This is a genomic window from Bacteroides difficilis (assembly GCF_048319815.1).
Lineage (GTDB): Bacteria > Bacteroidota > Bacteroidia > Bacteroidales > Bacteroidaceae > Bacteroides > Bacteroides zhangwenhongii.
Genome location: NZ_CP182814.1, coordinates 807,401 through 865,071, shown reverse-complemented (window position 1 = coordinate 865,071; position 57,671 = coordinate 807,401). Strand labels below are relative to the sequence as shown.

Annotated in this window: 41 protein-coding genes (2 of these 41 running past the window's edge); 22 read left to right on the top strand and 19 right to left on the bottom strand. The window is 41.8% G+C overall.

What is annotated here, in order from left to right; genetic code table 11:
• From ACNOGP_RS03355 to ACNOGP_RS03345, 3 genes are all read right to left on the bottom strand, one after another.
• A protein-coding gene (locus ACNOGP_RS03355; RefSeq protein WP_418214063.1) for a SusC/RagA family TonB-linked outer membrane protein crosses the window boundary here: on the bottom strand, window positions 1-2,350 show its 5' portion. Its footprint begins 851 nt before the window's first position; only the first 2,350 of its 3,201 coding nucleotides appear in the window; the start codon lies at window positions 2,348-2,350; its stop codon lies off the left edge, out of view.
• Window positions 2,351-2,474: 124 nt separating this feature from the next.
• Complete coding sequence (locus ACNOGP_RS03350) at window positions 2,475-4,010, bottom strand: sulfatase-like hydrolase/transferase (protein ID WP_418214062.1); 1,536 nt, start codon at window positions 4,008-4,010, stop codon at window positions 2,475-2,477.
• 117 nt (window positions 4,011-4,127) lie between these two features.
• Complete coding sequence (locus ACNOGP_RS03345) at window positions 4,128-8,189, bottom strand: hybrid sensor histidine kinase/response regulator transcription factor (protein ID WP_418214061.1); 4,062 nt, start codon at window positions 8,187-8,189, stop codon at window positions 4,128-4,130.
• A 111-nt stretch (window positions 8,190-8,300) separates the two neighbouring features.
• On the opposite strand from ACNOGP_RS03345, the gene ACNOGP_RS03340 reads away from it, so the two are divergent.
• Window positions 8,301-8,942, top strand: coding sequence for a carbohydrate-binding family 9-like protein (locus ACNOGP_RS03340; RefSeq protein WP_418214060.1), 642 nt, complete (start codon window positions 8,301-8,303; stop codon window positions 8,940-8,942).
• A 189-nt stretch (window positions 8,943-9,131) separates the two neighbouring features.
• Here ACNOGP_RS03340 and lpxA read toward each other — a convergent pair whose 3' ends face one another.
• The 6 genes from lpxA to ACNOGP_RS03310 form a co-directional block, all read right to left on the bottom strand.
• Window positions 9,132-9,902 (bottom strand): acyl-ACP--UDP-N-acetylglucosamine O-acyltransferase, encoded by a 771-nt coding sequence (gene lpxA / locus ACNOGP_RS03335; RefSeq protein WP_418214059.1) that lies wholly within the window; start codon window positions 9,900-9,902, stop codon window positions 9,132-9,134.
• A 27-nt stretch (window positions 9,903-9,929) separates the two neighbouring features.
• On the bottom strand, window positions 9,930-11,315 hold the full coding sequence (locus ACNOGP_RS03330; RefSeq protein WP_007762988.1) for a TolC family protein: 1,386 nt from the start codon (window positions 11,313-11,315) through the stop codon (window positions 9,930-9,932).
• An 11-nt stretch (window positions 11,316-11,326) separates the two neighbouring features.
• A complete protein-coding gene (locus ACNOGP_RS03325) occupies window positions 11,327-14,755 on the bottom strand; it encodes an efflux RND transporter permease subunit (protein WP_007762991.1) in 3,429 nt (1,142 codons plus the stop codon).
• Window positions 14,756-14,771: 16 nt separating this feature from the next.
• Window positions 14,772-15,947 (bottom strand): efflux RND transporter periplasmic adaptor subunit, encoded by a 1,176-nt coding sequence (locus ACNOGP_RS03320; protein ID WP_007763015.1) that lies wholly within the window; start codon window positions 15,945-15,947, stop codon window positions 14,772-14,774.
• A 182-nt stretch (window positions 15,948-16,129) separates the two neighbouring features.
• On the bottom strand, window positions 16,130-19,237 hold the full coding sequence (locus tag ACNOGP_RS03315) for a glycoside hydrolase family 2 TIM barrel-domain containing protein (RefSeq protein ID WP_418214058.1): 3,108 nt from the start codon (window positions 19,235-19,237) through the stop codon (window positions 16,130-16,132).
• Window positions 19,238-19,389: 152 nt separating this feature from the next.
• Window positions 19,390-20,007: a DNA-binding protein gene (locus ACNOGP_RS03310; RefSeq protein WP_418214057.1), complete on the bottom strand. Its 618-nt coding sequence runs from the start codon at window positions 20,005-20,007 to the stop codon at window positions 19,390-19,392.
• Window positions 20,008-20,322: 315 nt separating this feature from the next.
• Here ACNOGP_RS03310 and ACNOGP_RS03305 point away from each other — a divergent pair, with 315 nt between their 5' ends.
• On the top strand, window positions 20,323-22,233 hold the full coding sequence (locus ACNOGP_RS03305; protein WP_418214056.1) for an Ig-like domain-containing protein: 1,911 nt from the start codon (window positions 20,323-20,325) through the stop codon (window positions 22,231-22,233).
• On the top strand, window positions 22,184-23,053 hold the full coding sequence (locus tag ACNOGP_RS03300; RefSeq protein ID WP_143867051.1) for a DUF3108 domain-containing protein: 870 nt from the start codon (window positions 22,184-22,186) through the stop codon (window positions 23,051-23,053). The genes ACNOGP_RS03305 and ACNOGP_RS03300 overlap by 50 nt, the downstream gene beginning before the upstream one ends.
• Before the next feature lie 35 nt (window positions 23,054-23,088).
• Here the strand turns inward: ACNOGP_RS03300 and ACNOGP_RS03295 are convergent, their stop codons facing one another.
• Window positions 23,089-23,505: a PaaI family thioesterase gene (locus ACNOGP_RS03295; RefSeq protein ID WP_007756322.1), complete on the bottom strand. Its 417-nt coding sequence runs from the start codon at window positions 23,503-23,505 to the stop codon at window positions 23,089-23,091.
• A 151-nt stretch (window positions 23,506-23,656) separates the two neighbouring features.
• Between ACNOGP_RS03295 and ACNOGP_RS03290 the strand changes: the two genes are divergently transcribed.
• The 3 genes from ACNOGP_RS03290 to ACNOGP_RS03280 all read left to right on the top strand — a co-directional run bounded on the left by ACNOGP_RS03290 (window position 23,657) and on the right by ACNOGP_RS03280 (window position 29,375).
• Window positions 23,657-24,856 carry a glycoside hydrolase family 88 protein gene (locus tag ACNOGP_RS03290; RefSeq protein WP_418214055.1) on the top strand — a complete coding sequence of 400 codons (1,200 nt, stop codon included), beginning with the start codon at window positions 23,657-23,659 and terminating at the stop codon, window positions 24,854-24,856.
• Between the two features lie 2 nt (window positions 24,857-24,858).
• Window positions 24,859-26,409 carry a sulfatase gene (locus ACNOGP_RS03285; RefSeq protein ID WP_418214730.1) on the top strand — a complete coding sequence of 517 codons (1,551 nt, stop codon included), beginning with the start codon at window positions 24,859-24,861 and terminating at the stop codon, window positions 26,407-26,409.
• A gap of 104 nt (window positions 26,410-26,513) precedes the next feature.
• On the top strand, window positions 26,514-29,375 hold the full coding sequence (locus ACNOGP_RS03280; RefSeq protein ID WP_418214054.1) for a chondroitinase family polysaccharide lyase: 2,862 nt from the start codon (window positions 26,514-26,516) through the stop codon (window positions 29,373-29,375).
• Between the two features lie 89 nt (window positions 29,376-29,464).
• On the opposite strand, the gene cysS is transcribed toward ACNOGP_RS03280, so the two are convergent.
• The 3 genes from cysS to ACNOGP_RS03265 are packed head-to-tail and all read right to left on the bottom strand — an operon-like array spanning window position 29,465 to window position 34,884.
• Window positions 29,465-30,946, bottom strand: a complete 1,482-nt coding sequence (gene cysS / locus ACNOGP_RS03275; RefSeq protein ID WP_195474661.1) for a cysteine--tRNA ligase — start codon at window positions 30,944-30,946, stop codon at window positions 29,465-29,467.
• A gap of 59 nt (window positions 30,947-31,005) precedes the next feature.
• Entirely contained in the window at window positions 31,006-31,818 is an 813-nt protein-coding gene (locus tag ACNOGP_RS03270; protein WP_418214053.1) for a Cof-type HAD-IIB family hydrolase, read from the bottom strand.
• Between the two features lie 36 nt (window positions 31,819-31,854).
• Window positions 31,855-34,884 carry a DEAD/DEAH box helicase gene (locus ACNOGP_RS03265; protein ID WP_418214052.1) on the bottom strand — a complete coding sequence of 1,010 codons (3,030 nt, stop codon included), beginning with the start codon at window positions 34,882-34,884 and terminating at the stop codon, window positions 31,855-31,857.
• A gap of 52 nt (window positions 34,885-34,936) precedes the next feature.
• Between ACNOGP_RS03265 and mnmA the strand changes: the two genes are divergently transcribed.
• On the top strand, window positions 34,937-36,055 hold the full coding sequence (gene mnmA / locus ACNOGP_RS03260) for a tRNA 2-thiouridine(34) synthase MnmA (RefSeq protein WP_418214051.1): 1,119 nt from the start codon (window positions 34,937-34,939) through the stop codon (window positions 36,053-36,055).
• Between the two features lie 52 nt (window positions 36,056-36,107).
• Here the strand turns inward: mnmA and ACNOGP_RS03255 are convergent, their stop codons facing one another.
• The gene (locus tag ACNOGP_RS03255; protein ID WP_418214050.1) at window positions 36,108-37,616 is read right to left on the bottom strand and encodes a GH3 auxin-responsive promoter family protein; all 1,509 of its coding nucleotides are present in this window, start codon (window positions 37,614-37,616) and stop codon (window positions 36,108-36,110) included.
• A 137-nt stretch (window positions 37,617-37,753) separates the two neighbouring features.
• Between ACNOGP_RS03255 and ACNOGP_RS03250 the strand changes: the two genes are divergently transcribed.
• On the top strand, window positions 37,754-38,764 hold the full coding sequence (locus ACNOGP_RS03250; protein ID WP_270539536.1) for an ATP-dependent 6-phosphofructokinase: 1,011 nt from the start codon (window positions 37,754-37,756) through the stop codon (window positions 38,762-38,764).
• Here ACNOGP_RS03250 and rnc read toward each other — a convergent pair.
• The 3 genes from rnc to ACNOGP_RS03235 are packed head-to-tail and all read right to left on the bottom strand — an operon-like array spanning window position 38,706 to window position 41,037.
• Entirely contained in the window at window positions 38,706-39,557 is an 852-nt protein-coding gene (rnc, locus tag ACNOGP_RS03245; RefSeq protein WP_007763067.1) for a ribonuclease III, read from the bottom strand. The two genes, ACNOGP_RS03250 and rnc, sit on opposite strands and share 59 nt — an antisense overlap.
• Window positions 39,523-40,785, bottom strand: a complete 1,263-nt coding sequence (gene fabF / locus ACNOGP_RS03240; protein WP_186966337.1) for a beta-ketoacyl-ACP synthase II — start codon at window positions 40,783-40,785, stop codon at window positions 39,523-39,525. The genes rnc and fabF overlap by 35 nt, the downstream gene beginning before the upstream one ends.
• Before the next feature lie 15 nt (window positions 40,786-40,800).
• A complete protein-coding gene (locus ACNOGP_RS03235) occupies window positions 40,801-41,037 on the bottom strand; it encodes an acyl carrier protein (RefSeq protein ID WP_002558672.1) in 237 nt (78 codons plus the stop codon).
• 98 nt (window positions 41,038-41,135) lie between these two features.
• Here ACNOGP_RS03235 and purN point away from each other — a divergent pair, with 98 nt between their 5' ends.
• On the top strand, window positions 41,136-41,759 hold the full coding sequence (gene purN, locus ACNOGP_RS03230) for a phosphoribosylglycinamide formyltransferase (protein ID WP_418214049.1): 624 nt from the start codon (window positions 41,136-41,138) through the stop codon (window positions 41,757-41,759).
• Window positions 41,760-41,779: 20 nt separating this feature from the next.
• Here purN and pdxB read toward each other — a convergent pair whose 3' ends face one another.
• Window positions 41,780-42,826: a 4-phosphoerythronate dehydrogenase PdxB gene (pdxB, locus tag ACNOGP_RS03225; RefSeq protein ID WP_418214048.1), complete on the bottom strand. Its 1,047-nt coding sequence runs from the start codon at window positions 42,824-42,826 to the stop codon at window positions 41,780-41,782.
• A 117-nt stretch (window positions 42,827-42,943) separates the two neighbouring features.
• On the opposite strand from pdxB, the gene ACNOGP_RS03220 reads away from it, so the two are divergent.
• A complete protein-coding gene (locus ACNOGP_RS03220) occupies window positions 42,944-43,549 on the top strand; it encodes a DUF4254 domain-containing protein (RefSeq protein WP_195474674.1) in 606 nt (201 codons plus the stop codon).
• A gap of 3 nt (window positions 43,550-43,552) precedes the next feature.
• A complete protein-coding gene (locus tag ACNOGP_RS03215) occupies window positions 43,553-44,581 on the top strand; it encodes a glycosyltransferase family 9 protein (RefSeq protein WP_418214047.1) in 1,029 nt (342 codons plus the stop codon).
• A gap of 17 nt (window positions 44,582-44,598) precedes the next feature.
• On the opposite strand, the gene ACNOGP_RS03210 is transcribed toward ACNOGP_RS03215, so the two are convergent.
• On the bottom strand, window positions 44,599-45,447 hold the full coding sequence (locus tag ACNOGP_RS03210; protein ID WP_186966341.1) for a glycosyltransferase family 2 protein: 849 nt from the start codon (window positions 45,445-45,447) through the stop codon (window positions 44,599-44,601).
• A gap of 109 nt (window positions 45,448-45,556) precedes the next feature.
• Here ACNOGP_RS03210 and rffA point away from each other — a divergent pair, with 109 nt between their 5' ends.
• The 11 genes from rffA to ACNOGP_RS03155 all read left to right on the top strand — a co-directional run.
• Complete coding sequence (gene rffA, locus ACNOGP_RS03205; protein ID WP_195474681.1) at window positions 45,557-46,690, top strand: dTDP-4-amino-4,6-dideoxygalactose transaminase; 1,134 nt, start codon at window positions 45,557-45,559, stop codon at window positions 46,688-46,690.
• Entirely contained in the window at window positions 46,687-47,796 is a 1,110-nt protein-coding gene (locus ACNOGP_RS03200) for a TDP-N-acetylfucosamine:lipid II N-acetylfucosaminyltransferase (protein ID WP_418214046.1), read from the top strand. Before rffA ends, ACNOGP_RS03200 begins: the two co-directional genes overlap by 4 nt.
• Window positions 47,797-47,976: 180 nt before the next feature.
• Window positions 47,977-48,765, top strand: coding sequence for a lipopolysaccharide kinase InaA family protein (locus ACNOGP_RS03195; protein WP_195533225.1), 789 nt, complete (start codon window positions 47,977-47,979; stop codon window positions 48,763-48,765).
• Window positions 48,758-49,786, top strand: coding sequence for a glycosyltransferase family 10 domain-containing protein (locus ACNOGP_RS03190; RefSeq protein ID WP_418214045.1), 1,029 nt, complete (start codon window positions 48,758-48,760; stop codon window positions 49,784-49,786). The genes ACNOGP_RS03195 and ACNOGP_RS03190 overlap by 8 nt, the downstream gene beginning before the upstream one ends.
• 11 nt (window positions 49,787-49,797) lie before the next feature.
• Window positions 49,798-50,814 carry a galactofuranosyltransferase gene (locus tag ACNOGP_RS03185; RefSeq protein ID WP_186966346.1) on the top strand — a complete coding sequence of 339 codons (1,017 nt, stop codon included), beginning with the start codon at window positions 49,798-49,800 and terminating at the stop codon, window positions 50,812-50,814.
• Window positions 50,804-51,919: a UDP-galactopyranose mutase gene (gene glf / locus ACNOGP_RS03180; protein WP_186966347.1), complete on the top strand. Its 1,116-nt coding sequence runs from the start codon at window positions 50,804-50,806 to the stop codon at window positions 51,917-51,919. The genes ACNOGP_RS03185 and glf overlap by 11 nt, the downstream gene beginning before the upstream one ends.
• Window positions 51,920-52,044: 125 nt before the next feature.
• Window positions 52,045-53,388, top strand: coding sequence for a lipopolysaccharide biosynthesis protein RfbH (gene rfbH / locus ACNOGP_RS03175; RefSeq protein WP_186966348.1), 1,344 nt, complete (start codon window positions 52,045-52,047; stop codon window positions 53,386-53,388).
• Window positions 53,389-53,412: 24 nt separating this feature from the next.
• Entirely contained in the window at window positions 53,413-54,192 is a 780-nt protein-coding gene (gene rfbF, locus ACNOGP_RS03170) for a glucose-1-phosphate cytidylyltransferase (protein WP_186966349.1), read from the top strand.
• 9 nt (window positions 54,193-54,201) lie between these two features.
• A complete protein-coding gene (gene rfbG, locus ACNOGP_RS03165) occupies window positions 54,202-55,275 on the top strand; it encodes a CDP-glucose 4,6-dehydratase (RefSeq protein WP_186966611.1) in 1,074 nt (357 codons plus the stop codon).
• Window positions 55,275-56,162 (top strand): NAD-dependent epimerase/dehydratase family protein, encoded by an 888-nt coding sequence (locus ACNOGP_RS03160; protein ID WP_222619140.1) that lies wholly within the window; start codon window positions 55,275-55,277, stop codon window positions 56,160-56,162. Before rfbG ends, ACNOGP_RS03160 begins: the two co-directional genes overlap by 1 nt.
• 9 nt (window positions 56,163-56,171) lie before the next feature.
• Window positions 56,172-57,671, top strand: the 5' portion of a protein-coding gene (locus ACNOGP_RS03155; RefSeq protein ID WP_186966350.1) for an NAD(P)/FAD-dependent oxidoreductase. Its footprint extends 69 nt past the window's final position; only the first 1,500 of its 1,569 coding nucleotides appear in the window; its start codon is at window positions 56,172-56,174; its stop codon lies off the right edge, out of view.

The window sequence follows — 57,671 nt, the reverse complement described above, 5'->3', positions numbered from 1 at the left end:
TAAAATCACGGTTTTTGATGTTGGTAGTATTTAAACTCAGTTCCAATCCATCGTTACGTACTTTACCTACATTTTTGATTGCACTATAATAGCCGGAGGAATAGGGCAGTGTGGCGTCTAGTAATAGATCACGCGTCGTTTTGCGATAGATATCCATTGTAATTCCGATCCGTTCGTCAAAGAATCCTAAGTCAAGTCCAAGATTCCATTGTTCTGTGGTTTCCCATTTCAAATCTTTATTAGGTAAAGATGTTGGAACAACACCAGCATTAGTTGCATCATTATCAAAAGGATATACGCCGCTTGGTATAGAGTTGTTGGATGTGTAAGCACCAACTCTTGATTTAAGTACTGCCAATAGTGCGTAATAATCGTATTCACCGATGCGGTTGTTTCCCGTAAGACCCCAGCTTGCACGGAGTTTACCACTGGAGATTATCTTCTTTAGGGGGGCCATGAAGTTTTCTTCTGTGAAAGTCCATGCTAAAGAAGCTGACGGGAAATAGCCGTAACGGTTATCTTTGTTAAATTTGGAAGATCCATCTACACGGAAAGAAGCCGTTGCATAGTATTTGGATTGATAATTATAGTTCAAACGTCCTAGATAAGAAAGCATTGACCAAGAAGATTTAGCAGAACTTGTGGCTCCTACTTGTCCTTCGCTCATCCCTGCCATACCGAGTGATTCGTTAGGGATATGAGTTGTCCGGAACGAATAATATTCATAATCCGAGTTTTGGAATGTAATACCGGCCAATGCATTAAAGAAATGTTTCTTTTTGATATTGGTCTGATAGGTCAATGTGTTTTCATTCAGCCAAGTTAAACGTTGTTGACGGACAACTTGTGCATTGACTTTATCTGTGGAAGTTGGACCTCCGTAACGTGTTTTTGAGTTGTTGAATTGATCCTGATTGCGGGAGTCATAAGTATAACCACCTGATACTTTCAGTTTTAGGCCTTTGATGATTTCATATTCCGCAAATCCGTTTATTTGCAGGTTATTGATATAGTATTTTCGGTATTCATTTTTTAAAGACATGATTGGGTTGAAGCGGTAGTCACTACTACTATCGATTGTCTCGTCAATAACAGTTTCCATTAGTGAGCTTAATGGTTTGTCTGGAGCTGTAACCGGACGATATCCCCATACACTGTAAAAGAGGTTATTCATGCCACTATAAGATGTTGCGGAAGGAGTACTACCAGTTTGGATTGAACGTGAATAGTTGGTAGTGAGACTCATATTCAGTTTATTGCGACGTACAACTGTATTCATACGTCCCTGCATACGTTCATACCCGGTCTTTAACACGGTTCCATTTTGATCGAAGTAAGAGAGAGAAGCATTGTATCGAATCCCTTCTGTACCTCCCATCAATCTGACAGTATGGTTATGTTGCCAAGCTGTTTGGAATATTTCGTCTTGCCAGTTGTATTGAGGAATATTGCGATAATCTTCCTGTGACCATTGCTTTCCTTGATAATTCATGAAATAGGTCCTAGATGTAATTTCAGGATAAGTTTCATTTTGCAGTTTTACGAATTCGTAAGCATCCATCATCGGAATAGTACGAGTGATGTGTTGTATGCCGAAACTGCCATCATAAGATAATTGAGGCTTACCTACTTTACCTTTCTTTGTTGTAATGATAACTACACCATTGGCACCGCGTGCACCATAAATAGCTGTGGCTGACGCATCTTTTAAGAATTCCATTGATTCTATATCCGATGGGTTCAAAGTGCTTGCTGCAGATGAATCTTCAATTGGAAAACCATCGATAACAAACAGGGGAGAGTTTTCTTGAGTCAATGAGTTATTACCACGAATAACGATGTTCATAGAACTACCGGGTGTACCTTCACTTGAAGTTACATTAACTCCCGCAATACGTCCTCCTAAAGCTTGATCAATAGAAGCAACCGGAGCACTCAGTACGTCATTCAGATTCGCTTTAGCAACAGAACCTGTCAAGTCTCGTTTACGTACTTCTTGATAACCGACAACGACAACCTCGTCCAACGTTTTGGTGTCTTCTTTCAGTGTGATGAGCATTGGCTTTTGTGTGTCAACTTTCTGCTCGATAGTAGTGTAACCAATAAAGGAAATAACTAGTATTGCATTCTTATTAGGTACATTAAGAGCAAATTTACCATCAAGGTCAGTGATTGTTCCTTGTGAAGTTCCTTTTACCTGAACGCTGGCACCCGGCACTCCTTCACCTAAGTTATCTTTCACTGTACCCTTTACAAGTACCTGTGCAAGTACAAAAGAAACAGAAAATAAGATCAGTCCAAGTGAGGAGAGAATCCTTTTCCTAGTTTGAGTGGATAAATGTTTTTCCATATATTAAAAATTAAGTGATTTTATTGAATCTACGTCTGCAAAGATATACAGATTGACTTTTCTTGTATGGGTAGAATTATTCAAGATAGGTGCAAAATCATACAAATCTATTATTCTCATATTTCTATTCTTCTTTTACACTTTCCAATAATGCGGATAACTCTTTTACAATCTCGGGATGTGACTTCGCTACATTCGTTTTCTCCGATGGGTCGGATGAGAGATCATATAGCTGAGGCTGTTTGTCATTACCCAGTTCCATCTTTGTCCAAAACTCGATAGCAGGACCATCACTTGGTTCAATATATTTCCATTGTCCCTTAACAATGGCAAGTGTGTTATTCAGATTTTGTTGGACTACATACTCACGACCTGTATTGTTTTTGCCTAAAAGTACATCCAGATGTTCCTGGCTGTCGGGGGCTGCACCTTTGCGCAAGGGCTGATTCAGAAGCGAAGCAAGTGACGCGTAAGTGTCGATCTGCGAGAAAAGTGCCTGTTGTTTGGAAGGCTGTATTTTAGCAGGCCAGCGAATGATAAAAGGAATGCGGGTACCGGCTTCGTAAGCACTGTATTTGCCACCACGATAGATTCCCATTGGAGTATGACCGTTAAGATTCTCGTAGGCATAGTCCTGATAGCCGTCGTCAATCACGGGGCCGTTGTCACTGGTGAAGATCAGAATGGTGTTGTCGGCTATGTTGAGGCTATCCAATGTGTGCATGATTTCACCGATAGTCCAGTCTAACTGAAGAATGACATCGCCACGTGTTCCAAGTCCGCTTTTTCCTGCAAAACGAGGGTGGGGGATACGGGGCACATGCACGTCTTGCGTACCCATATATAAGAAGAAGGGCTCTTCCTGATGTGAGGCAATGAAGTTCCTAGCCTTGTCAGTGATAATGTCGGCTATGTCTTCATCTTGCCAAAGAGCGGATTTTCCTCCGGTCATCCAGCCGATACGGGGAATACCGTTAATAATGGTATTGTTGTGTCCTTGACTGGGCTTTAATTTCACAAGTTCCGGATTTTCTTCTCCCGTAGGCCAGTCACCTACTTTGTGGTCGTAGCTGACGGTGATAGGATCGTTCGGATCAAGATTCACTACACGTCCGTTTTCAACGAATACACAAGGAACACGATCTACGGTTGCCGGAATGATGAATTCATAATCGAAACCGATACTTTGTGCACTCGGACTGATTTGGCTGTTGAAGTCTGTTCCGCCTTTCGGCCCCAGTCCCAAATGCCATTTGCCGACAGCACCGGTAGCGTATCCGGCGTCTTTCAGCATATCGGCCATTGTAACGCAGGCAGTGTCGATGATAAGTTCCGAGTTTCCGGGAGCAATACCCGTGTTTTCCTGCCGCCAGGGATACATACCCGTCAAGAGCCCGAAACGGGAAGGGGTACTGGTAGCTGAAGTGGCGTAAGCATTGGTAAATTGTACTCCTTGTCCTGCCAGGCGGTCAATATTGGGAGTACTAACTTTACTCGCTCCGTAACAGCTCAAGTCACCGATACCAAGATCATCCGCAAATATATAAATGATGTTCGGCTTCTGAACGTTTTGTCCGTTGTTCTTTTGAGATGCGTGATTGCAGCCGGTTAGCATGGCAATGCCGGGCAATAACGGGAATAGGCGTGAAACGTTTCTCATAATGTTTATCTTTTAGGGGTAATGTTACTGATACAAAGATAAACAATTGAGAAAACAAGGATGACTAGTAATGTACAACTGAAGTACAAAATAGTACACTCCTGATAATACCGGATATTACGCTGTTTCTTCTTCCTCTTCTTCTTTCTCTTCCCCTTTACGGTAGGCCAACGGACTGACGTGATAAATCTCTTTGAAGCACTTACTGAAATAGCGCGAAGAAGAGAAGCCGATTCGGTCGGAGATTTCCGTGATATTCAGTTCCGGATTGTTCCGGAGCATGACGGCTCCTTTCTTGAGACGTATACTTAGGATGAAGTCGTTCGGAGTCTGTCCGGTAACGGCTTTCAACTTGGTAAACAGATTAGTACGTGCCATACCCATTTCGCGGGCGAAAATGTTGACGTTGAAATCCGGGTTGTCCAAATGGCGTTCAATAATAGCCATAGCGCGGTCCAGCATTTCCTTATCCATCGGGTTGGTAGCAAGCATTTGTGCGAAAGCCTGCGGTTGCTTGCTGAATTTCTCCTGTAACAGTCTGCGGGAATTAACCAAGTTGTTGCAACGGGAAATCAGCAGGTTTGTATTGAACGGCTTGGTGATATAGTCGTCCGCACCGATTTTCAGTCCCTCAATATTATGTTCTATCGCAGTACGGGCTGTCAACAGTACCACCGGAATATGACAGGTATTAAAGTCTGTCTTGATTCGTTTGCAAAGTTCTGTTCCGGACATACGGGGCATGACGACATCACTTAATATAATGCTAGGCATCTCTTCCTTCACTTTTTCCAAAGCCTCTTCTCCGTCGGATGCGGTTGTGACCTGATAGAATGTTTCGAAAATGCTGACTAGCATTTGTTTGATAGATTCATTGTCTTCCACAATCAACATCTTGGCATCCTCAATACGCTTGTTGCTCTCTTCTTCTTTCCATTCGGCATCGGGCAATACCTCAACCGAAGGAACAAACACGTCTGTTGGTTGCTGAATGGTGGATTCTACATCTTCCTTGACGATCTGCTCTTCCGTAAAGTGTTGGTTCCCAAGTTTGAGGGTGATGATGAAGCTGCTTCCCTTGCCGGGTTCACTTTCCACACGGATAGTGCCGTGATGCAGTTCTACGATTCCCTTTGTCAGCGCCAGACCAATGCCTGTTCCGGCTCCGGTGTTCAATGAGTTCAGATGTTCGGTCTGGTAGAAACGGTCGAATATCTTATCGATTTCGGCAGCAGCAATACCCGAACCGGTATCTTTTATTTCTATGATGGCATGGTCTTGCTCCTGCGACACCTTGATTGTTATCGTATCTTCTGCTTTGGTATGTTTCAGAGCATTGGATAGAAGGTTATTGATTACTTTCTGCATCTGTTTCTGGTCATACCATACTTCAATGTCATCTGTTTGCTTGATGAAGTTGAAGTTTATCTGCTTGCTGCTTGCATACTCTAAGAAGAGCAGATAATTCTCGTAGAGGAATTCCACCAGATTATGCTTGCTCGTCTTTATCTTCATGTGTCCCTGTTCCTGTTTACGGAAATCAAGTAATTCTGTAATCAGCTCCCGCAACTGTAGACTGTTCTTATAGATTCCTAATACCTTATTATATATATTAGGGGTAAATGTCTGTACTTGCAACAACGTTTCCACTTGTCCTACAATCAGGGTAAGCGGGGTACGGAACTCATGGGAGATATTGGTAAAGAAACGAAGTTTGGACTGGTTCAGTGCTTCCAGGTCTTCGATATGCTTCTTTTCGTATTTCAATGATTCCCGCAGCTTGATACGTGAATTGTAGTTCTGGATAAGGAACCAGAACAGGCTGATTGTAATGACTGTATAGATCAGATAAGCCCACCATGTCTCGTACCAGGAAGGAAGTACCAGAATTTGGAGCCGTGCCTCTTCGATACCGTCCCGTTGCGATTTGATGATTAATGTATACTTGCCCGGATTCAGGTTGGTATATGTGATAAGCGTCTGTTTGCGGTATGTATGGTTCCACTCGTCGGAGAAACCTTCCAGACGGTAGACTATCTCGTCTCTATTGGCGGGAATGAAATTGGATGTTGCATACTCCAGGCTGAACATGGATTGGTCTGATTTCAGGCTGATTTTGGGAGTATGACAGATGGATTGTTCGAGAATTCCCGTCTCATCTCCGGGAAGTACTTCTTTGCCGTTGACTAACAGGCGTGAAAGAATAATACTATATGATTTCGGTGTGAAATGCAACTTCTTCTCCCAGAAAGAGATCATTCCCTGAATACCTCCCAAAAATACTTCTCCATCGTGGGTTACGAATAGGGCATTCTCATTGACGGCTGTTAACGGGAATCCGTTTTCCGTACCATAATTGTAGAACTTCTTGTGCGGATAGTCGAACTGTGAGAATCCTTGATTGGTGATTAATAATAAACTTCCTTTTTGGATAGATGATTCGAATACTTCATAAATACAATCGCTGGATAAACCATCTTTTTGTACATCGAAATTCTCGAAGTCATTGCTCTCTTCACGATAACGGTCAAGACCGCTTCCGGAAGTGGAGAACCACAGGTTGCCACTACTATCCAGCGTAATATTGTTGATGTTATTATTGCTGAGGCTATTCGGAGTAGCCGGATTATGTGAATAATTGGTCAGCTCCCCGCTGTCAAAGCGATAAGAGTAAACTCCTTCTCCGGTGGCCGCAATCCATAAAGTACCATTTTTATCGAAGCAAAGGCTGGCCACCATGCCGATATTTCTTCCTTCTTTGGTTTCTTTAAAAAGTTGTCGGCAACTACCTGTGGACGGGCTGAAAAGGCAGACTCCGTTTTGTGTGGCGATGACCAGCTTGTCTTTGTAGGGTACGATATCGCGTACAATATCCGATGGCAGTGAAGCGGGATCTCCTGCTTTCATCCGATATATGGTAAAGCGATTGGTTCGCAAGTCGAGTTTATTTAATCCTCCCAGATGTGTACCAATCCACATGATGTCGTTGTTCCGGTCGTAATAGATCGCTTTTACGTTATTGTGCGAAATACTATTTTTCCCTTCTTCATGTCGATACCAACGGTAGGTATTGCTTTTCCGGTTGTAGACATTGACGCCTCCCCCTTCGGTGCAAATCCACAGATTACCGTCTTTGTCTTCTGTCATTCTTCCTACAATCGGACTGCTTAACCCTTCTTTTTCCGTGTCTCCTACTTTGTAGCGGGTGTATATTTCGTACTCCGGGTTAAAGTAATTGACACCTCCGAAATAAGTTCCCAGCCAGATGGTTCCCTGACCGTCTTTTACGATACACCAGATGGAAGAGTGAGTGAGTCCGTCCGGTCTGCTGTCATCGGCTGTGTAAACCTGGAACTGACCGCTACTTTTGTCATAACGGTTCAAACCGTAGAATGTCCCTATCCATAAATTACCGGCGTTATCTTCGCAACAGCTTCTGACAAAGTCGGAACATAGACTGTTCGGGTTTTTGGGGTCATGCCGAAGATTTTCGATGTTACCGTCTGTCGTTATGTGGTATAGTCCTTCCTCCCAGCTACCTATCCATAACTCTTTAGAGGAGTCTTCGTAGATACTTGTGATATTGCCTTTTGTGATAGGTTGGGATACTGTTTTGTTCTCTGACAGGCAGTAAACTCCATTGCCGGTTGTCCCCATCCAGAGGTTCTTTTTATCGTCCAGATGCAGGCAGGATAAAGTGATATCCTTTCCCGCCAAATGATAATAAAGGTCGAAGTTGCCCGTACTTTCGTTATACACGAAAACTTCCTCTCTTTTACTTATATATAGTTTCTCATTATAGTAGATGGCGTCTACATTCCCTTGCAGTAGTGTTTTAAACCGCTGAGTAGTCAGGTCAAATTCTGCGATACCGTCGGTACAAAGCAGGTACACTTTCCCCTTCTTATTTCCGGTGATACGCAATACAGTGTTGCTGAACAGGCTGTTCGGGTCATTTTTTTTGAGTTTAAAACTTTTGATATCGTTACCGTTATACCGGTTCAGTCCCTCGCGTGTGCCGATCCATATAATTCCTCTTTCGTCAATATACATACTATTGACAGAGAACTGTGAAAGGCCGTCATCCGTGGTCAAATGACTGAAAGTGATGTTTTGACCTTGTGTATGGACTGCAGAGATGCTTAAAAACAGCAGAAATAAAAGGGTTACTTTTTTCACTAATTCGTTCTTTTAAGGTATTACTATTGGCAAATATATTGTTTTTATTTGATTTCTGTGAACCTTATTAGAAGAAAGTAACTATATTTGTATCATCCAAACGAAAGAAATATGAAAGTAAAGAAAATTAGTGCGGCTAACGTAGAGGCTTGTTCGCTTCCGAAATTGTTCGATGAAGAAAAGATCGATTTCCAACCCATTCAATGTGTTAATTGGGCTGAGTATCCCTACAAGCCTAAAGTAAATTTTCGCATAGCTCACACGCAGGACTCTATCTTGTTACATTTTAAGGTAAAGGAAGAGAGTATGCGTGCCAGATATGGAGAAGATAATGGTTCTGTATGGACCGACTCCTGTGTAGAATTCTTTTCTATACCGGCAGATGACGGGGTGTATTATAATATCGAATGTAATTGTATCGGAACGATTCTGATTGGTGCAGGTCCTGCACGCAACGGCCGTGAACATGCTCCGAAAGAAATAACCGCCCTTGTGCAACGCTGGTCCAGTTTGGGTAATGTGCCTTTTGAAGAACAGGCTGACGAATCCGGTTGGGAAGTAGCCTTGATCATTCCTTATAAAGTGTTCTTCAAACATCAGATTGATTCCCTTGATGGAAAAGAGATAAAAGCTAACTTCTATAAATGTGGTGATGAGTTGCAGACTCCCCATTTCCTGTCATGGAATCCGATAGAAATAGAGAAGCCGGATTTCCATCGTCCCGACTTTTTCGGAACACTGGAGTTTGAATAATTTCTCACCACAGAGGACACGGAGAAAGGAAGATAAAAGTACATAATCCGGATATAATAAAAGCAGATTCATGTAGATATTGCAATGATTAATACTTATGCAATCTACATGAATCTGCTTTTTGGTGCCTTAGGTTTTACTATCTTTATTTTAAAACCTCTGTGTCCTCTGCGTCCTCTGTGGTGAGTATTATTTCACGATACCTCTTTCCGAGTTCTTCACGAAGTTTATGATATTCTCGATCTCCTCACTCATTGGCACTTGATCGATAATTTTCTGCACTGCATCCTGCACACTGAAATTACCTTGGTAAATCAGGCGATATGCATTGGCAATGTGCCGGAGGACTCTTTCCGAAGTATTGCGGTGTTGTGACAGAACCACGGCATTTACTCCGTGATATGCCACCGGATTTCCCGACATGATAACGTATGGAGGTACATCCTTGGATATGCGGCAACCACTCTGTACGAGCGTCCAGCTACCGATATGACAATATTGATGTAACGTGACATTACCACTTAGGATAACGCAATCGTCCAATGTACACTCTCCGGCAATGGTGCTACCAATACCAACTACACAGTTGTTGTTGATCTGTACGTCATGGCAAAGATGCACTTTATCCATCAGATAATTGCCATTTCCTATTTTAGTAGCATTGCCGGCAAATGTAGCACGGCTGATGACTACGTTCTCGCGAATATCATTGTTGTCACCGATAATCAGGCTGCTCTCTTCTCCCGTAAAGTGGAAATCTTGCGGTTCCGCTCCGAGAACGGCATTCTGATGTACCTTGTTCCCTTTTCCCATTTTAGTACCTTTCAGGATACTAGCGTAAGACATGATGATGCAATCATCTCCGATCTCTACATTCTTTTCAATGTAGGCAAAAGGCAGAACTGTTACATTCTTACCTAATTTTGCTTCGGGGTCTACGTAAGCTAACGGACTAATCATAATAGTATTATATATTTAAAGTTATTCTTATCTTCCACCACCCAGTGCCTGATAAAGGCTTACTACAGCTTGCATCTGATCAAAGCAGTCGGACACCTGAGAGAGCTGTGCACTCAAATAGGATTGTTGTGCAGACAGTACTTCCAAATAGGTTGAGGTTCCTAAGTTAAACAATTCTTTTGTATCTTCCGAAGCTTTCTGTGCAGATTCTACCTGCATTTTTCTGGATTCTACCTTTTCGCTGGTCTTTTGGTATAGACTTAACGCGTTGCTAACCTCACTACCGGCATTCAATAAGGCCTGTTGGAAAGATAATTTAGCCTGTTCCTCCTGCGCTTTGGCAGCTTTCAAGCGAGCGATGTTCTGTCCCCGATAGAACAAAGGCTGTGTCAGTGAACCAACAACGGAAGCCAATAATTTACCGGGATTAACGATCCCTGCTCCTGAATTGTTTGTCCATCCTGCCGAACCGCTGAGTGTGATTTGCGGATAGAAAGCGGCACGTGCGGAGTTGGTGTCATAGTAGCAACTTGCCAGTGACATTTCGGCTGCTTTTACATCCGGACGGTTGGATAACAATTGAATAGGTATGCCTGCAGAAAGCTCGGTCGGAAGTACTTGTGCTTCCAATACGCCACGCTTGATGGCATGAGGAGCTTCTCCTAAAAAAGTAGACAGGGCGTTCTCCGTTTCACGGATACTTTGTTCGATATCAGGAATGGTAGCAAGTACTTGTGCATAAGCAGCTTTACTTTGTTCAACACCGGCTGAATTGATGTTGTACATTGCTGCATCTTTCATCGCTTCCATCGTTTCGGCATTGCGCTTCAGAATTTCGGCCGTTTCTTTAGTTATTTCCAGTTGGCGGTCAAGCATTAACAACGTGTAGTACATATTGGCTACATTTGAGATTACTTGAGTTTGTACAGCCTGACGGTATGCCTTAACCTGTTTCAAAGTAACTTGTGCATTCCGTTTTGAGTTCAGTAACTGACCGAACAAATCGACTTGCCAACTGGCTGTGACCGGTAATGAATAAGTTTTTGTAGCTGCATTCTTGTTAAAGCTGCTGATTGTTCCTTGTGGAGACAATCCCAAAGATGGGGCATAAGCCAGACGTGCAGACATCAGGGAGGCTTGTGCGGCTTTCACATTCTGTGCGGCAGACAAGAGGTCAGTATTTTGGTTCAGTCCCGCTTCGATGAGAGACTGTAGTTGCGGGTCGGTGAAGACTTCTCTCCACGGCAGATTACCGAAGTTGGTCGTATCCGAAACCAGTGTATCGTTATCCGCTACCGGATCGCGATACAGGCCGGAAGTTGTGATATCTTCGGGTCTGTCATACGACTTATAGATGTGGCAGCTGCTCAAGAGAGCAGTTGCACACAACATATATAGAATCTGTTTCTTCATATCGAATTTCATTATTTAGCGTATTGTTCAATCTCTGTTACAGCATCTGTATTGTCAATATCTTCCCATTCCATCGGTTTAACTTTCTCTTGCAGATACTGGAAGATAACGAATAAAACAGGAACGATAAAGATCTGGCAGATCATACCGATTAACATACCTCCGATAGAAGCAGTACCCAGTGTACGGTTACCGTGAGCACCTACACCGAAAGCAAACATCAACGGAAGCAAACCGACTACCATAGCCAAGGATGTCATCAAAATCGGGCGGAGACGGGCACCGGCACCCAATACGGCTGCCCAAGTGATACTCATACCCATTTTACGACGGTCGAGGGCAAACTCTACAATCAAGATGGCATTCTTTGCCAACAGACCCATCAACATGATCAATGCAATCTGCATGTAGATATTGTTGGACATCGTACCGAGAATCATCTTCAACGCTGAGATATTACCGAGTGCACTTACACCGTTGACAAACAGGAAGCTACCTAACAGACCGAACGGAACGGATAGCAATACGGCCAATGGAAGTATGTAACTTTCGTACTGCGCACTCAATAATAAGTAAACGAATACGAAACAGAGCACAAATATCAGCCCGGTAGCACTTCCGCTACTCTGAGCCTCTTCACGTGCCATACCTCCTAATTCATAGGTATAACCGGTAGGCAGGTTTTCTTGAGCAACCTCTGCAAGAGCAGCCAGTGCCTGACCGGAGGTATAACCACTGGCAGGAGCTACCATCACCTTCATGGAAGTATAAAGGTTGAAACGGCTGATAATATCCGGACCATATACCTTCTCTACAGAGATGAACTGGGCGATCGGAGCCATTTCACCTGCACTGTTGCGTACCTTGATATTCTTCAGAGATTCCAGATTCTTACGTGACAATGGATCAGACTGAATCATAACACGATACATCTTACCAAAACGGTTGAAGTTGGATGCATACAGACCTCCATAATATCCTTGCATAGTTGTAAGGATATCGCTCGGACTGATACCAGCTTTCTTACAAGCCGCCGCATCGATGTCGATCATATATTGCGGGAAGTTCGGGTTGAAAGATGTTTTTGCCGAGTTGATTTCCGGACGTGCTTCCAAGGCTGCCGTGTAATCATTTACTACATCAAAGAACTTGTTCAAATCACCACCGGTCTTATCCTGCATATTCACCTCGATATCTGTAGATGCCGAATATCCCGGGATCATAGGAGGAGCGAAGAACAATACCTGTGCTTCTTTGATAATCTTCTGTGCGCGCATATATAAGGAGCCGACTACAACGTCCGAGTTCTGTATCATAGAACGTTCATCCCAGTCCTTTAGCTTGATGATGAAAGAACCGTAAGAAGGTCCCTGACCACCGATGAAGCTAAATCCGGAAATCATGGTTCGTGATAATACAGCAGGGTCAGAAGCGATCAGACTGTCTACGCGTGCCAAGATTTTCTCAGAACGGTCTTGTGATGTACCCGGCGGCAATGTTACTGCTCCCATCAAGGTTCCGGTATCTTCGTTCGGTACCATACCTGTCGGAGTGGTGTTCATGAAGAATATAAGCAGTACGATGGAGGCGGTAACTAATCCCATAGACAGCCATTTCTTCTGAATAAAGAACAATACACGTTTTTTGTAACGTTTCAGGATAGACTCGTATGTATCGTTGAATCTGTTCTTGAACTTCTTCGTACTCATACCGATCAGTGCCAGGATACTAAGAAGTACAAAAATTGCGGTAACCACCGGATTGAGACTGAAGAAACCGAAAATCATACCGAGAATAGCAATAATCGTGAAAGTAAGTGTGATTCCCGGATGTAGCATTTTTCCGATAGCTTCGGTGTATCTGTTGATCATGGTCGTATGAGCTGCCGTATAAGCTACTTTCATACGTTCCTTCAATGTAGAGTCTTCCGTTCCATCTTCCTTTTTATGCGGTTTTAGAAGAACAGCACACAAAGCCGGACTCAATGTCAAAGCGTTCAATGCAGACAAACCGATAGCGATAGCCATAGTCATACCGAACTGGCGATAGAATGTTCCTGCCGTACCTCCCATGAAACTTACCGGGACGAACACGGCCATCATGACTAACGTAATAGATACGATAGCACCACCCAGTTCATTCATGGCGTCGATAGAAGCCAGACGGGCGGAAGTATAACCTTGGTCAAGCTTGGCATGCACACCCTCGACGACCACAATGGCATCGTCGACCACAATCGCAATGGCTAGGACGAGCGCACATAATGTCAGCAAGTTCAAACTGAATCCTACCAAAGACAGAATGAAGAAAGTACCGATAAGAGCTACCGGAATGGCAATGGTCGGAATCAACGTAGAACGTAAATCCTGCAAGAAGATATATACCACAATAAACACCAGGATAAATGCCTCGATCAATGTCTTCAACACCTCGTGAATAGAAGCGAACAAGAAGTCATTGGCATTCATGGAAATGTTAAGCTTCAATCCGGTAGGCAAGGTTTTTGATGCTTCATCCAGCAGTTGCTCAATATCACTGATGGTCTGTGTTGCATTGGTTCCTGCCATCTGGTATACGATACAGGTTACTGACTTGTGGCCGTCTACACGGTTTGTAAAGTTATAACCCAAACGATCCAATTGAATTTCTGCTATATCTTTCAAGCGGAGTACCTCACCGTCGGGCAGAGATTTGATAACGATGTTTTCAAATTCTTCCGGTTGTTGCAGACGTCCTTTGTAGCGGATGGTATATTGGAATGTCTGATTACTGCGTTCACCGAATTGTCCGGGAGCAGCTTCGACATTCTGTTCCGCTAAGGCTGCAGAGACATCACCGGGAACAAGTTTGTACTGTGCCATGACATCCGGTCTCAACCAGATACGCATAGAATAGTCCTGCCCCAAAACGTTTGCATCACCTACACCCTGTACACGTTGAACCTGAGGAATCAAGTTGATCTTAGCGTAGTTTTCAATAAATGATTCGCTATATGTATCTGTCTCGTCATAGAGAGAGAATACTACCAACATGGAAGTCTGGCGTTTCTGTGTGGTTACACCGACTTTGGTTACTTCGGCAGGCAACAGACCTTGTGCCATGGAGACACGGTTTTGTACATTGACGGCAGCCATGTCCGGGTCTGTTCCTTGTTTAAAATAGATGGAAATATCACCGGAACCCGTATTGGATGCAGTTGATGTCATATACATCATGTTTTCTACACCATTGATCTGTTCCTCCAACGGAGCGATGACGGAGTTCAATACGGTTGACGCGCTGGCACCCGTATATGTAGCCCTTACCGACACGGTAGGGGGAGCAATGTCCGGATACTGGGTGATAGGCAATGTTGCCAATCCGATAGCACCCAAAATGACTATCAAAATAGAAATAACTGTTGATAGTACCGGACGGTTAATAAAATTATCTAACTTCATACGATTATCTAAGTTATTAATTGAAAGCAGTAGCTAAATTACCATCGTGCTGGTCTTTCAAATGCTGTTGATAGTTTGCTTCTTTTTGAGCAGGTGTGATTGGTTGTATGGTTTCACCATCTTTCAGATTCTGCACGCCTTCGATGACGATTTTATCTCCGGAGTTCAAACCGGAAGTAACGAGATATTCTTTTCCGTTGTCCAGATTGAAGATGGTGATTTCTGTATATTTCACCGTGTTATCCGGCTGCAGGACATAAACGAACTTCTTATCCTGGATTTCTACTGTTGCTGATTGCGGTATAGTAATTACATTCTCCATTGTGTAAGGAATCAGTACGTTTGCTGTTCCACCACTACGTAGGATGTGTTCTTTGTTCGGGAAGAGGGCACGCATACTTACAGAACCGGTTGACTGGTCGATCACTCCTGTGATTGCGTCCACTTTACCTTCGATGCTGTACTCTGTACCATCAATCAACTGAAGTCTGATAGACGGTATTTTTTCGATTTCTTCTTTGATGGTACCGCCTGTTTTAGTCATCGCCAACAATTCTTTTTCTGTCATGGAGAAATATACATATACTTCTTCTATCTCAGAAACTGTAGTCATCGGAGTAGCGATAGAAGGGCTCACCAGTGCTCCTAAACGATAGGGGATATCATTGATTACACCATCGGAAGGACTCTTCACTTGTGTGAAAGAGAGGTTTTGTCTGGCTGTGGTAAGCTGTGCTTTCGCTTGTGCCAATTGTGCCTGAGACTGTGCCAATGTGTTTTCTGCCATTGACAGATCGTAGTCACTGATAATTTGCTTTTTGTTCAGTTCACGTTTGTTATCCACTGTTATCTGTTGGGTACGCACTGCTGCTTCTGCTGTTGCGACTGCTGCTTCAGCCGTACGTACTGCTGCTTCATATTGTGTCGGATCAACGATGAATAGAACTTGACCTTTGCGTACAGTTGCTCCTTCGTCTACACATAGTTTCGTGATGAAGCCTGATACCTGTGGACGGATTTCTACGTCTTGTTTACCTTTGATTGTCGCCGGATAGGCAGTCGTTAAATTAGCAGTGGTCTTTTGTAACTCTTGTACTGCATATTCTGGGACTTGTCCCGTTCCGTTGCCCTTATTGCCACAACTAGACAAAAGGGCTACGCAAAATGCAAATAAAACAATTCTACTTTTCATACTTAATAATTATCTGTTTTTAATGTAATGCGTTTGTTACCGGTGTGTCATCATTCATGTAGATAAGTGATTTAAAGGCCAAAAAAGCCGGAAACTAATTATTAATAATCAGTTTCCGGCTGCAAAAGTACAGTAATTTCGCTATTCTTGTTCTTTGATACCGTGTTTTTTAACTATGTTTTTTACTTTAGTTTATGAGATACGGGAGACATTATGAAACTGAACTCATAATCTTGATATGGAAGACGATATTTTTCTAATGGTATAGCTCCCCAACTATTGACGCATGCCAGTCCCGTTTGTGCCTTGTCAATACAGAAGTTTGTAAAGTTTGCTTTTTCCACTTCGGGGGAATGGCGCTGGTCTTTGCCCTCACCGTCATCCAATGATTCAACGGTATAGTTCAGTGCGGAAGCAGAGAACGGAGCTTCGGAAACAAACTGCAAACCGTTTCCGCTGATATTCAAGAGTCTCCACCAACGGATGTCCGTCTTCGTTCCGGTTTCCTGTGGGCGGATATACGGATAGAATTGCTCCTCTACCGTTTGACGGTATTTGCCAAGTTTGGCTGCATTGTTGCGGTCGGCATAATTCTCTATCGGTCCGCGTCCGTAATACTCTATTTCGTTGAAGTTGGCAGGCGTACGCATCTGCATGCCGAAACGGAACATTTCAGACACTTTCTTGCTCTTGTCCGCTACCATCTTCTGAGTAACTTTCACTGCTCCCTTGTTGTTGACGATATAAGTCAGGAATAATTTTCCTCCTATCGACTTCATGTCATATTCTGCACGAATCACGGCCTGATCATTCTCAATAGCATGTTTCAGGGAAGTAAGCTTCAATGTCGGATTCTTCCAAACTGCATATTTGCGTTGCAAGCCTGCTCCGAAATCATTATCGGTCGGTGCACGCCAGAAGTTGGGAGTCAATTCGCTACCGTCTTCCATCATTTGCATTCCGTTCACATCGTAGCGGCAGAGATAGCCGTTGTGTCTGTTGAAGTCCATAGAGAAGTTTTCGCCTTTGACGATCAGGTAATTTTGGTCGTTATCCAAAATACCGGGCACGGTGATTGCCAGATTGGAAGCCTGCCGGTTTTCCAGCTTGAGCTCCGGAGCTTTATAGTCACGAATGCTCAGTTGCTCGTATGCGATGGTTGTTCCTGCGGGTAACAATGTTTCGGCTGCTTTCAGTTTATAGTTGACATTGAGCAGTAACTCTTTACGCGGACAGATGTTTTTTGTGTCAAACGGAATCTGCACTTTGACGGTTTGCTGGGGTGCCACTTTCAGATCCGGCACAATGCCTGTTTGCACAACTTCCCCGTCTGCCAGCAATTGCCATTCCAGATAATATGAAGACAGGTCACGGAAGAAATTCTCATTGAAGATATTGATTTCACCTTTGGCGAGATCGGCGGGAGTTGTCCATATATCCTGATAGAAATAAGCCACTTCGTAAGCATGTGGATTCGGTATGCGATCCGGGCTGATTAAACCATTATCATTAAAGTTATTGTCCGAAGCGTCATATTTGTTGAAGTCACCTCCATAACCGTAGATGGCCACTCCGTCTTTATTTTTCCAATGGCAAGACTGGTCTACGAAGTCCCAGATGAAGCCGCCTTGATATTTCGGATATTTGCGGATGATGTCCCAATATTCCTTGAATCCTCCTTGCGAATTTCCCATCGCATGTGCGTATTCACACTGGATCAGAGGCTTTTGGATATTTCCTTCACAATATTTGATACAGTCCTGATAACCATAGTACATCGGGCAGAAAATATCTGTGAATTCACTGGTACGTGCCTGCTCATATTGTACGGCACGGGTCTTGTCTTCATTTTTTATCCATGTATAACATTTTTCGAAATTAGGTCCCATACCAGCCTCATTGCCTAATGACCAGAAAATGATGGACGGATGGTTGTAGCTACGTTGTACATTGCGTTGGTTGCGTTCCAAATGCGCTTTGGCATAGATCGGGTTCTTGGCCAATGTTTTGTCACCGTATCCCATTCCGTGAGACTCTACATTCGCTTCGGCTACCACGTAGATGCCATATTGGTCGCAGAGGTCATACCAACGGTTGTCGTCCGGATAGTGACAGGTACGTACGGCATTGATATTAAGCTCTTTCATCACTTTGATGTCCTGCAACATACGCTCGATAGAAACTACATAACCACCGTCCGGATCCATTTCGTGACGGTCGGCTCCCTTGAAGAGTACCGGTTGTCCGTTGACGAGTATCTGTCCGCCTTTCAGTTCAATTTTGCGGAAACCTACTTTAACGGGGATTACTTCTATTATATTGTTGCCGTTTTTCAATGTAGCGGTCAGTGTATAAAGATTAGGTGTTTCAGCCGTCCATTTAGTAGGATTGGAAATGTTTAAAGTGGTGTTTAACTTACCTGAACCTTTTAAATCAGCAGTAGCCACACTGTTGCCTAGAGCATCTGTCAGGTCTAAGGCAACTGTACCGCTTCCTTTCAGGTCAACGGCGATATTCAGCGTACCGTCTTTATACTGGCTGTCCAGATCAGGAGTGACGCGAATATCCTGAATGTATTTTTTGTCGCGTGCGTAGAGATAGCAGTCGCGTCCTACACCGGAGTAGCGGAAGAAGTCCTGATCTTCCAGGTAACTGCCGTCACACCAGCGGAATACTTGGAAAGCAATCACATTCTTACCCGGTTTCAGATAGTTGGTCAGATTGAATTCAGCTTCCAGTTTGCTGTCCTCGCTATATCCTACGTAGCGTCCGTTCACCCAAAGGTACATATTGGAAGTTACTGAACCGAAATGGGCGAAAATCTCTTTTCCTTTCCAGTTGGCAGGAACGATGATTTCTTTCCGGTAAGAACCTACGTGATTGTTTTCTGTCGGAACGTACGGTGGGTTGTTCTTGAACTGGCTTCTCCATGCATATCCTACATTTACGTAGATAGGGTCGCCGTAGCCGTTCAACTCCCATACACCGGGAACCTGAAGGTCATCCCAGCCCTTGTCGTTGAAATTAGTCTGGTAAAAGTCTGTCGGACGTGCTTCCGCGTGTCTCACCCAGTTGAATTTCCAAAGACCGTTTAAAGTCATAAAATTCGCTGAGTTTTCTTTGATGCCGGCTTTAGCTTCATCAGCCGATGCGTAAGCAAAATAATTAGTGTGCATGACAGAGCGGTTTACGGAATTCACTTCCGGGTCTTTCCACTCATTGAAGCTTTGTGCTTGAATTGCCGTCAGTCCCAATGCCGCCAGGCAGCAAGATAGTAGTTGTTTCTTCATGGTTTTTTTGTATTAGGTTTGAATTTCGGGAGCCAAAGATAAGGATTATTTTATTCAATGAAGGGCAAAAAATCATTCAATTAGGGCTGGTTTTTAATAAATTGACTGTATTATAAGCTTTTTACCTGACGAAACACCATCATTCCCGGGAATCATACCGAACATGAATACTTCTTTGCATAAACCACCTGTTTCCCCGCCCCGTAGCGCATCAACACCCCCTGTTCGATAAAAGCATTCAGTTCATTGAGCGCCCGCTGCTTGTCATGTCCTGTCAACCGGCAATAATCGGCACGCGTAAGACAGGGGTATTTCCCAAGATGGTCATTGACTATAGCCAGACATTCCTCTTCACTGTGTCCTTTTCCATGCGGACGGGTGAAAGACTCTCCGCGTTCCAATCTCATTTGCCAGCCTACTTCCTTTTTGAATTGAGTGCTTGGGCGGAAATTGATATTCTTCAGTTTGATAGATTGTGCACGTACCTCTTCTTTCTTCATGATGGGAGGGCCTTGTAGAGAAACGGAAAAGTAACCGATATCCCCCAGTTCCACATTCCATCCGTTAGCGAGTAAATCTCTTAACTCGTTTTGGAAAGACTGCATGGCACCTGACAATAAACTGCGGCTTATTCCGGTGAATTTGTGTACGCGATCCAGAAATTCGTTCTGGTCGACGGTTCCATTGATAACTACACGGGGGTGAAGTGGTTGTTGTTCGCCTGTCTGTTGAATATCAGGAGTTTCGTAAAGGTCGTAACGTATGCTCATTTGCGTAATTATATTATGTAGGCATATTTAATATCCGTTTGCCTGTTCGGATGTGTTTCGTTTACTGTTTTTATTTCGTTTGACTATAGTTTCCTTTGCGTATGACTATAGTTATGCGCAAGGATGACTATAGTCTACTTTACGCATAACTATAGTCATACGAAATAATATCAGCTAACAAAGGTAGTAAGATTAGTGAGAAAAAGAAATAAAAACAGCATAGATAATGATTTCTACAGGAATCCATCGCTTCGTTTTTTAATAAATTAGCTAGAAGTATGGTATTTATTGGTAAAGAACACTTATTTTTGCACCATGTTACAGTTTGAGAATCAAAAGATAAAACAAATAGTACGCAAGGTACTTCCGGTAGTAACGCTGGTAGTCATGCTATATTCCTGCGCCAGTATCGGACGACCGGACGGTGGTCCTATTGACGAGACACCACCCCGTTTTATAGGTAGCACTCCTGCTGCAGGTGCTTTAAATAATAAGAGAACTAAAGTCTCTTTGGTGTTTGACGAATTTATAAAACTGGAAAAGGCGACTGAAAAGGTGGTTGTTTCCCCTCCTCAGATACAGCAGCCTGAAATAAAGGCTTCCGGCAAGAGGATACAAGTGAATCTGCTTGACTCTTTGAAGCCTAATACTACTTATACAATCGACTTTTCGGATGCTATTGTCGACAATAATGAAGGTAATCCGTTGGGTAATTTCGCTTTTACCTTTTCTACGGGTACGGAAATCGATACGATGGAAGTTGCAGGAACTTTGCTTGATGCTTCTAACTTGGAACCGATCAAAGGTATGCTTGTCGGGTTACATTCCAATTTGAACGATTCGGCTTTCAACAAATTACCTTTCGACCGTGTGGCACGTACAGACAGTCGGGGACGTTTTTCTATTCGTGGTGTGGCTCCCGGCAAATACCGTATTTACGGATTGATGGATGCAGACCAGAACTTTACTTTTAATCAGAAGAGTGAAATGATCGCTTTTCATGATTCTCTGATTATTCCCCGTATGGAAGAACGTACCCGTATGGACACAGCTTGGGTGGATTCTCTGACGTATGATACGATTGTTGAAAAGAAATATATGCATTATTTGCCGGATGATGTAATTCTCCGTGCTTTTAAGGAATTTAATTATTCACAGTATCTGATTAAGTCCGAGCGGCTTATCCCACACAAGTTTACGTTCTATTTTGCCGGTAAGGCGGACACTTTGCCTGTGCTGAAAGGATTGAACTTCGATGAAAAGGATGCTTTTGTTATCGAGAAGAATCAACGGAACGATACGATTCATTATTGGGTGAAAGATTCTCTGCTCTTCAAGCAGGATACTCTTGCTATGAGTCTGACTTATCTTTATACAGATACGTTGAATCAATTGGTGCCTCGTACGGATACTTTGAATTTGGTGTCGAAGCAGAAATATAAGAAAGAAGAACCGGAAAAGCCCAAAAAGAAAAAGAAGAAAAAGAAAGATGAGGAAGAAGAACCGGAACCTACAAAGTTCTTACCTGTAAAAGTCAATGTCCCTTCATCAATGGATGTGTATGGGTACATTTCTTTGGATTTTGAAGAGCCGATAGCCAGCTTTGATAGTGCGGCAATTCATTTGCGGCAGAAAGTCGATACGCTTTGGAAGGATATACCGTTCGAGTTTGAGCAGGATTCGATAAATCTGAAAAAGTTCAATTTCTATTATGATTGGGAGCCTACTCTGGAGTACGAATTTTCGGTAGATTCGACTGCTTTTCATGGTATATACGGATTGTTTACTGATAAAATAAAACAAGGGTTCAAGGTTCGCAGCGAAGATGAGTATTTCACACTTCATTTTAATGTTAGTGGAGCGGATTCATTGGCTTTTGTAGAATTACTTGATGCCCAAGATAAAGTCGTTCGTAAACGGAGAGTAGAGAAAGATGGAATGGTTGATTTCTATTTCTTGAATCCTGGGAAGTATGCTGCTCGGTTGATTAATGATAGGAATGGAAATGGCGAGTGGGATACGGGAGACTTTGAAAAGGGCATACAACCGGAAGAAGTTTTCTATTACCCTACTATCTTGGAATATAAAGCATTGTGGGATGTAACACAACCATGGGATATTCATGCGACTCCTGTTGATAAGCAGAAACCGGATGAACTTAAAAAACAAAAACCAGATGAAGACAAGAAGAAAAAAGAACGAAATAATCAGAACCGGCGTCGTTAACGTCCGACGTAAACTCATTATTGGATTAGTGGCATTAATGACGGGTGCTTTTGCCCTTCCTGCAAGTGCCCAATGTGAGGCGAAAAATGATGCGTTTCAGACCGGTGAACACGTAATGTATGATTTGTATTTTAACTGGAAATTTGTTTGGGTGAAAGCCGGGCTTGCCAGTTTGACAACAAATGCGACAACTTATCATTCGGAACCTGCGTTCCGGATCAATCTGCTTGCTCTAGGCAGTAAACGGGCGGACTTCTTTTTCAAGATGCGTGACACGCTGACTTGCGTGATCGGGGAGAAGTTGGAACCTCGTTATTTTCGCAAAGGTGCTGAAGAAGGGAAACGGTATACGGTAGATGAGGCTTGGTTCTCTTATAAGGATGGTCTTTGTTTTGTCAATCAGAAGCGCACATATCGAGATGGAAATTTTGATGAGGCAGTTGCAAGTGATAGCCGTTGTATATATGATATGTTGAGTATTCTGGCACAGGCGCGTTCTTACGATCCTGCGGATTATAAGATCGGGGATAAAATCAAGTTTCCGATGGCTACCGGAAGAAAGGTAGAAGAACAGACGCTTATTTATCGTGGAAAGGAGAATGTAAAGGCGGAGAATGGAACAACCTATCGCTGTCTGATCTTCTCATTAGTGGAATATGATAAGAAAGGTAAGGAAAAAGAGGTGATTACCTTTTTTATAACAGATGACCTGAATCATCTTCCCGTACGTTTGGATTTGTATTTAAACTTCGGTTCTGCCAAAGCATTCCTAAACGACGTTAGAGGTAACCGTCATCCGCTGACTTCTATTGTAAAATGAGATAGGTGGGGGAAATAATAACTCTCAAAGGAATTTTATTTTTCTTTTTCTATCTCAAAAGGAACTTTTTGCTCTTTTCGGAACACACTGGATTCGAAGGTCGCAATTAAGTCTCCATTTTGATTGGTAATATCTACTTGATAGCAACCTGTACTCCGACCGATGTAACGTTCGTGTGCTTCAGCATAAAGAGTATCTCCCGGGCCGCTTGCACGAACGAAAGTAATGGTAGATGAAAGAGAGAAAGCGAGTGTGCCGTGTGAATTGGCGGCTGCGGCAAGTGCCAGATCTGCCAAAGTAAAGATAGCTCCTCCTTGTGTGCGTGCTCCCGCGTTCAGATGTTCCGGTTTGATATCTAATTTGGCTTTGCTGTATCCTTTTCGCACTTCCAGTAGTACTATACCTGCCTTTGTGGCGAATATGTCATTCTTGAAAAACTCTTGTGGCGTCATAATATTTGTTTTTTTAATTTGATATGTATATTTCTTTTGCAAATGTACCAAATTTGTCCTTCATTTGGATTATTTAGGTCGGTCAATTCTATTTAAATGCACTACTTTTGCCATCAAGAAAATTAATCACTTAACAAATAACCCGTGTATTATGAAAACAATTCTTAGCGCATTAGGACTTTCCCTTTTGGTTTTTACGAGTTGCGGTGGACAAAAAAAAGCTGAAGTAGACTTTATTCAGGACAACATTGACAACGCGGTAGCACAAAACACTATTCAAACAGATATTATCGAGAAATCCGGTAAGATTCTGAATCCGAGAACAATTAACAAAGATGGTAGTATTTCTTATATCCCTATTGATGACTGGTGTTCCGGTTTCTTCCCCGGTAGTATGTGGTTGACTTATAATCTGACCGGAGACAAAAAATGGTTACCATTGGCTGAAAAATATACAGAAGCATTAGACTCTGTGAAACATTTGAAATGGCATCATGATGTAGGTTTCATGATTGGTTGTAGTTATCTGAACGGATATCGCCTGGCAGATAAGAAAGAATATAAAGACGTAGTGGTGGAGGCCGCCAAATCCTTATCTACCCGTTTCCGTCCCGGAGCAGGTGTGATCCAGTCATGGGATGCTGATAGAGGTTGGCAAGGAACGCGTGGATGGAAGTGTCCGGTAATTATAGACAATATGATGAACCTTGAACTGCTGTTTGAGGCAACAGCCTTTTCCGGAGATTCCACTTTCTATGATATCGCTGTGAAACACGCCGATACGACGATGGCACACCATTTCCGTCCGGATAACAGTTGCTATCATGTAGTAGACTATGACCCGGAAACCGGTGAAGTACGCAAGAGACAGACAGCACAGGGATATGCGGACGAATCATCGTGGGCTCGCGGACAAGCTTGGGCTCTCTATGGATATACTACTTGCTACCGCTATACGAAAGACGAAAAGTACCTCGAACAAGCACAAAAAGTATATAATTTCATCTTTAATAATAAGAATATGCCGGAAGATCTCGTTCCTTATTGGGATTACGATGCTCCGAATATTCCGAACGAACCTCGTGATGCCTCCGCTGCTGCATGTACAGCTTCTGCGCTCTACGAATTGGATGGTTATCGACCGGGCAATCATTATAAAGAAATTGCTGATAAGATCATGGAAAGTTTGGGCTCTCCTGCTTATCGTGCCGAAGTGGGTACAAACGGGAACTTTATCCTGATGCACTCGGTAGGTAGTATTCCTCACGGTCAGGAAATAGATGTTCCCCTGAACTATGCCGACTATTATTTCTTGGAAGCATTGATGCGTAAAAGAGATTTGGAGAAATGAATATGAATAAACCTATCAACCTTCTGGTCGGCGGCTTGACGCTGTTTGCCGCACAGGGATGCAAAGCTCCGAAACAGGTAGCAGAGCAAGTCGAACATCCGAATATTATCTATGTATTCCCTGATCAATACCGTAACCAGGCATTGGGCATCTGGAGTCAGAACGGGTTTCAGGATAAGGTAAACTTTAAGGGTGATCCCGTGCATACTCCCAATCTGGATGCCTTTGCACGTGAATCAATAGTGTTGACTTCGGCACAAAGTAACTGTCCGTTAAGTAGTCCGCATCGTGGAATGCTGCTGACAGGTATGTATCCGAACCGTAGCGGTGTACCTTTGAATTGTAATTCTACACGGCCTATCAGTTCTTTGCGTGAAGATGCGGAATGTATTGGTGACGTATTCAGCAAAGCTGGTTATGATTGTGCGTATTTCGGCAAGCTCCATGCTGACTTCCCGACTCCGAACGATCCTGAACATCCGGGACAATATGTAGAGACTAAGCGTCCGGTATGGGACGCCTATACACCGAAAGACCGTCGTCATGGTTTTAATTACTGGTATTCTTATGGAACTTTCGACGAACATAAGAATCCGCATTATTGGGATACGGATGGTAAAAGACATGATCCGAAGGAGTGGTCGCCTTTGCATGAATCGGGCAAGGTCGTTTCTTATCTGAGAAATGAAGGGAATGTACGCGATACAAAGAAACCGTTCTTCATTATGGTAGGTATGAATCCGCCTCACAGTCCGTATCGTTCTTTGGATGATTGCGAGGAAGAGGATTTCAACCTTTACCGTAGCCAACCGTTGGATAGCCTGCTGGTTCGTCCGAACGTGGACCTGAAAATGAAGAAAGCAGAGTCTGTCCGTTATTATTTTGCGTCTGTGACGGGAGTAGACCGTGCTTTCGGCCAGATCTTGGAGACTTTGAAAGACTTGGGATTGGATAAGAATACGGTTGTTATCTTTGCTTCCGATCATGGAGAGACCATGTGTAGCCAACGTACGGAAGATCCGAAGAATTCTCCTTACTCGGAATCTATGAATATACCTTTCTTGGTACGTTTCCCCGGTAAAATTCAGCCGAGAGTGGATGATCTGCTGTTATCGTCACCGGATATTATGCCTACTGTTCTTGGACTGTGCGGATTGGGGGATTCAATCCCTGCCGAAGTACAAGGCCGTAATTTCGCTCCTCTTTTCTTTGATGAGAAAGCGGAGATCGTACGTCCCACCGGTGCGCTCTATATTCAGAATTTGGATGGCGAAAAAGATGAGAACGGATTGGTGCAAACCTACTTCCCTTCTTCAAGAGGTATTAAAACTGCGCAGTATACACTAGCTTTATATATCGACCGTAATACGAAACAGTTGAAAAAGAGCCTTTTGTTTGATGATGTAAAAGACCCTTATCAATTGCACAATTTGTCTTTGGAAGAAAATAAGGAAGTGGTGGAGCAACTCTATCGTGAAATGGGAGCCATGCTGAAAGAAATAAATGATCCTTGGTACACAGGGAAAATTTTGTCGGATCGGATTCCTTATTAAATGACTAATAATTATAAAACGCAGATTAACACAGATTATCGCAGAGATTGAACCCTTAAGTTTACGATAATTTGCGTTAATCTGCGTTTAAATTAAGAATAGCAATGAAAAATATAACTCTGATATTATTCTTCCTTTTCGGAGGAATTTCTTCTGCTTTTGCTCAACTTATCGGTTTCGAAGACGGAGTTCCCGAAACGTTTAAAGTTTCAGGGAAGGGAGATGTCAAGGTTTCTTCTCTTTTCTACAAAGAAGGGGAGAATAGTCTGGAATGGGATTTTCACCCCGGTTCTACATTGAATGTCCAAATCAATCCGTTGTCTCTGAATGCGAAAAAAGAACAGCAGTTTGGTATTACGTTGTGGATTTATAATGAAAAACCGCAGCAGGATTCTATTCGTTTCGAGTTCCTGAATAAAGCGGGTGAGGTCTCCTATTGGTTTTCGTATCACTTGAAAGCAGCCGGTTGGCGTGCTTGCTGGATTTCTTTCGCATATATGCAAGGTAATAAGAGGGATAAGAATATTGTTGGGTATCGGCTCGTTGCTCCCGGACGGAAAGGACGTGTCTTTCTTGACCGTTTGATTTTCCCGGAGAAGAAAATGAACCTGAGGACGACTCCCGACCAACAGTTACCGGCTAATAACGGTTTGTCCAATCGTGACCTTTGGCATTGGTGTCTTGTGTGGAAATGGGAACAGCAGTCGTATGATATCCCGTTGGCAACTAAGTTGACCGATAAGCGAAAGAAAGAATTGAAAACGATAGAACAGCGTTTAACGGATTTTCTGGAAGTGAAAAAAGCTCCGCAAGGGCAGATTAATGCAGCTTATAAGACATTTGAAAAAGCAGCTATCACACCTTCTGCTGCCGGAACGGGATTTGTGGGAACTCCTATTGTCGCTCCCGACGAGCAGAATAAGAAGAAAGGGGAAATGTCATGGAATGATATTGAGACCATGCTTGCAGGTTTTGCATACGATTATCTCTGTAATCAGAACGAGGCTTCAAAGAAGAATTACTTTACGGTATTCGATTATGCTATTGACCAGGGATTTGCCTTTGGTAGCGGTATGGGAACCAATCATCATTATGGTTATCAGATTCGTAAGATATATACGACTGCCTGGCTGATGCGTGATGCGATTTATAAACATCCTCATCGGGATGCTTATCTCTCTACATTGCGTTTTTGGGCTGCTTTGCAGGAAACCCGCCAGCCATGTTCGCCCACGCGGGACGAACTATTAGACTCCTGGCATACACTGCTGATGGCGAAATTCGTTTCGGCCATGATGTTTCCGGATGCAAGAGAGCAGGAACAGGCGTTGAGCGGCTTGTCCCGTTGGCTGTCTTCTTCGTTACGCTATACCTCCGGTACAATTGGCGGTATAAAAGTGGATGGGACTACTTTCCATCACGGAGGTTTTTATCCCGGCTATACCACCGGAGTATTGGCAACAGTAGGGGAATTCATCGCTTTTACGAATGGAACGAGTTTCGAGTTGACGGAAGAAGCCCGCCAGCATATAAAGTCTGCTTTTATCGCCATGCGTAATTACTGTAATCTTTATGAATGGGGAATCGGTATCAGTGGACGTCATCCTTTCGGTGGAAAGATGGGTAGTGATGATATTGAAGCGTTTGCCAATATTGCTCTGTCAGGTGACTTGTCCGGTCAAGGGAATGCGTTCGACCGTAATCTGGCTGCTGATTATTTGCGTTTGGTACGTGGCAAAGATACTCCGAATGCACGTTTCTTTAAGAAAGAGGGTGTCAAGGTAGCCCAAGCTCCACAAGGATTCTTTGTTTACAACTATGGTTCAGCGGGAATATTCCGTCGTGCGGATTGGATGGTGACATTGAAAGGATATACAACTGATGTCTGGGGAGCCGAGATTTATGCGAAAGATAATCGCTACGGGCGTTATCAGAGTTATGGCTCTGTGCAGATTATGGGTAAAGGAAATCCTGTCTCCCGTGCCGGAAGCGGTTTTGTGCAGGAAGGATGGGACTGGAATCGTTTACCGGGTACGACTACCATTCATTTACCCTTTGAGTTGCTTGATAGTCCGTTGAAGGGAACTACTATGGCACGTTCCAAAGAGAACTTCTCCGGAAGTACTTCTTTGGACGGCAAAAACGGAATGTTCGCTATGAAGTTGATGGAACGTGATTATGAGAACTTTACGCCCGACTTTGTAGCCCGTAAGTCTGTTTTCTGTTTCGATAACAGAATGGTTTGTCTGGGAACGGGTATCACGAACAGTAATACTGAGTACCCAACGGAAACTACCCTTTTTCAGACGAAATATAATGGTAAAGACAGTAAGGTGGGAGATGATGGCTATTGGTTGCATGATGGTTATGATAATTATTATCATGTAGTAGACGGAGCAGTCCGTTCGCAAGTGGCGGAACAGGAATCGCGCCATGAGAAGACCCGAGCAGTGACGAAAGGAAAATTCTCTTCTGCCTGGATAGCACATGGTAAGGCTCCGAAAGATGGAACATACGAATATATGATTCTTATACAACCTTCTTCTTCCGATTTGGAGGAACTTCGTAAGACCCCGCCATATAAAGTCTTGCAACGTGATCAAACAGCTCACGTCGTTTATGATAAGGAAACGGGTATTACAGGTTATGCTGCTTTTGAAACCTATCAATCTGCAAATGACAAAGTGGTTGCTTCCATTCCGGCCGAAACGATGGTGATGGTTGCACAAGAGTCGGACAGGAGCATTCGCCTGAGCGTATGTGATCCTAACTTAAACATAGAAGAGAAAACATATACAACGAAAGAGCCTAGCCGCCCCATTCGTAAAGAAATATGCCTTAAAGGGCGTTGGACGCTAAAGAGTCCGATGGAAAATGTAACATTGCGGCAACAGGGAGAAAATACCGTATTGACAGTGATTTGCCAACATGGGCAACCTGTTGAGATGCTCATGGAAAATAAGTGATTAGTGAATATTAAGAAAGGGTATTAGTTGCTTTAGTTTCTATGAAAGAAGAGAAGACCGGTTCACCACGAACCGGTCTTCTGTATTTTTTATTTATTCAATCTCCATTCGAAACCATCTTTGGTATCTTTGATTTCGAACCCGAGTGCTGTCAGCGTGTTGCGAATCTCGTCGGATGTCGCCCAGTCTTTATTGGCTTTTGCTTTCATACGTTGTTCCAGCAGCATATCTACTACTTTCCCGTATGCCGCCTCACGGCCATCGGAAGAACCTTTCTCCTCTTTCAATCCCATAATGTCAAAACTGAACAGATGGAAAGTCTCTTTCAGATCTTTCAAGTCTTCGGCAGAGATTGTGGCATTGCCGGCAATGATATTATTTATGATACGGGCACCTTCGAAAAGTTGTGCGATGACGATAGGAGTGTTCAAATCGTCATTCATTGCTTCGTAGCATTTGGCACGTAGCTCTTTAACGTTGATTCCTTCTGAAGTAGCGGCGGCTGGAGTTATTTTCTCCAATGCATCGATGGCTTCCATCAGGCGTTGTAATCCTTTTTCAGATGCTTGCAATGCTTCGTTGCTGAAGTCCACCGTACTGCGGTAGTGCGCTTGCAGAATAAAGAAACGGATAGTCATGGGCGTATAGGCTTGCGCCAACAACTTATGGGTACCGTTGAAAAACTCATCCAATGTGATAAAGTTGCCGAGTGATTTGCCCATCTTTGTTCCGTTGATGGTAATCATGTTATTGTGCATCCAATAGTGAACCATATCATCCCCCTGAGAAGCGACCGACTGTGCAATTTCACATTCGTGGTGAGGGAAAACCAAATCCATTCCTCCTCCGTGAATATCGAAGTGTTCGCCCAAATATTTGCGTCCCATAGCGGTACATTCGGCATGCCATCCGGGAAAACCGTCACTCCACGGAGACGGCCAACGCATGATATGCTCAGGTTGCGCTTTCTTCCAAAGGGCAAAGTCGGCGGGATTGCGCTTTTCACTTTGTCCGTCCAGTTCACGGGTCGTATTCAGTACATCGTCCAGATTGCGGCCGGAAAGCCTTCCGTAATGGTGGTCTTTGTTGTACTTGGCTACATCGAAATATACGGAACCTTCGCTTTCATAAGCGTAACCGGCATCGAGAATCTTCTGTACCAGTTCGATTTGTTCGATGATATGCCCTGAAGCGTGCGGTTCGATACTTGGCGAAAGTACGTTGAGCGCTTCCATTGCTTTGTGGTAGCGGTTCAGATAATACTGTACAACTTCCATTGGCTCCAGCTCTTCCAAACGCGCTTTCTTTTCGATCTTGTCCTCACCGTCGTCGGCATCATGCTCCAAATGACCTACGTCGGTAATATTGCGTACATAACGCACTTTGTATCCTAGATGAGTGAGATATCGGAAAAGAACGTCGAATGTAATAGAGGGTCGCGCGTGTCCGAGATGGGCATCACCGTAGACCGTCGGCCCGCATACGTACATTCCTACATGAGGAGCGTGAAGCGGTACGAACAACTCTTTCTTTCTATTTAAAGTGTTGTAAATTGTAAGTTGATGTTCCATAACCTTTTATATTTGTTTTATTGGAATCGCAAAGTTAGTATAAAATCCGGATATGTAGGCTATTGTTGATAGATAAACTTCTCAATGGCTTCGGCAACGCCATCTTCCTCATTGCTTAAGGTAATGTAGTCAGCCGCTTTTTTCACCGGTTCCTGGGCGTTCCCCATAGCAATACCCAGTCCTGCGAATTTTATCATGGAAAGGTCATTGTAGCCATCCCCCATTGCTATTATTTCTTCACGTTTTACACCTGTCTCTTCTAATAGAACACCAAGAGACAGTGCTTTGTCAATACCTTGTGGGACTAATTCAAGAAAATAAGGTTCTGAACGGAAGATATTGATACGTCCTTGTAGCTGAAGACATAGTTCCGATTCCAAAGGAATGAGTCGGTCCGGATCTCCCACAATCAGACATTTAGCTACCGGCAGGGTGATATCAGTAAGAAAATCGTTGGTTTCACGAATCGCCATTTTATTCAGAAACGCTTCTTTTTCTACGTATGGGTCATGGGAATTCTCAGTCACAATCTCTGCTCCGTCGTAAGTCAATATAGTCAGATGGTATGTGCGGGCAGCTTCATAAAGTCGGGGAATGATATCATTAGGCAACACGTTCTCGTATATCATTTCATTCGTTTCCCAGTTGATGATTTCTCCTCCGTTATAGGACAATATGAATCCGCCGAACTCGTTCATTCGCAATTCATTGGCTAGAGGTACGATACCATAGGTTGGTCGTCCGGAGGCTAAGACAAGTCGTACACCTTGTTCTTGTACACGTATCAATGCCTCTTTGTTGCGGAGGGTGATTTCTTTCTTGGAGTTGGTCAGTGTGCCGTCAAGATCGAGCACGATAAGTTTGTATTTCATGCTGTATGGTTTTGGATACAAAGATATAATAAAAAATCATTTTAGCAAGTCCACCCATTGTTCACTACTCAATGCTGGCAATGTTTCGCTATCAGTAACGAATGTCTCTGCCAGTTTTCGTTTTTCGTCTTGAAGTTGAAGGATTTTTTCCTCTATACTGCCTTGAGTAATGAAACGATAGGCAATCACTTGTTTATCCTGCCCGATGCGATGGGCACGGGCTATAGCTTGTGATTCAGCGGCAGGATTCCACCAGGGGTCGATGATAAATACGTAGTCGGCCTGTGTCAGATTAAGTCCTACTCCTCCCGCTTTCAAAGAAATAAGGAAAGCCTGCACATCTTTTTGTTCGGTGAAATGGGCTATTTCGGAAGGTCGGTCATTGGTGGCTCCTGTCAGTAAGGCGTACTTCCATCCACGCTCCTGAAAGGCTTCTGCCAGTACTTCCAGATGTTTGACGAATGAAGAAAATATTAATACTTTGTGTCCTTCACTCCGTAGGGTGTCGAAAGTCTCAATGATTTGTGCAGTTTTCCCGGAAGATCCCGTGAAATCAGGAAAGATTAGTTGAGGATGACACGCCAATTGGCGTAAGCGTAGAATTCCGTTCAGTACACTGAATGAGTGCAGTTTGTCCGTACTTTGAGGATGTTGAAGCAGAATATTGCGCAAGCTGTTTTTCTCTTGCTCATACCAGGTGTTTTGTTCTTCCGTCATATCACAATAGATTGTCTCTTCCGTAAGCGGAGGAAGTTCCGGAGCAACCTCTCTTTTACTTCTGCGGAGAATGAATGGAGCGATCAACTGTTGCAGTTGTGCTTCTATGCGGGTATTCCCTTGACGGATTGGTAACATAAATCGCTTTTGAAAACTACTTTCCGAGCCTAGCAGGTCCGGTTGTATGAAGTGGAATTGCGCCCACAGGTCTTTAAGGGAATTCTCGATCGGAGTACCGGTAAGTACTAGTTTGTACTTGCTTTGCAGTTGGATAGCCGAATGGAAGGTGAGCGATTCGCTATTCTTGATATTCTGGCTCTCATCGAGTACGATGTATTCAAAACAGTAGGAGCGGAGTATGTCAATATTCTTTCTCATTGTCCCGTAGGTTGTGAACACTAAATGAAAACGTCCGAAAAACTTCTCCGGATGTGTCTTGCTGAGAATACTGGTACTCGTGTATTCTACCATTGAAAGCGTGGTAAAACGTTTTGCTTCCCGACGCCAATTATGAAGTAACGACGTGGGGACCACAATAAGTGTAGCGGGTTTTCGGGGCTTTCGTGTTTGCGGTTGTGATACATTTTCCGGATTCATGTCTTTTCCACGAATCTCGTGTGGCTGGGGCAGTAACTCATCTTCGGAGTCGAAAGAGAATAAAGAGAACTGTCCGTCGGTATCCGCTTTTGCTTCCCGGATGGCGGAAGAAGAAACGGTAATATCCGCAGTCTGACGGGCGGTTGGGGATATTGGCTTATAGATATATTGTAGCAGGGTAAGTGTCTGAAGTGTCTTTCCCAATCCCATGTCGTCTGCCAGGCATCCGCCGAATTCTCCTTTGTTGAGATGTACCATCCACGAGAATCCTTTTTGCTGATAGGGACGTAGCTGTGCTTTTAGTCCTTTGGGCGGATGAATGCTACGTATTTCTTTCTTGAATGTAGGAGTCTTGGATGCAGGTGTATTCAAGATAGTCTCTACTACGCCTATGAATGTATGCTTTAAGCGGAATCCTTTTTCTGTCTGGACTCCCATTTCCAGCATATTCGTGTATTTGCTGAACCATTCTTCCGGTAATAAAATCATTCGCCCGTCCGGTAGCAGGAACTCCCTTTTCTCTTCAAGGATATGTTTCCGGAAACGTGTGAAGGGAATACGCAGGCCACCGATGACGACGGTAATATGTAATTCAAACCAGTCGGGATTATCATCGCAACTTTGTTCGATACGTATCTCGTCCAAACAATAAGGTGTGCTCCCCATATTACCGGATAATATAAAAGATTGTTGTAATATTTTTCGGTGGTTGCTGATCCATTCGGAGAGTGTTCTTTCGGGAATATCGGGCGATAACTGAAAGTGGGAATCGCTGATACGTTGTAGTCCGGCATTTGTCAAGAAGTGTATCGCTCTTTTCTCTGCATTGGCATTTCGCCGGAAACAGCATATCTCTCCGGATTCGTTTCGGTAAATGATTCTCTTCATACCGGTATTGCTGTCCGGAGTAAAGGTCTGGTCGCCATAACGAAAACTAAGTTGTAGCAACTGTTTATCGTAAATTGTATTTTCGATGATTAACATTGCCTTGCAATTTTGTTTCTTCTCGGTCAAGTTCAGTCCCTCAGTCTTGATTTCATGATAACGGGCTATGGGAATGAGAATGTTGTCAATATACTTTTCGGTTTCGGAAGTCGTTACGCTGATGGCTTCTTTTTTTGTAAAAGGTAAAAGTCGGCTACTTTCAATGTTTGGAAAGAAATACAACTCCATTCCCAATGATAAGGTGGCCGGCATGGATGTTAACACATTGACTGGTTTTTGCTCACTGAGAGAGAATGGCTCGCCTTTATAATAACATTGCAGTTGATAGCGGAAAGTATTTTCATCTACCTGAAACATGAAACGAATCTCAGCGTCATGTGGATGGACGTGGTAGGCATGATGGGCATACAGCAGTTTACTTCCCCCTTGTTTCTGATAAAGCGCTAACTTCTTTTCACGTATCAGAGTCAGCATTTCCTGCAATTTCTTTTCAATAAATGGACGGACGTTGTTTTTTATCCGTTCGGGGTCTTCGGATAATTTATGTAGGAAGCGGGAGACTGTTTTCTCTCGGGAGTATACTCCCATCAAATACTTTTCCGTATAGTGTGACGCGATGTCAATAGCCTGCCTTTCCGCTTCACTCATCCGGCTCATAGCTTCGGCAGAGGCGTGAAATGCTTGTTCTACTAATTGTAATGTGTTGTCACTTAATCTTTCAGCTATATAGGGGATGAGCAATATGCCGAGTACGGGATGCTCTGTCAATACAATTATAATTTGTCCATCAGATGTTTTCTCTTTCATTCTCTTTAGGCTTTGACTGACAAAGATACGGGAAAATCCTTAATTTTGCAGTATGATAGAAGAAAATAGACGAGTATTGTTGGGTATGAGCGGTGGCACGGATAGTTCTGTTGCTGCCATGCGACTACTGGAGGCCGGTTATGAAGTAACCGGAATTACTTTCCGTTTCTATGAGTTGAACGACTCGACAGAATATCTGGAGGATGCACGTAGTTTGGCGAAGCGTTTGGGTATTCGTCATATCACGTATGATGCCCGTGATGTTTTTCGTAAGCAAATCATAGAATACTTTGTACAGGAATATATGGAAGGTCGTACTCCGGTCCCTTGTACACTCTGTAATAACTATCTGAAGTGGCCTTTGCTTGCTAAAGTTGCCGATGAAATGGGCGTTTTTTATATAGCGACCGGACATTATGTTCAGAAAGCAAAGTTGGAAGATACCTATTATATAACCTATGCCGTTGATCCGGACAAGGACCAGTCTTTTTTTCTATGGGGGCTGAAGCAAGATATACTTCGGCGGATACTGTTGCCGATGGGGAATATTACAAAAGTTGAGGCTCGTGTTTGGGCTTCCGAACGTGGTTTCCAAAAAGTAGCGACAAAAAAAGATAGTATAGGAGTCTGTTTCTGTCCGATGGACTATCGGAACTTCCTAAAAGAATGGTTGGTCCGAAATGGTCAGTTGCGGTCCGAAAATGTCAGCCATTGGTCTGAAAATGTCAGCTGTTGGTCCGAAATGGTCCGACGGGGAAGATTCGTCGATGAAAAGGGGGATTTTATGGGTTGGCATGAAGGGTATCCTTTCTACACCATCGGTCAGAGACGTGGTTTGGGCATTCATCTGAATCGTCCTGTTTTTGTAAAAGAGATATATCCCGAAAAGAACGAAGTTGTGTTGTCTTCTCTTTCTGCTTTGGAAAAAACAGAAATGCAGCTGAAAGATTGGAATCTTGTAAATCCCCAAAAGATTCTGGGCTACAATGATGTCATCGTGAAAATACGATATCGTAAGCAAGAAAACCATTGCACGGTCACTGTTACACCGGATAATTTACTTCATGTACAACTTCATGAGCCCTTAACTGCAATTGCGGCAGGACAAGCTGCTGCGTTTTATAGAGATGGTTTACTGTTGGGAGGAGGGATAATAGTGAATGCCCGCTAATTTCGTAGGAAAGATGATGTGTATGACACCCGGGTCTCATGCGAGTGATTTATTATTGATTTAGCAATAGCATTGTTTCTATGTATTCCCGGGTATTACTTAATCTGGGAATTTTATGCTGTCCCCCCAATTTCCCTTTTTGGGCTAACCAGTCATGGAACAATCCTTGACGGGCAACGATCACCTCCAACGGTTGCAATGCAATATCTTTCCAGCGTTTTGCTTCATAATCGGAATTAACCTCCTTCAGAGTCGCATCTAATATCGCTGCGAATTTCTCAACCGAATCAGGCATTTTGGCAAACTCAATCAGCCACTGGTGACGGCATTTGGCGTTTTCGTCCATAAATACCGGTGCGGCAGAATATTCGCTGACCTGTGCTCCGGTTTCCGCACAAGCCTTAGCCAGTCCTTTCTCGGCATTATCGACAATAAGCTCTTCACCGAATGCATTAATGAAATGCTTCGTTCTTCCTGTGATAACAAATTTATAAGGATTTTTGCTGGTGAATTTCACCGTGTCGCCAATCATATATCTCCATAAACCGCAAGAAGTAGAAATCACCATAGCATAATTTTTGCCTAATTCTACTTCCTCAAGGCAATACGCCTGCGGATTTTCTTTTCCCACTTCCTCCAATGGAACAAACTCATAAAAGATTCCGTAATCAATCATCAGCAGCATGGCAGGATCAGAAAGATCGTTTTGAGTGCCGAAGTATCCTTCGGAAGCGTTATACGTCTCTACATAATGCATATTCGGTGAATGTATCACCTGCTTGTATTGTTCACGGTAAGGTGTGAAAGCTACTCCGCCATGGAAAAATACTTCCAAATTCGGCCATACCTCTTCTAAAGTCTGTTTCCCGGTTTTTTCAAGAATTCGTTTGATAAGCACCAGCATCCAAGACGGAACACCGGAAAGGTTAGTTACATTTGCCGGAATCGTACTGTTGGCAATTGCTTCTATCTTTGTTTCCCATTCGCTCATCAATGCAATCTTTTTGCTTGGAACGCGAATGAAATTAACAAGCGGATTTACATTTTGAATCAAGATGGCCGACAAATCTCCGACCAGACTGTGGTTGGAATTCAGATTCGGGCTGTGGCTGCCTCCCAGTATCAGTCCTTTCCCGGAGAAAAAATGACTGTCTGGATTGATACGGAAATAAAGGGCTACCGCATCTTTTCCTCCCCTGTAATGAATATCCTCCAATGCTTCCTTGCTGACAGGAAGAAATTTACTTTTGTCATTCGTCGTTCCGGATGATTTGGCAAACCAGCGTATTTCTGATGGCCAAAGCAGATTCTGTTCTCCCGCCCGTAAACGTTCCACGTATGGTTTTATTTCTTCGTATGTCTGAATGGGAACACGTTTTCTGAAATCTTCATAGCCGCGGATGGAGGAGTAGTCGTACTTTTTCCCCCATTCAGTCTGGGAAGCCTGTTGCACTAAACGATTTAATACACGGTGTTGTATCTCGCTGGCTTCACTGGCATATAAATCTATTTGTTTTAAACGGGAGTCGAAAGTCTTGCTGATAATTTTTGTAATATTCATTTCTGCTTTAACATGATAATGTTTATTCGTGCAAAAGTAACCTTATTTATCTTTTTTTTCTATCTTTACGACGGAAATAATCGTTAAAATCTTCGAGTTTCACTAAATCTCCGAGTTTTTGACTAATAAATAAGACAATGAGAATTGGAATCTTAACCTCCGGTGGGGACTGTCCCGGTATTAATGCCACCATTCGTGGCGTGTGTAAGACTGCCATCAATTATTATGGGATGGAAGTGATAGGTATTCATAGTGGTTTTCAAGGGTTGTTGACTAAAGATGTGGAATCTTTTACGGATAAATCTCTCTCCGGGTTACTGAACCTTGGAGGAACCATGCTGGGTACTTCCCGCGAAAAGCCATTCAAAAAAGGAGGTGTTGTATCCGACGTGGACAAGCCTGCCCTGATTCTTCAGAATATTCGTGAAATGGGGCTGGATTGCGTTGTCTGTATTGGAGGAAACGGAACGCAAAAGACCGCTGCCAAATTTGCGGCGATGGGGGTGAATATTGTTTCTGTCCCTAAGACGATTGACAATGACATTTGGGGAACGGATATTTCTTTCGGGTTCGATTCGGCCGTAAGCATTGCTACCGATGCTATTGACCGCCTGCATTCTACTGCCAGTTCCCACAAAAGAGTGATGGTTATTGAAGTAATGGGGCATAAGGCAGGTTGGATTGCTTTATATTCCGGCATGGCAGGTGGAGGAGATGTGATTCTTGTTCCCGAAATTCCTTATAGTATTAAGAATATCGGCAATACGATTTTGGAGAGACTGAAAAAAGGAAAACCTTATTCTATCGTGGTGGTGGCCGAAGGGATTCAGACAGACGGCCGTAAGCGTGCCGCAGAATATATCGCTCAAGAGATTGAGTATGAGACAGGTATCGAAACCCGTGAAACGGTACTGGGGTATATTCAGCGTGGTGGTTCACCTACTCCTTTTGACCGTAATCTCTCTACGCGGATGGGTGGTCATGCAACAGAATTGATTGCCAATGGAGAATTCGGACGTATGGTAGCTTTGAAAGGAGATGGTATATCGTCTATTCCTCTCGCTGAAGTAGCCGGGAAATTAAAATTAGTTACAGAAGATCATGATTTGGTGATTCAAGGTCGTCGCATGGGAATTTGCTTTGGATAGCTTCATCGACTGTTGCCATGAATACAGGATCTTTTACCTTTTTGATTGCCATTTGGGCGGCGTTTTGTTGAGACTCTTTTTTGGAATATCCGGTTCCGGTTCCGGCAGGAAATCCTTCGATCCGTACCTCAGTCTGAAATACAGGATTACTGTCCCGGTCGAGGAATTGTTCGATTAGTTCAAAAGAGACTTCCATCTTGTTCTTTTGGCTCCACTCAATCAATTTGGATTTGAAGTTTACTTCTTTACGGGATAAAATGTCCAGATCAATGTAACGGTTGATGATTCGTTCCTCCATAAACTGCTTGCAGCGTTCATATCCTTGATCCAGATAGATAGCCCCGATAAATGCTTCGAAAGCATTTCCGTACATATAACTGTTGTGAGAAGACGAACGGGTGGAATACTTTATGAGTTTATCCAGTCCGATTTCTACGGCTAACTTGTTCAAGGTTTCCCGTTGTACGATCTTGGAACGCGTGTTTGTAAGAAATCCTTCCCGCTTTCCTTCAAAATGCTTGTAGACGATGTCGCCTACGATAGCGTCAAGGATGGCATCCCCCAGAAACTCCAGTCGCTCATTATTCAACGGACGCCCTTTTTCCGAACGGAGGGAGGTTGATTTATGCAGGAGAGCCTGCTCATAAAGCTGAATATTGCGTGGATAGAACCCGAGTATCCGGTAAAAACAAAGATAAGACTCTCTATCCTTGCGGAATAGGAGCCTTATCTTATCTATTTTGTTACGTAACACGATATTACTCAGCGTATTTCTTGAAGATAACGCACGCATTATGACCGCCAAATCCGAATGTATTGGACAAGGCAACATTAACTTCGCGTTTTTGTGCTTTATTGAACGTGAAATTAAGGTTATAGTCAATATTCTCGTCGTTGTCACCTTCTTCGTGGTTGATAGTCGGAGGAACAATGCCGTTCTTGATGGCAAGAATACTTGCAATAGATTCTACCGCACCGGCAGCACCCAACAAGTGACCTGTCATTGATTTCGTTGAACTGATGTTCAATTCAAAGGCATGATCGCCGAATACTTCCTTGATTGCTTTTGCTTCTGAAATATCACCTACCGGAGTAGATGTACCATGTACATTAATGTAGTCTACTTCTTTCGGATCCATTCCTGCATCTTCCAATGCATTCTTCATCACCAGTTTAGCTCCAAGACCCTCCGGATGAGAAGCAGTCAAGTGATGTGCATCTGCAGACATACCTACACCGGCAACTTCTGCATAAATTTTTGCACCGCGAGCTTTAGCGTGTTCCAGTTCTTCCAGAATCAGGCAACCGCCACCTTCGCCCATGATGAAGCCGTCACGGCTTGCGCTAAACGGACGTGAAGCTTTAGAAGCTTCGTCGTTGCGGGTTGACAATGCATGCATAGCGTTAAAACCGCCTACGCCTGCCGGGAAGATAGCTGCTTCCGAACCACCGGATACAATTACATTTGCTTTGCCCAGACGAATCAGATTGAAAGCATCTGCAATGGCATTGGTAGAAGTAGCGCATGCTGAACAAGTCGCATAGTTAGGACCGTGGAAACCATACATGATGGAAATCTGTCCGGCAGCAATATCCGAGATCATCTTGGGGATGAAGAACGGATTGAATTTCGGACCCATTTCCTGACGGGTATAGTAGTTGCCCACTTCCTCTTCAAATGTATGTATACCACCAATACCGGCACCAAAGATAACGCCGATTTTGTTTAAGTCTTCTTTTTCTACGTCAAGACCAGAATCTTCTACCGCTTCTTTGGCTACAACGATGGCATATTGAGTATACAAATCCATCTTTCTTGCTTCCTTGCGGTCGATGTATTTTGTTGCATCGAAGTTTTTCACCTCACATGCGAATTGGGTCTTGAATAGCGACGCATCAAAATGAGTAATAGGTCCTGCTCCACTAACCCCGTTCACGATGTTTTCCCAAAATTCAGGAACGCTGTTGCCAACGGGAGTAATGGCGCCAAGACCTGTTACTACCACTCTTTTTAATTCCATATTGATGAAATCGGATTACTTAGCGTGTTCTTCGATATAAGATACAGCATCACCTACAGTACCAATTTTTTCTGCTTGGTCATCAGGAATAGAGATACCGAATTCTTTTTCGAATTCCATGATAAGTTCTACAGTGTCAAGAGAATCTGCTCCCAGGTCGTTAGTGAAGCTTGCTTCGGTTGTAACTTCTGATTCTTCTACGCCTAATTTATCAACGATAATCGCTTTTACTCTTGATGCAATTTCAGACATAACTTTAAGTTTTTAATTAATAATTAGTTTTATTTCTTTAAATTTGCGGTGCAAAGGAATGAATATTTATCGTTTTGCGCAAATATTTGACTAAATAAATGCAAAGTTTTGCACATTTTTCACTGTTTTGTGCATTGAATTTGAGAGTTATGAAGAAAAACATCGCAATTTTTGCCTCCGGTTCCGGCTCTAATACAGAGAACATTATCCGGTATTTCCGAAAAAACGAAGCCATTCAGGTTTCGTTGGTACTTTCAAACAGAAGTGATGCATACGTTTTGGAACGTGCACACCGTCTGGGAGTACCTTGTAACGTGTTTCCAAAGGAAGATTGGATGGCTGGAGATGAGATTCTGGCTGTTTTGCAGGAATATCACATTGATTTTGTGGTGTTGGCGGGTTTCTTGGTCCGGGTTCCGGATTTACTTTTGCATGCTTATCCCAATAAAATTATAAATATACATCCGGCTCTTTTGCCCAAGTTTGGAGGAAAGGGGATGTATGGCGACCGTGTTCATGAAGCGGTGGTGGCTGCGGGCGAGAAAGAAAGCGGCATTACTATACATTATATAAATGAACATTATGATGAAGGAAACACTGTTTTTCAAACCGCTTGCCCGGTGCTTCCGACCGACTCTCCTGAGGATGTAGCCAAGAAAGTACATGCTTTGGAGTATGAACATTTCCCCCGTGTTATAGAGAGATTATTGTGTGGAGGATAAGACGTAGGAGATGGTACGCCTTATTCTTTATATTTAATTATATAAGCTTGCTCTTCTCTTCTTAATGGATAGTCTCCACGTAAGGTTTCGAATAGCTCTGGTTGATTTTTTAACCGGTCGCTGTCTTCAGCCGGATTATATATTTGGAGAAGTGCATTTTCGTAGTTTTCTGCATGGATGACAGGGGAATTCGGTATCGGCGCATGAATCTCATAATCCCCCTCTATCCGGAAGAATCTGCAGATAGCATCTAAAGACATACGTGTTGCGTTTGCTTTCCCGTCAGCAGAATATCCGGCAATGTGTGGAGTGCCTATGATGACCTTCTTAAGCAGTTCGAGATTGATTTCCGGTTCGTGTTCCCATACATCAATGATGGCATCCGAAATCGATTTATTGTCCAATGCTTCCAAAAGAGCTCCCGTTTCAATGACTTCTCCCCGAGAGGTGTTGATGATGACGGGCTTGCGTTTTAGTGAGCGGAAGAAATTTGTATCTGCCAGATGAAAGGTTCTGTATTTCCCTTCTTTATATAAAGGTACATGAAAGGTGATGATGTCGCACTCTTCAGCTATTTCATTTAAAGAGGTAAAAAAACGATTCCCTTCTTTCTCTTCCCGAGGCAGGTCGTTCAATAGGACCCGCATCCCAAAGTCTTTTGCTACTTTTGCTACCTTACTTCCTACATTTCCAACACCTATGATACCGATAGTCAGTCCCTCCAGCTTTTTGTTTCTCATAGATTTCCATACCAGAAGCGAAGCTTGTACGTATTGCGCGACGGAAGCTGAGTTGCATCCCGGTGCATTAGTCCATTCTATGCCTGCTTGTTTGCAATATTCCGTGTCGATATGGTCGAAGCCAATCGTAGCTGTCGCTATGAACTTTACCCGGCTTCCTTCTAATAATTCACGGTTGCAATGTGTACGGGTACGGACAATAAGCGCATCCGCATCCCGTACCAGTTCCGGTGTAAAATCCTTTCCGGGAGCGTAAACTACTTCATCTGCTATACTTTGGACGGCTTCTTTTATATAAGGTATCTTGTTGTCTATAATGATTTTCATATACAATTTATCTTTGGTATCCACAAAGGTACTAAATAAAAAAGTAAGAAAGGGTTGCTTGTCTGAGAAATATTACATAGATTTGCCCTATTATATATCTAATAGCTAGTTAAGATTATGACATTTAGTAACCTTTGCAACGAGATTTTTTGGAAATCGACTAATGATTACCATGTAACGGATAGTGTAGACGCTCAGATGAACAATCCTTACGAGTTGAAGTCGATTGAGTATTATTTATATTTGAAAAACTGGATAGATGCCGTTCAGTGGCATTTCGAAGATATCATCCGTGATCCCCAGATTGATCCGGCGGCTGCTTTGACTTTGAAGAGAAGAATCGATAAGTCCAATCAGGATCGTACGGACCTGGTAGAGTTGATTGATAGTTACTTCCTTGACAAATACAAAGAGGTAATCCCCCTTGACAATGCGACAATCAATACGGAAAGCCCGGCATGGGCTATAGACCGCTTGTCTATCCTTGCTTTGAAAATCTACCACATGCAGCAAGAGGTGGAACGTACGGATACTAGCGAAGAACATCGTACACAATGCCAGACCAAACTGAATGTTTTGTTAGAGCAACGCAAGGATCTTTCGTTGGCTATTGATCAGTTATTGGCTGACATCGAAGCCGGAAAGAAATATATGAAAGTATATAAACAGATGAAGATGTATAACGACCCGGCATTGAATCCGGTGCTTTATGCAAAGAAATAACGAATGGCGCGTATTCTCATTATCCGTTTTTCAGCTCTTGGTGATGTCGCAATGACAGTGCCCGTAATACATTCGCTGGCAGTGCAATATCCCCAGCATGAGATAACTGTACTGAGCCGTTCCTTGTGGCAACCGCTTTTTCAGGAATTGCCGGAGAATGTAAGTTTTGTAGGAGCAGATCTGACAGGCAAGCATAAAGGCTTTTGGGGATTGAACAGCCTTTACTCGGAGTTGAAAGCAATGCGGTTTGACTATGTGGCGGACTTTCATCATGTGCTCCGTTCCAGATATTTATGTTTGCGGTTTCGGCTTGCTAATGTACCGGTGGCTTCTATCTGTAAAGGGCGGGCAGGTAAACAGAAACTGGTTCGCCGCCACCATAAGGTGATGGAGAACCAGAAAAGTTCCTTCCGCCGTTATGCGGATGTGTTGGAAAAGCTGGGACTTCCGGTTCTGCTAAACTTTTCTTCTATTTATGGTGAAGGAAAAGGGAATTTTGCAGAGATAGAGCCTGTAACCGGTCCAAAAGGGAGACAGAAATGGATTGGCATTGCTCCTTTTGCCAAACATACCGGCAAGATTTATCCGTTGGAACTGCAGGAGCAGGTCGTTGCCCATTTTGCGGCAGATCCTACGGTGAAGGTCTTTCTGTTCGGAGGAGGCAAGAAAGAGCAGGAAGTGTTTGATGCCTGGATAGCCAGATATCCCTCCATTGTATCTATGATCGGTAAGTTGAATATGCGTACCGAGTTAAATCTGATGAGTCATTTGGATGTAATGCTTTCAATGGACTCTGCCAATATGCATCTGGCGTCGTTGGTCAATATACCTGTCATCTCTATTTGGGGGGCTACCCATCCATACGCCGGGTTTATGGGGTGGAAACAATTACCCATTAATACGGTACAGCTGGATTTGCCTTGCCGACCTTGTTCGGTTTACGGGCAAAAGCCTTGTTGGAGGGGAGATTATGCTTGTCTGAGAAATATTACTCCTGAACAGGTGATAGGGAAAATAGAAAGAATTAAGTAACTTTATCATCACATATTTCATGTGATGACTTGATTTGGTATGTTTGAGTGTAATTGTTTTATACCAGAAGGGGTCTCTATGATATTCTTTTTGCGTGTATTTTTTCTAATCCCAATATTTTTGGCAATTGACTCTTTAGTCTTATATGGACGTTTATGGTCCAGATGTATAACGATGGCGGAATAACGAATCTGTTTGGACTTTATACCCAAGTTGAAAAGCCGCTCACCGAATTCACGGTCTTGACCACCATATTGCATCTCCTCGTTAAATCCATTGATTGTAAGCATATCTTTACGCCATCCGGATGCGTTGCATCCATTCCAAGTGGCTTTGGTAGGGGTGATAAAATTCATAAATTGGTTGAATTTTGAATTTTTAATAAGTTTAGTACATTTGAAATTACATTTCAAATGTTGCTGTTTCAACCATTTTAAGGAAAAAGCATTCCCGGTTGCTATATCCTCTTGTGACAGTTGCAGACTGATATTCATAGGCAGTTTGAAATAACCGCCGGAGAGGAAAAATCCTTCTTCTGCATATTTTATGTGTGTAGCAATGAAATCTTTACGGGGAATACAGTCTTGGTCAGTGAATATGATATATTCTGATTGAGAAGCGATTAATGCTTTGTTTAGTATTCGTGATTTTTGGAATCCGTTATCTTCGTGCCATATATGTTTAATTGGAAGTTTATCTTTGAAACTGTTGATTAAAAGACGAGTGTCTTCTTTTGAACCATCATCAGCAATAATAATTTCGTCTGCAGGGCGTGTTTGATAAAGATATCCCCAAAGAGTTTTTTCAAGCCAACTAGGATTGTTGTATGTTGAAATGATAATGCCTACGTTAATTTTAGATTCCATATCTTGATGTAATTATGAGACAAAGATAGAATATTTCTGTAAAATATGAACTTTGTTTATAATATATTCGCTAATTTTGCCGTCTGATATCGCAAATAAATACATAATAATGAAAACTATACCATTTAATAAAATCTGGCTGACAGGAAAGGAATGTCAATATATAGCTCAGACCTTGCACGCAGGAAAGACTTGTGGTAATGGGGAGTTTACTCGTAGGTGTGAAGTTTTTTTTGAAGAAAAATTAGGAGCTGAAAGATGTTTGTTGACGACCTCTTGTACGGATGCTTTGGAAATGTGTGCAATGTTGGCAGACATAGGGCCGGGTGATGAAGTTATAGTTCCCTCTTATACATTTGTGTCTACGGCTTTAGCATTTGTTCGTCAAGGAGCAAAAGTTATATTCGTGGATAGTCGGACGGATAGTCCATGTTTGGACGAACAGCAATTGGAATCTCTGATAACTTCGCGTACTCGTGCTATTGTTCCTGTTCATTATGCTGGTGTTGCTTGTGATATGGATGTTGTTTTGAAAATAGCAGAACGTCATCATTTATTGGTGATTGAAGATGCTGCTCAGGCAGTAGACAGTTTTTATAAAGGACGTCCTTTAGGAACAATAGGGCATTTGTCTGCATTTTCTTTTCATGAGACTAAGAATATTCAATGCGGAGAAGGAGGAATGCTGGTTATCAATGATTCGCGTTTTGTGAAACGGGCAGATATTCTTTTGGAAAAGGGAACCAACCGTACGGAGTTCTTCCGGGGGGAAGTTAATAAATATGGTTGGGTGGATATAGGTTCTTCTTTTTTGCCAGCAGAGTATGTTGCTGCTTTTTTGTGGGCACAATTGGAAGAGTTGGATGATATTCAGACTAAACGTAAATCTATTTGGAATGCTTATTACAAACTTTTGCAAGGCATTCCTGAATTAGTTTTGCCAATTCTGCCGGATTATGCTACTAATAATGCGCATGCTTTTTATGTAATTTGTGCTACTCCTTCGGAACGCACTGCACTTATAGCCTATTTAAAAGACAATGGTATTCATTCTGTTTTTCATTATTTAAGTTTGCATAAGAGTGTATACGCGGAAAAGCGTCACTGGAATACTGCATGTCTTCCTCAAGCCGACCGTTATTCGGATTGTTTGCTTCGTTTACCTTTGTTTTATGAGCTTACAGTAGAAGAAGTGGATTATATTTGCCGTGTCATTAAAACTTTTTATGAATCAAGAAGATGAAGCTCCATTTGGTCAATGACGAAAAAATAATAAATCGTACGATTGATATATTTGAGGAAGTGTTTCCTGGTGAAAATCTATTTGTGGTGACTAATCGTACAGGAGCCTTTAAATGGGTGAATAAAAAATACAACGTACTTTCCAGAAGTGAATTTCAGAAGAGTAAGTCAGATTATACTTTCTCGGAGCTTTATATCCATTTATTAAATCGTCGTAAAATGGATATTATTAATACACTCTCCTTGCATAATGTTGCTGTGTACTGGATTATTTGGGGATTAGACTTGTATAATAAATTGTTGGTTCCTAAAGGATTTCAGATTTTTGCCCCAACTAATTCTTCCTGTCGGCAGGAACGAAAACCTTGGAATTTATTAGGTTTGCTGAAAAGAATACAGCAACGGCATGAGGCCGAAGATACGATTAGCTTTGTCAAGGATAAAGTGGACTATATTGTGACTGATACCACAGATAATGATTATTTGTATTTGTTAAAGTATTATCCGGAGTTAAAGGATAAAATATGGAAAGATTTTTTTTATTATCCATTGGATGTTATTTTAGGACCTGAGTTGATCAAAAGTACAGTGAATGGTACTAACTTGATGATTGGTAATTCAGCGTCCGCCACTAATAATCATGAATATGTGATAGATATCCTTTCCAAACTAGATATTGGCAATCGCCGTGTTATTGTTCCTTTAAGTTATTCCGGCAAAAAAAAGTATGTTGAATCTGTTGTTCGGTTGGGTAAGGAATTGTTGGGGAAAAATTTTGATCCATTGTTAGACTTTGTGCCTTTATCTGAATATAATAAGATGCAAGTCAGTGTTAGTGTCGCTTTATTTGGAAATTGGCGTCAAGAGGCTATTGGTAATATTATAGTCGCTCTGTATTTAGGTGCAAAAGTCTTTTTATCTCCAGTCAATCCGGTATATGAGTGGGCTAGAAGTCATGGACTTGTGGTTTATGAATTGGAAAGAATTTCACAACAAGATATAGATACTCCTTTAGAGGATATTGTGAAACTTAGAAATCGGGAGATATTGTCTTCGCTTTATACTAAAGAGAGAATGATTCGGTTAATCAAAGACTTAGTAAAATAGTAGTCAATTTATTTATACTATTGATATTTCAGGAGAATGAATATCTGGCAACTTTCACTTTTGCTTTATTAATAATTGGAATTCTAGAGAAAAAAACATAGCTTTGTATCTTTAATAGATAAAATGGCTTTATCTAAGATAGTGAGTTTATGAATTTAACAGAAATGCGAAATCATATTAATGATACATACAAAGATTACTCCTGAATATAAAGACTGTCAATTTGTAAACGAGTTTGTGAGAAGATTGCCAATTTTTTTTGGAAATGAAGGCACATTGCTTTATGGCAAACGCAATACTATTAAAAGCTTCCTTGTGGATGGTTTGCAACTCCCCTTCCAGAGACTTGTTGTGAAAAAATTTAGAAAACCTAATCTTCTTCAACGTTTTGCATATAGTTTCTTTTGTGATAGTAAAGCAATGCGTGCATTTAACAATGCGGCTGAGTTGCGAACGAGAATGATTAATACTCCTCAAGAGATAGCATATATAGAGGAATATCAAAATAGGCTGCTGAAAACATCTTATGTGATAACAGCCTTTACTGATGGGCAGCCGATTAGAGATTTCTTTATGATTCCTGAAGGATTTAATAAGAAAGTGGCGGAGGAGTTTGCTCGTTTTGTGGTGGAACTTCATGAAAAAGGAATCCTACATCATGATTTGAATTCCACTAATGTTCTGTATCATCAGACAGAACAAGGTAATTACTTTTCTGTCATTGATATAAATAGAATGAAAATAAAATCGTCAGGAAGCCTGCTGACATCAAAAGAATGCTTTGAGAATCTAACTCGATTTACAGGCTCAATGGATTTATTTGAATATGTCTTGCGCTATTATATCGGATATCGTAAATGGGATCGATGTATGATAAACGAAGCTATAAGAATAAAAATAGAGCATGATAGGCGATGGGCATGCAGAAAGGCTTTCTTCAATAAATTAAAAAAGATTAGTCATGTATAAGATATTGTTATTAACACGTGGAGATGGTCGGCTTGATTTGCGTCAGACTCCGGGAGGAAAAGGACTTTTCAGTGGTGGTAAGTATCAGGTTTTTGTAAATGAACCCATTGACGATCCTGATTTTCTTGTAATCCGTGGTAAAGCATTGAAAGAAAAAATGTCATTTCGTGTAGCACGCGCTAATACACTTCTTCTGACAAGCGAACCTTATAGTGTGCTTAGTTATCCATTATCATATTGCAAACAGTTTGGAATAGTCTGTTCTTGTCAGGAAGAGCTTAAATTGCCGAATGTTATTTATACTCCTGCTATGTTGCCTTGGTTTGTCGGTATCGAGTTTGGACCTAAGGATGAGAGTCATATCCGTTTGAATTATGAAGATATAAAAGGGTACTTACCGCAAAAAACGAAGCTTCTTTCGGTTATAACTAGTAATAAGGCGTTTACACAGGGGCACTTAGATAGACTTAAATTTGTGGAAAAGCTTCAAAGGCATTATGGTGATCAAATAGATGTTTTTGGGCGTGGTTTCAATGATTTTGCGGATAAATGGGATGTTCTGTCACCTTATATGTATCATATTGCGATAGAGAATTCATCATCTAAATACTATTGGACAGAGAAACTTTCCGATTGTTATTTGGCTAATACATATCCATTTTATTATGGTTGTAGAAATGTCAATGAATATTTTCCGGAGAAAGCATTGACTGTTTTGGATATTTACAATCCGGAACAAGCCATAGAACTTATAGATAAAGTCATAGAAAACGATACTTTTAATAAGAGGCAAACAGAGCTGTTGCATTGTAAGAAACTAGTAATGGAGGATTATAATATGTTTAATTACATCGTAAATTTATGTTCCAAACTTGATGCACAGGCTCCCAAAGAAAAAGTAGACTTGAAACCTGCCAGTTGCTTTTTTGATTTTCATAATTTTTATTTGTACACAATTGGACGTAATGTTCTTAAGTTAAAAAGAAAATTTCAGCTTCACTCAGATAGTAACTATCAATAGGAGAAACCATTATGAATTATTTTATTGAAATCCGGACAGTCAATAAAGCAAAAAGCGATATTGATGAAATTGTGAAAGGAATGGGCTTTCGTAATTTGACTCCCATGCGTAAGAAGAATAATATGTTCTCTCGTTTTGTGACCAAGATATGTGGAGTATTGCGTATATTGACTCGCTTGAAACAAGGAGATATTCTTTTTTTGCAGTATCCTATGAAAAAGTTCTATAGCATGGCGTGTTATTTTGCCCATCTAAAAGGAGCGAGGGTTATAACTGTGATTCATGATTTAGGGACTTTCCGGCGTCATAAATTGACACCGGAACAAGAGAACAGACGGCTATCTCGAACTGATTTTATAATAGTTCATAATGAAAAGATGAAAGAGCATCTTTTGCGTTATGGGTGTCATTCTCAACTTTATAATCTAGGTGTATTTGACTATTTATCACATGCGGTTCCTAGGCAATACTCAACATCTCATCAGCCATGGTCGGTGGTATATGCAGGAGGTCTGGGTAAATGGAGGAATGAGTTCTTGTATAAATTGGAACCTTATATTCATAATTGGAGGTTGGACATTTACGGTAAAGGATTCGAAAAAAACTATGCAGATGGATGGAAACATATTGTATACCATGGTTTTCTTGCTTCTGAAGAATTTGTAGATCAGATTGAAGCGGATTTTGGACTTGTGTGGGACGGACATTCTATACAAGAATGTTCGGGTGATTGGGGGGAATATCTGAAAATAAATAATCCTCATAAGACGTCCTTTTATTTGCGGAGCGGACTTCCTGTTATCGTGTGGAGTCAAGCCGCTATGGCCTCTTTTGTTCACGAACATGAGGTTGGTATATGTGTAGATTCGTTGGCTGATGTTGACAATGTATTGGCTGGATTGACGGGCGAACAATATCAGATAATGAAGGAGAATGCTATTAAGATAGGCCGGTTACTTGGCGAAGGATATTTTATAAAACAAGCTTTAAATGAAGCCATTAATTCGTTCGTGACAGATGGAAAATAGAAAACAATATGATTATCTAATTGTTGGTGCAGGTCTGTTTGGAAGTGTGTTCGCGTATGAGGCAAGCCAGGCTGGAAAACATTGTTTAGTGATTGATAAACGCCAGAATACAGGGGGGAATATTTTTTGCGAAAATGTGGATGGTATTCATGTGCATAAATATGGTGCTCATATTTTCCACACCGATAAGAAGGAAATTTGGCAATATGTAAATCGGTTGATAGAATTCAATCGTTATACGAACTCTCCTTTAGCTTATTTTGAAGGCAAATTATATAATCTTCCTTTTAATATGAATACTTTTTACCAGTTATGGGGAGTGTGTAATCCTGAAGAAGCTAAAGCGAAGATTGAGGAGCAACGTAGTGAATATGCCTATATTGAAAATCCTTGTAATCTTGAAGAACAAGCTTTGAAATTGTGTGGAAAAGACATATATTATCGTTTAATAAAAGGATATACTGAAAAACAATGGGGAAGACCGGCAACAGAACTTCCGGCTTTCATTATTAAACGTATTCCATTTCGTTTTACATTTGATAATAATTATTTTAATGATCCTTATCAAGGGATTCCTATTGGCGGATATAATAAATTGATAGATTCGCTATTGAAAAAGGTGGAAGTACGTACAGGAGTGGACTATGTTGAGCATAGGAGTGAACTATACGATATTGCGGATCGTATAGTATATACAGGATGTATTGATGAGTATTTTGATTACTGTTTTGGGCATTTGGAATATCGTAGTCTACATTTTGAACATAAACGTATAAATAATATAGAGAATTATCAGGGAAATGCGGTGGTAAATTATTGTGAACGTGAGATCCCGTATACTCGTCTTATTGAACATAAGCACTTTGAATATGGCACTCAGCCGTTTACGGTTATAACGTATGAGTATCCTACCTCTTTTGAGTTGGGAAAGGAACCGTATTATCCTATTAATGATAGTAAGAATAATAGCTTATTCCGAAAATATCAAATGTTGGCAATGCGGCAAGATAAGGTGTTGTTCGGTGGTCGTTTGGCACAATATATGTATGCGGATATGGATGACACCATTGTTGCGGCTCTAGAATTATGGAGAAATGGCAAATAGGAATGTCTTTTATGCTTTTTTTTAAGAAAGGCATGAAAGCCACGCAATATTTCGTATCTTTGCGCATTTATTATAAGATAGAGATTCTATTTATGAATTAAAACGAGGAATAAGGAAAATCAATTATGGAACAAAAAGAAAATAGGTTGAAAGAACAGATACTTTCACTCGTGAAAGAATACTATGCCGAAACTTTTGGAAAATCGAAAGAATTCATCCCGGGTAAGACTTTTGTAAATTACGGTGGGCGCTATTTCGGAGAAGAAGAATTGGTGAGTCTGGTTGATTCTTCTTTGGATTTCTGGTTAACGGCAGGTCCATGGGCGCATCGTTTTGAAAAAAGATTTGCGGATTGGCTAGGTGTTAAATTTTGTTCGTTAACTAATTCCGGTTCCTCTGCCAATTTATTAGCTTTTATGGCATTGACCTCTTCTGAATTGGGTGAACGACGTATAAAAAGAGGAGATGAGGTTATCACGGTCGCCTGCGGTTTCCCGACTACGGTTACCCCCTGTATTCAATATGGTGCTGTCCCTGTATTTGTGGATATTACTGTGCCAGAATATAATATTGATGTTACTCAGCTAGAGCAGGCTTATTCTAAGAAGACGAAAGCTGTGATGATTGCCCATTCTTTGGGAAATGCTTTTAATTTGAAAGCGGTCAGGGAGTTTTGTGATACTCATAATCTTTGGTTGGTAGAAGATAATTGTGACGCATTGGGTACAGAGTATACTTTGGATGGAGAAACTCGTAAAACCGGAACATTCGGACATATTGGAACTTCTAGTTTTTATCCTCCTCATCACATGACTATGGGAGAAGGAGGCGCTGTTTATACAAATGATCCGTTACTGCACCGACTGATAAATTCTTTCCGTGATTGGGGGAGGGACTGTTGGTGTATGGGTGGAGTCGATAATACCTGCAAATCCCGTTTTAGTAAGCAATACGGAGAGTTACCTCTCGGCTATGATCATAAGTATGTTTATTCTCATTTTGGTTACAACTTGAAAGTGACTGATATGCAGGCTGCTATTGGATGTGCCCAATTGGAGAAGTTAGATCAGATCGTTTCTGCCCGTAGAGATAACTTTAATTTTTTGAAAGAACGACTGAAAGGAATAAAGGGATTAATCTTGCCTGAGGCTGAAAAGAATTCTAATCCAAGTTGGTTTGGTTTTCTTATTTCTGTGGCAGAAGACGCAGGGTTTACTCGTAATGAGTTATCTGAATATTTGGAAAAAAATAGGATTCAGACCCGTAATCTTTTTGCAGGTAACTTGTTGAAGCATCCTGCTTTTGATGAAATGAAAAAATCGGGTGAGGGTTATCGTGTAATCGGTGAATTGGTAAATACCGATTTTGTAATGAATAATACTTTCTGGATTGGAGTTTATCCGGGAATGAAACCTGAAATGCTACAATTCATGGTGGATACGATTAAAGACTTTGTAGACTCACATTAATTTTATACAAAATAAATTTAGATCATGAAAGCTGTTATTTTAGCTGGTGGTTTTGGCTCACGATTGAGCGAGGCTACCAATTTGATCCCTAAACCAATGGTTGAGATTGGTGGAAAACCTATTTTGTGGCATATAATGAAAATTTATAGCCATTATGGAATTAATGATTTTATTATCTGCTGTGGATATAAACAGTATGTTATCAAAGAGTATTTTGCCAATTATTTCCGCCACAATTGTGATATGACTGTTGATTTGTCCAACAATCGTGTAGAGATTTTGGATAATCATTCAGAGAATTGGCGTGTGACAATGGTAGATACAGGTCTCAATACGATGACAGGTGGTAGAATAAAGAGGGTTGAACAGTATTTGGAGAACGATCGTTTCTTATTGACATACGGTGACGGTGTGACAGATTTGAATATTTCTGATACAATAGCAGAGCATGAGCAGGCTGGTTGTTTGCTTTCTGTTACCGCTTATAAGCCAGGAGGGAAGTTTGGAGCTTTAGAGATTGATTTGGATACGAATAAGGTAAAATCTTTTATGGAGAAACCAGATGGAGATCGCAATTGGATTAATGCTGGCTATTTTGTCTGTGAACCGGAAGTATTGAACTATATAAAGGATGGAGATTCGACGGTTTTTGAGGGAAGACCATTGGAAGAAATTGCGAAAGATGGGCAAATGCACGCTTATAAACATCGTGGTTTCTGGAAACCGATGGATACATTGAGAGATAACTCGGAGTTAAATGAAATGTGGGAGAGGAATAGAGCTCCTTGGAAAGTCTGGAAATAAAATCAAATGATGATGGTAGACATTTTTCACAACTTTTATCGTGGGAAGAGAGTGCTGGTAACGGGTCATACAGGCTTCAAAGGCTCTTGGCTCTCTATCTGGTTACATGAACTTGGGGCTGAAGTTATAGGACTATCTCTAGACCCTGCTACCGAAAGAGACAATTTTGTTCTTTCTGGTATTGGTTCTAAAATCATAGACTTGCGGGGAGATATTCGTAATGGTGAATTAGTCAAAAGAGTATTTAAGGATTATCAACCTGAGATTGTATTTCATTTAGCAGCCCAACCACTTGTTAGAGAGTCTTATGATATTCCTGTCGAAACTTATGAAACCAATGTCATGGGCACGATTCATGTGATGGAGGCTATACGTGTGACTGAGGGCGTTAAGGTTGCCGTTATGATTACCACTGATAAGTGTTATGAAAATGCTGAACAGTTATGGGGCTATCGTGAAAATGAGCCGATGGGAGGGTATGATCCTTATTCATCCTCCAAAGGTTGTGCAGAAATAGCGATATCTTCCTGGAGGCGTTCTTTTTTTAATCCGGTTGATTATGGCTCTCATGGAAAATCGATAGCTAGCGTACGTGCAGGTAATGTAATCGGTGGCGGTGATTGGGCAAAAGATCGAATAATTCCGGATTGTATTAAGGCATTAGAGTCTGATGGAACTATTGAAATCAGAAGTCCCAGATCCATACGTCCATGGCAGCATGTGTTAGAACCTCTGAGTGGATATATGTTATTAGCACAAAAAATGTGGGATACTCCTGTTGATTATTGTGAAGGATGGAATTTTGGTCCTAAATTGGAATCGGTAGCTAATGTTTGGGATATTGCGACATTTGTGTTGAAATATTATGGCAAAGGAGTACTTGTTGATGCTTCGGATCCTAATAGCTTACATGAGGCAAAATTGCTGATGCTTGATATTTCAAAAGCTTATTTTAGATTGGGATGGCAGCCTAGACTAAATATCGAACAAACAGTGCAGTTGACTGTTGATTGGTATAAGCGATATAAAAATGAATCTGTTTATGATTTATGTATTGAACAGATTAATAAATATATATCTTAATGAAAACGATTTTATTGACTGGTGGAAGTGGCTTTGTAGGAAAAAATATTCTGGAGAGCTTCCTTTCCGAAAAATATATAATTGACGCTCCTTCTAGCAGAGAATTGAATGTGGCCGATGATAAGAGTGTTGCACAATATTTTGCTTCTCATCACCCGGATGTTGTGATTCATGCGGCGGTAAAGCCGGGACATAGAAATGCACCGGATTTTAATAATTTATTTTTCACTAATACCCGAATGTTTTTCAATCTGGAGCGTTATTCGGATCAATATGAAAAAATGTTAGTGATAGGTTCGGGAGCAATCTATGATAATAGAAATTATCGTCCGAAAGTGAAAGAAGAGGATTGGAAAAATAATATTCCGGTTGATGAACATGGTTTTTGTAAATATGTTTGTGAGAAAGTAATAGAGAATAGCCGGAATATTTATGATTTACGCGTTTTTGGTATTTTTGGTAAATATGAGGATTATGCAATAAGGTTTATTTCAAATGCAATTTGTAAATCATTGTTCGATTTGCCAATAACAATTAAACAGGATCGTAATTTTGATTATTTATATGTGAATGATCTGATGCCTGTTTTGGATTGGTTTATATCTGAGAATCCTTTATATAGATCTTATAATGTAACTCCGGACAAATCAGTATCATTATATGATTTAGCATTGATGGTTCGAGAGATTTCTGGGGCACCGGACTTGCCAATTCTCTTGGCGCAGAAAGGATTGGGATTAGAGTACAGTGGTGATAATAGACGGTTACGAAGTGAATATACGAAATTGGCGTTTACTCCAATAGAAGAATCTATTAAACAATTGTATAACTGGTATTTTTTTCATAAGAATGAGTTGAATAAAAAATTTTTATTGATAGATAAATAGAAAATAAATATGGAAGAAATTAAGAAAACGGCGATAATTGTTGGGGCAGGTCCTGCAGGGTTGACTGCGGCTCACGAATTGTTGGCAACAGCAGTAAAACCTGTTGTCTTGGAAGAATCTGAAGAAATAGGAGGCATTTCTAAGACAGTACGCTATAAAGGTAATAGGATTGATATTGGTGGACATCGTTTCTTTTCCAAAAGTAATGAGGTGATGGATTGGTGGGGTAAAGTGATGCCTTTACAAGGAAAGCCATCTTCTGATCAAATTTTGCTTAATACGGAAGGAGAGGTGTCTTTATCAGGAAATGTTGATCCAGAGAAAGAAGATAGGGTGATGTTGCTTCGTCAGAGAGTTTCTCGTATTTTTTATTTACGTAGTTTTTTTGATTATCCCATTTCCTTAAAATTGCAGACATTTACTAATATGGGGCTGGTCCGTACTATTCAGGCTGGGTTCGGATATTTATATTCTGCGGCATTTAAACGGGAAGAAAAATCCTTGGAGGATTTTTATATCAATCGTTTTGGTCGTCCTCTTTACAAAATGTTCTTTGAAGACTATACAGAGAAAGTTTGGGGAGTTCATCCGTCGAAACTGGGTGCAGATTGGGGGGCACAGCGTGTTAAGGGGTTGTCTATTATGGCCGTATTAAAGAATATGTTATTCCCTAAGAAAAAGAGTGATGATATAAGTCAGAAGGACGTAGAAACTTCATTAATTGAAAGATTTATTTATCCTAAGTTTGGTCCGGGACAGTTATGGGAGACGGTTGCTAAAGATATTCAGCCAAGAGCGGATGTTATAATGAAAAGCAAGGTAACTCGTATTCATGTAGAAGCTAATAAGGTAGTTTCGGTTGATACGGAAGAAAATGGCAGGATCGTTAATAGGAAGTGTGACTATCTTTTGTCGTCCATGCCTATAAAGGATTTGGTTGCGGCTATTGATGGCATTGAGGTTCCGGCAGAAGTGAGTAGAATCGCTTCGGATTTGCCATATCGTGACTTTATAACAGTGGGACTTCTTGTAAAGGAACTAAAAATTAAGAATGAGACTAAAATCAGAACATGGCAAAAACGTGTTCCGGATACTTGGATTTATATACAAGAACGTGATGTCAAAATTGGTCGTCTTCAAGTCTTTAATAATTGGTCTCCTTATATGGTTCAAGACTATAAAAATACAATGTGGATCGGTCTGGAATATTTCTGTACTGAAGGGGATGAGATGTGGCAGATGGATGAAAAATCCTTTATTGAGATGGCTATTGACGAACTAGAAAGAATAGGTATCCTTAATAAAGAGGATGTATTGGATAGTACTCAAATAAAAATTAAAAAGGCATATCCTTCTTATTTTGGAACTTATTATGAACTTGATAAAGTAAAGGCTTTCCTTGATAAAATAGACAACCTGTTTTGTATTGGCAGAAATGGTCAGCATCGTTATAATAATATGGATCACTCTATGTTGACAGCTATGGAGGCTGTGAAGAATATTAGAGAC

What these genes read in the sequence shown, in the direction of transcription:
- ACNOGP_RS03295 (WP_007756322.1), bottom strand. Translation starts at nt 23,505, where the DNA reads ATGACGCCACAAGAGTTTTTCAAGAATGACATATTCGCCACAAAGGCA.
- ACNOGP_RS03290 (WP_418214055.1), top strand. Translation starts at nt 23,657, where the DNA reads ATGAAAACAATTCTTAGCGCATTAGGACTTTCCCTTTTGGTTTTTACG.
- ACNOGP_RS03200 (WP_418214046.1), top strand. Translation starts at nt 46,687, where the DNA reads ATGAAGCTCCATTTGGTCAATGACGAAAAAATAATAAATCGTACGATT.
- rfbF (WP_186966349.1), top strand. Translation starts at nt 53,413, where the DNA reads ATGAAAGCTGTTATTTTAGCTGGTGGTTTTGGCTCACGATTGAGCGAG.
- ACNOGP_RS03160 (WP_222619140.1), top strand. Translation starts at nt 55,275, where the DNA reads ATGAAAACGATTTTATTGACTGGTGGAAGTGGCTTTGTAGGAAAAAAT.
- rnc (WP_007763067.1), bottom strand. Translation starts at nt 39,557, where the DNA reads ATGCGTGCGTTATCTTCAAGAAATACGCTGAGTAATATCGTGTTACGT.
- ACNOGP_RS03285 (WP_418214730.1), top strand. Translation starts at nt 24,859, where the DNA reads ATGAATAAACCTATCAACCTTCTGGTCGGCGGCTTGACGCTGTTTGCC.
- ACNOGP_RS03265 (WP_418214052.1), bottom strand. Translation starts at nt 34,884, where the DNA reads ATGAAAGAGAAAACATCTGATGGACAAATTATAATTGTATTGACAGAG.
- fabF (WP_186966337.1), bottom strand. Translation starts at nt 40,785, where the DNA reads ATGGAATTAAAAAGAGTGGTAGTAACAGGTCTTGGCGCCATTACTCCC.
- rffA (WP_195474681.1), top strand. Translation starts at nt 45,557, where the DNA reads ATGAAAACTATACCATTTAATAAAATCTGGCTGACAGGAAAGGAATGT.
- rfbG (WP_186966611.1), top strand. Translation starts at nt 54,202, where the DNA reads ATGATGGTAGACATTTTTCACAACTTTTATCGTGGGAAGAGAGTGCTG.
- ACNOGP_RS03255 (WP_418214050.1), bottom strand. Translation starts at nt 37,616, where the DNA reads ATGAATATTACAAAAATTATCAGCAAGACTTTCGACTCCCGTTTAAAA.
- ACNOGP_RS03190 (WP_418214045.1), top strand. Translation starts at nt 48,758, where the DNA reads ATGTATAAGATATTGTTATTAACACGTGGAGATGGTCGGCTTGATTTG.
- ACNOGP_RS03220 (WP_195474674.1), top strand. Translation starts at nt 42,944, where the DNA reads ATGACATTTAGTAACCTTTGCAACGAGATTTTTTGGAAATCGACTAAT.
- ACNOGP_RS03300 (WP_143867051.1), top strand. Translation starts at nt 22,184, where the DNA reads ATGAAGACAAGAAGAAAAAAGAACGAAATAATCAGAACCGGCGTCGTT.
- ACNOGP_RS03250 (WP_270539536.1), top strand. Translation starts at nt 37,754, where the DNA reads ATGAGAATTGGAATCTTAACCTCCGGTGGGGACTGTCCCGGTATTAAT.
- pdxB (WP_418214048.1), bottom strand. Translation starts at nt 42,826, where the DNA reads ATGAAAATCATTATAGACAACAAGATACCTTATATAAAAGAAGCCGTC.
- ACNOGP_RS03210 (WP_186966341.1), bottom strand. Translation starts at nt 45,447, where the DNA reads ATGGAATCTAAAATTAACGTAGGCATTATCATTTCAACATACAACAAT.
- cysS (WP_195474661.1), bottom strand. Translation starts at nt 30,946, where the DNA reads ATGGAACATCAACTTACAATTTACAACACTTTAAATAGAAAGAAAGAG.
- ACNOGP_RS03305 (WP_418214056.1), top strand. Translation starts at nt 20,323, where the DNA reads ATGTTACAGTTTGAGAATCAAAAGATAAAACAAATAGTACGCAAGGTA.
- ACNOGP_RS03185 (WP_186966346.1), top strand. Translation starts at nt 49,798, where the DNA reads ATGAATTATTTTATTGAAATCCGGACAGTCAATAAAGCAAAAAGCGAT.
- glf (WP_186966347.1), top strand. Translation starts at nt 50,804, where the DNA reads ATGGAAAATAGAAAACAATATGATTATCTAATTGTTGGTGCAGGTCTG.
- ACNOGP_RS03280 (WP_418214054.1), top strand. Translation starts at nt 26,514, where the DNA reads ATGAAAAATATAACTCTGATATTATTCTTCCTTTTCGGAGGAATTTCT.
- ACNOGP_RS03340 (WP_418214060.1), top strand. Translation starts at nt 8,301, where the DNA reads ATGAAAGTAAAGAAAATTAGTGCGGCTAACGTAGAGGCTTGTTCGCTT.
- ACNOGP_RS03325 (WP_007762991.1), bottom strand. Translation starts at nt 14,755, where the DNA reads ATGAAGTTAGATAATTTTATTAACCGTCCGGTACTATCAACAGTTATT.
- purN (WP_418214049.1), top strand. Translation starts at nt 41,136, where the DNA reads ATGCAAAGTTTTGCACATTTTTCACTGTTTTGTGCATTGAATTTGAGA.
- ACNOGP_RS03235 (WP_002558672.1), bottom strand. Translation starts at nt 41,037, where the DNA reads ATGTCTGAAATTGCATCAAGAGTAAAAGCGATTATCGTTGATAAATTA.
- mnmA (WP_418214051.1), top strand. Translation starts at nt 34,937, where the DNA reads ATGATAGAAGAAAATAGACGAGTATTGTTGGGTATGAGCGGTGGCACG.
- ACNOGP_RS03315 (WP_418214058.1), bottom strand. Translation starts at nt 19,237, where the DNA reads ATGAAGAAACAACTACTATCTTGCTGCCTGGCGGCATTGGGACTGACG.
- ACNOGP_RS03270 (WP_418214053.1), bottom strand. Translation starts at nt 31,818, where the DNA reads ATGAAATACAAACTTATCGTGCTCGATCTTGACGGCACACTGACCAAC.
- ACNOGP_RS03215 (WP_418214047.1), top strand. Translation starts at nt 43,553, where the DNA reads ATGGCGCGTATTCTCATTATCCGTTTTTCAGCTCTTGGTGATGTCGCA.
- ACNOGP_RS03310 (WP_418214057.1), bottom strand. Translation starts at nt 20,007, where the DNA reads ATGAGCATACGTTACGACCTTTACGAAACTCCTGATATTCAACAGACA.
- ACNOGP_RS03320 (WP_007763015.1), bottom strand. Translation starts at nt 15,947, where the DNA reads ATGAAAAGTAGAATTGTTTTATTTGCATTTTGCGTAGCCCTTTTGTCT.
- lpxA (WP_418214059.1), bottom strand. Translation starts at nt 9,902, where the DNA reads ATGATTAGTCCGTTAGCTTACGTAGACCCCGAAGCAAAATTAGGTAAG.
- rfbH (WP_186966348.1), top strand. Translation starts at nt 52,045, where the DNA reads ATGGAACAAAAAGAAAATAGGTTGAAAGAACAGATACTTTCACTCGTG.
- ACNOGP_RS03330 (WP_007762988.1), bottom strand. Translation starts at nt 11,315, where the DNA reads ATGAAGAAACAGATTCTATATATGTTGTGTGCAACTGCTCTCTTGAGC.
- ACNOGP_RS03350 (WP_418214062.1), bottom strand. Translation starts at nt 4,010, where the DNA reads ATGAGAAACGTTTCACGCCTATTCCCGTTATTGCCCGGCATTGCCATG.
- ACNOGP_RS03195 (WP_195533225.1), top strand. Translation starts at nt 47,977, where the DNA reads ATGATACATACAAAGATTACTCCTGAATATAAAGACTGTCAATTTGTA.